This window comes from Microbacterium sp. SA39 (genome assembly GCF_000967865.1).
Taxonomy (GTDB): Bacteria; Actinomycetota; Actinomycetes; order Actinomycetales; family Microbacteriaceae; genus Microbacterium.
Window position 1 is genome coordinate 1 of the sequence record NZ_JXRU01000025.1, and the last position, 57,088, is coordinate 57,088.

At 67.8% G+C, this 57,088-nt stretch carries 57 protein-coding genes and 1 tRNA gene (1 of these 58 cut by a window edge); 45 read left to right on the forward strand and 13 right to left on the reverse strand.

All coding sequences use genetic code 11. The features are described 5' to 3' along the window. The 8 genes from obgE to RS85_RS02770 form a co-directional block, all read left to right on the forward strand. On the forward strand, positions 1-1,123 hold a 1,123-nt coding region (gene obgE / locus RS85_RS02735), incomplete at its 5' end, for a GTPase ObgE (protein ID WP_046011900.1). Continuing rightward, the gene (proB, locus tag RS85_RS02740; RefSeq protein ID WP_046011901.1) at positions 1,120-1,905 is read left to right on the forward strand and encodes a glutamate 5-kinase; all 786 of its coding nucleotides are present in this window, start codon (positions 1,120-1,122) and stop codon (positions 1,903-1,905) included. The genes obgE and proB, both read left to right, overlap by 4 nt. Positions 1,906-1,914: 9 nt before the next feature. Continuing rightward, a complete protein-coding gene (locus tag RS85_RS02745) occupies positions 1,915-3,168 on the forward strand; it encodes a glutamate-5-semialdehyde dehydrogenase (protein ID WP_046011902.1) in 1,254 nt (417 codons plus the stop codon). Between the two features lie 64 nt (positions 3,169-3,232). Then, entirely contained in the window at positions 3,233-3,457 is a 225-nt protein-coding gene (locus RS85_RS02750) for a hypothetical protein (RefSeq protein WP_046011903.1), read from the forward strand. 22 nt (positions 3,458-3,479) lie between these two features. Next, positions 3,480-4,085: a nicotinate-nucleotide adenylyltransferase gene (gene nadD, locus RS85_RS02755; RefSeq protein WP_046011904.1), complete on the forward strand. Its 606-nt coding sequence runs from the start codon at positions 3,480-3,482 to the stop codon at positions 4,083-4,085. Further along, positions 4,082-5,323 carry a hypothetical protein gene (locus RS85_RS02760; RefSeq protein WP_046011905.1) on the forward strand — a complete coding sequence of 414 codons (1,242 nt, stop codon included), beginning with the start codon at positions 4,082-4,084 and terminating at the stop codon, positions 5,321-5,323. The genes nadD and RS85_RS02760 overlap by 4 nt, the downstream gene beginning before the upstream one ends. Beyond that, positions 5,323-5,715 carry a ribosome silencing factor gene (gene rsfS / locus RS85_RS02765; RefSeq protein ID WP_046011906.1) on the forward strand — a complete coding sequence of 131 codons (393 nt, stop codon included), beginning with the start codon at positions 5,323-5,325 and terminating at the stop codon, positions 5,713-5,715. Before RS85_RS02760 ends, rsfS begins: the two co-directional genes overlap by 1 nt. 1 nt (position 5,716) lies before the next feature. Then, positions 5,717-6,406, forward strand: coding sequence for an SDR family oxidoreductase (locus RS85_RS02770; RefSeq protein WP_046011907.1), 690 nt, complete (start codon positions 5,717-5,719; stop codon positions 6,404-6,406). A gap of 22 nt (positions 6,407-6,428) precedes the next feature. Here RS85_RS02770 and RS85_RS02775 read toward each other — a convergent pair whose 3' ends face one another. Beyond that, entirely contained in the window at positions 6,429-8,096 is a 1,668-nt protein-coding gene (locus tag RS85_RS02775; protein WP_200894781.1) for a dipeptide ABC transporter ATP-binding protein, read from the reverse strand. 157 nt (positions 8,097-8,253) lie between these two features. Here RS85_RS02775 and RS85_RS02780 point away from each other — a divergent pair, with 157 nt between their 5' ends. From RS85_RS02780 to RS85_RS02810, 7 genes are read left to right on the forward strand one after another with little or no spacing between them, the layout of a single operon-like run. Continuing rightward, positions 8,254-9,462, forward strand: coding sequence for a dipeptidase (locus tag RS85_RS02780; protein WP_046011909.1), 1,209 nt, complete (start codon positions 8,254-8,256; stop codon positions 9,460-9,462). After that, the gene (locus tag RS85_RS02785) at positions 9,462-11,081 is read left to right on the forward strand and encodes an ABC transporter substrate-binding protein (protein WP_046011910.1); all 1,620 of its coding nucleotides are present in this window, start codon (positions 9,462-9,464) and stop codon (positions 11,079-11,081) included. Before RS85_RS02780 ends, RS85_RS02785 begins: the two co-directional genes overlap by 1 nt. Positions 11,082-11,112: 31 nt before the next feature. After that, positions 11,113-12,075: an ABC transporter permease gene (locus tag RS85_RS02790; RefSeq protein WP_046011911.1), complete on the forward strand. Its 963-nt coding sequence runs from the start codon at positions 11,113-11,115 to the stop codon at positions 12,073-12,075. Continuing rightward, on the forward strand, positions 12,072-12,971 hold the full coding sequence (locus RS85_RS02795; protein ID WP_046011912.1) for an ABC transporter permease: 900 nt from the start codon (positions 12,072-12,074) through the stop codon (positions 12,969-12,971). Before RS85_RS02790 ends, RS85_RS02795 begins: the two co-directional genes overlap by 4 nt. Positions 12,972-12,980: 9 nt before the next feature. Continuing rightward, positions 12,981-14,159: a M24 family metallopeptidase gene (locus tag RS85_RS02800; RefSeq protein WP_046011913.1), complete on the forward strand. Its 1,179-nt coding sequence runs from the start codon at positions 12,981-12,983 to the stop codon at positions 14,157-14,159. Positions 14,160-14,202: 43 nt separating this feature from the next. Beyond that, positions 14,203-15,105, forward strand: a complete 903-nt coding sequence (locus RS85_RS02805; protein ID WP_046011914.1) for an alpha/beta fold hydrolase — start codon at positions 14,203-14,205, stop codon at positions 15,103-15,105. Then, the gene (locus RS85_RS02810) at positions 15,102-16,136 is read left to right on the forward strand and encodes an Lrp/AsnC family transcriptional regulator (protein ID WP_046011990.1); all 1,035 of its coding nucleotides are present in this window, start codon (positions 15,102-15,104) and stop codon (positions 16,134-16,136) included. The genes RS85_RS02805 and RS85_RS02810 overlap by 4 nt, the downstream gene beginning before the upstream one ends. Before the next feature lie 5 nt (positions 16,137-16,141). On the opposite strand, the gene RS85_RS02815 is transcribed toward RS85_RS02810, so the two are convergent. Together RS85_RS02815 and RS85_RS02820 are read right to left on the reverse strand one after the other, a co-directional pair. Then, positions 16,142-16,324: a hypothetical protein gene (locus RS85_RS02815; protein ID WP_046011915.1), complete on the reverse strand. Its 183-nt coding sequence runs from the start codon at positions 16,322-16,324 to the stop codon at positions 16,142-16,144. A gap of 133 nt (positions 16,325-16,457) precedes the next feature. Next, a tRNA-Ala gene (locus RS85_RS02820) sits at positions 16,458-16,530 on the reverse strand. Positions 16,531-16,667: 137 nt separating this feature from the next. Here RS85_RS02820 and RS85_RS02825 point away from each other — a divergent pair. The 5 genes from RS85_RS02825 (at position 16,668) to RS85_RS02845 (ending at position 20,985) form a co-directional block, all read left to right on the forward strand. Beyond that, positions 16,668-17,753, forward strand: coding sequence for an NAD(P)-binding domain-containing protein (locus RS85_RS02825; RefSeq protein WP_046011916.1), 1,086 nt, complete (start codon positions 16,668-16,670; stop codon positions 17,751-17,753). Positions 17,754-17,757: 4 nt separating this feature from the next. After that, positions 17,758-18,549, forward strand: coding sequence for a hypothetical protein (locus tag RS85_RS18890; protein ID WP_052703321.1), 792 nt, complete (start codon positions 17,758-17,760; stop codon positions 18,547-18,549). Beyond that, the gene (locus RS85_RS02835) at positions 18,546-19,073 is read left to right on the forward strand and encodes a DUF3592 domain-containing protein (protein ID WP_152642318.1); all 528 of its coding nucleotides are present in this window, start codon (positions 18,546-18,548) and stop codon (positions 19,071-19,073) included. Before RS85_RS18890 ends, RS85_RS02835 begins: the two co-directional genes overlap by 4 nt. A gap of 41 nt (positions 19,074-19,114) precedes the next feature. Beyond that, on the forward strand, positions 19,115-19,771 hold the full coding sequence (locus RS85_RS02840; RefSeq protein WP_046011918.1) for an SDR family oxidoreductase: 657 nt from the start codon (positions 19,115-19,117) through the stop codon (positions 19,769-19,771). Between the two features lie 68 nt (positions 19,772-19,839). Further along, the gene (locus tag RS85_RS02845) at positions 19,840-20,985 is read left to right on the forward strand and encodes a glycoside hydrolase family 3 N-terminal domain-containing protein (RefSeq protein WP_235282313.1); all 1,146 of its coding nucleotides are present in this window, start codon (positions 19,840-19,842) and stop codon (positions 20,983-20,985) included. A gap of 2 nt (positions 20,986-20,987) precedes the next feature. Here the strand turns inward: RS85_RS02845 and RS85_RS02850 are convergent, their stop codons facing one another. The 3 genes from RS85_RS02850 to RS85_RS02860 are packed head-to-tail and all read right to left on the reverse strand — an operon-like array spanning position 20,988 to position 23,566. Beyond that, complete coding sequence (locus RS85_RS02850; RefSeq protein ID WP_046011920.1) at positions 20,988-21,863, reverse strand: hypothetical protein; 876 nt, start codon at positions 21,861-21,863, stop codon at positions 20,988-20,990. Between the two features lies 1 nt (position 21,864). Further along, entirely contained in the window at positions 21,865-22,890 is a 1,026-nt protein-coding gene (locus RS85_RS02855; RefSeq protein ID WP_046011921.1) for an App1 family protein, read from the reverse strand. Between the two features lie 4 nt (positions 22,891-22,894). Next, a complete protein-coding gene (locus RS85_RS02860; RefSeq protein ID WP_046011992.1) occupies positions 22,895-23,566 on the reverse strand; it encodes a DedA family protein in 672 nt (223 codons plus the stop codon). A 41-nt stretch (positions 23,567-23,607) separates the two neighbouring features. Here RS85_RS02860 and RS85_RS02865 point away from each other — a divergent pair, with 41 nt between their 5' ends. The 8 genes from RS85_RS02865 to holA all read left to right on the forward strand — a co-directional run bounded on the left by RS85_RS02865 (position 23,608) and on the right by holA (position 33,004). Then, positions 23,608-24,936: an anthranilate synthase component I family protein gene (locus tag RS85_RS02865; RefSeq protein ID WP_052703324.1), complete on the forward strand. Its 1,329-nt coding sequence runs from the start codon at positions 23,608-23,610 to the stop codon at positions 24,934-24,936. A gap of 34 nt (positions 24,937-24,970) precedes the next feature. Next, positions 24,971-27,547, forward strand: coding sequence for a leucine--tRNA ligase (leuS, locus tag RS85_RS02870; RefSeq protein WP_046011994.1), 2,577 nt, complete (start codon positions 24,971-24,973; stop codon positions 27,545-27,547). Positions 27,548-27,644: 97 nt separating this feature from the next. After that, positions 27,645-28,253 carry a ComEA family DNA-binding protein gene (locus tag RS85_RS02875; protein WP_046011922.1) on the forward strand — a complete coding sequence of 203 codons (609 nt, stop codon included), beginning with the start codon at positions 27,645-27,647 and terminating at the stop codon, positions 28,251-28,253. Positions 28,254-28,281: 28 nt separating this feature from the next. After that, positions 28,282-28,758 carry a GNAT family N-acetyltransferase gene (locus tag RS85_RS02880; protein WP_046011923.1) on the forward strand — a complete coding sequence of 159 codons (477 nt, stop codon included), beginning with the start codon at positions 28,282-28,284 and terminating at the stop codon, positions 28,756-28,758. 111 nt (positions 28,759-28,869) lie between these two features. After that, positions 28,870-31,224 (forward strand): ComEC/Rec2 family competence protein, encoded by a 2,355-nt coding sequence (locus RS85_RS02885; RefSeq protein ID WP_046011924.1) that lies wholly within the window; start codon positions 28,870-28,872, stop codon positions 31,222-31,224. Positions 31,225-31,265: 41 nt separating this feature from the next. Next, entirely contained in the window at positions 31,266-31,484 is a 219-nt protein-coding gene (locus RS85_RS02890) for a type II toxin-antitoxin system VapB family antitoxin (protein WP_046011925.1), read from the forward strand. Further along, complete coding sequence (locus RS85_RS02895; RefSeq protein ID WP_046011926.1) at positions 31,481-31,885, forward strand: PIN domain-containing protein; 405 nt, start codon at positions 31,481-31,483, stop codon at positions 31,883-31,885. The genes RS85_RS02890 and RS85_RS02895 overlap by 4 nt, the downstream gene beginning before the upstream one ends. A gap of 81 nt (positions 31,886-31,966) precedes the next feature. Further along, positions 31,967-33,004 (forward strand): DNA polymerase III subunit delta, encoded by a 1,038-nt coding sequence (gene holA, locus RS85_RS02900; RefSeq protein WP_046011927.1) that lies wholly within the window; start codon positions 31,967-31,969, stop codon positions 33,002-33,004. Between the two features lie 85 nt (positions 33,005-33,089). On the opposite strand, the gene rpsT is transcribed toward holA, so the two are convergent. Continuing rightward, the gene (gene rpsT, locus RS85_RS02905) at positions 33,090-33,350 is read right to left on the reverse strand and encodes a 30S ribosomal protein S20 (RefSeq protein ID WP_046011928.1); all 261 of its coding nucleotides are present in this window, start codon (positions 33,348-33,350) and stop codon (positions 33,090-33,092) included. 226 nt (positions 33,351-33,576) lie between these two features. On the opposite strand from rpsT, the gene RS85_RS02910 reads away from it, so the two are divergent. Then, entirely contained in the window at positions 33,577-34,797 is a 1,221-nt protein-coding gene (locus tag RS85_RS02910) for an MFS transporter (protein ID WP_046011995.1), read from the forward strand. Here RS85_RS02910 and RS85_RS02915 read toward each other — a convergent pair. From RS85_RS02915 to RS85_RS02935, 5 genes are all read right to left on the reverse strand, one after another. Next, positions 34,792-35,538: an alpha/beta fold hydrolase gene (locus RS85_RS02915; RefSeq protein WP_046011929.1), complete on the reverse strand. Its 747-nt coding sequence runs from the start codon at positions 35,536-35,538 to the stop codon at positions 34,792-34,794. The genes RS85_RS02910 and RS85_RS02915 overlap by 6 nt on opposite strands. A 71-nt stretch (positions 35,539-35,609) precedes the next feature. After that, complete coding sequence (locus RS85_RS02920) at positions 35,610-37,328, reverse strand: ABC transporter family substrate-binding protein (protein ID WP_046011930.1); 1,719 nt, start codon at positions 37,326-37,328, stop codon at positions 35,610-35,612. A 139-nt stretch (positions 37,329-37,467) separates the two neighbouring features. Beyond that, positions 37,468-39,396: an ABC transporter ATP-binding protein gene (locus RS85_RS02925; protein ID WP_046011931.1), complete on the reverse strand. Its 1,929-nt coding sequence runs from the start codon at positions 39,394-39,396 to the stop codon at positions 37,468-37,470. Further along, positions 39,393-40,331: an ABC transporter permease gene (locus RS85_RS02930; RefSeq protein ID WP_052703327.1), complete on the reverse strand. Its 939-nt coding sequence runs from the start codon at positions 40,329-40,331 to the stop codon at positions 39,393-39,395. The genes RS85_RS02925 and RS85_RS02930 overlap by 4 nt, the downstream gene beginning before the upstream one ends. A gap of 1 nt (position 40,332) precedes the next feature. Then, positions 40,333-41,316, reverse strand: coding sequence for an ABC transporter permease (locus RS85_RS02935; protein ID WP_046011932.1), 984 nt, complete (start codon positions 41,314-41,316; stop codon positions 40,333-40,335). Between the two features lie 275 nt (positions 41,317-41,591). Here RS85_RS02935 and lepA point away from each other — a divergent pair, with 275 nt between their 5' ends. The 15 genes from lepA to RS85_RS03010 all read left to right on the forward strand — a co-directional run bounded on the left by lepA (position 41,592) and on the right by RS85_RS03010 (position 55,780). Then, a complete protein-coding gene (gene lepA / locus RS85_RS02940; RefSeq protein ID WP_046011933.1) occupies positions 41,592-43,445 on the forward strand; it encodes a translation elongation factor 4 in 1,854 nt (617 codons plus the stop codon). A gap of 29 nt (positions 43,446-43,474) precedes the next feature. Then, positions 43,475-43,930: a DUF1990 family protein gene (locus tag RS85_RS18895; RefSeq protein WP_052703329.1), complete on the forward strand. Its 456-nt coding sequence runs from the start codon at positions 43,475-43,477 to the stop codon at positions 43,928-43,930. Between the two features lie 181 nt (positions 43,931-44,111). Further along, positions 44,112-44,765, forward strand: coding sequence for a DUF1990 family protein (locus RS85_RS02950; protein WP_046011934.1), 654 nt, complete (start codon positions 44,112-44,114; stop codon positions 44,763-44,765). Between the two features lie 16 nt (positions 44,766-44,781). Further along, positions 44,782-46,017, forward strand: coding sequence for a radical SAM family heme chaperone HemW (gene hemW, locus RS85_RS02955; protein ID WP_046011935.1), 1,236 nt, complete (start codon positions 44,782-44,784; stop codon positions 46,015-46,017). A gap of 118 nt (positions 46,018-46,135) precedes the next feature. After that, complete coding sequence (hrcA, locus tag RS85_RS02960; RefSeq protein WP_046011936.1) at positions 46,136-47,167, forward strand: heat-inducible transcriptional repressor HrcA; 1,032 nt, start codon at positions 46,136-46,138, stop codon at positions 47,165-47,167. Positions 47,168-47,204: 37 nt separating this feature from the next. Next, positions 47,205-48,320: a molecular chaperone DnaJ gene (gene dnaJ, locus RS85_RS02965; protein WP_046011937.1), complete on the forward strand. Its 1,116-nt coding sequence runs from the start codon at positions 47,205-47,207 to the stop codon at positions 48,318-48,320. A 2-nt stretch (positions 48,321-48,322) separates the two neighbouring features. Then, entirely contained in the window at positions 48,323-49,051 is a 729-nt protein-coding gene (locus RS85_RS02970; protein ID WP_046011938.1) for a 16S rRNA (uracil(1498)-N(3))-methyltransferase, read from the forward strand. Between the two features lie 46 nt (positions 49,052-49,097). Next, positions 49,098-49,448: a histidine triad nucleotide-binding protein gene (locus RS85_RS02975; protein WP_046011939.1), complete on the forward strand. Its 351-nt coding sequence runs from the start codon at positions 49,098-49,100 to the stop codon at positions 49,446-49,448. Positions 49,449-49,527: 79 nt separating this feature from the next. Continuing rightward, positions 49,528-50,553 carry a PhoH family protein gene (locus tag RS85_RS02980; protein WP_235282318.1) on the forward strand — a complete coding sequence of 342 codons (1,026 nt, stop codon included), beginning with the start codon at positions 49,528-49,530 and terminating at the stop codon, positions 50,551-50,553. Between the two features lie 16 nt (positions 50,554-50,569). Next, positions 50,570-51,028 carry an rRNA maturation RNase YbeY gene (ybeY, locus tag RS85_RS02985; RefSeq protein WP_046011940.1) on the forward strand — a complete coding sequence of 153 codons (459 nt, stop codon included), beginning with the start codon at positions 50,570-50,572 and terminating at the stop codon, positions 51,026-51,028. After that, positions 51,025-52,317, forward strand: a complete 1,293-nt coding sequence (locus RS85_RS02990; protein WP_046011941.1) for a hemolysin family protein — start codon at positions 51,025-51,027, stop codon at positions 52,315-52,317. Before ybeY ends, RS85_RS02990 begins: the two co-directional genes overlap by 4 nt. Next, positions 52,314-53,210 (forward strand): GTPase Era, encoded by an 897-nt coding sequence (era, locus tag RS85_RS02995; RefSeq protein WP_046011942.1) that lies wholly within the window; start codon positions 52,314-52,316, stop codon positions 53,208-53,210. The genes RS85_RS02990 and era overlap by 4 nt, the downstream gene beginning before the upstream one ends. A gap of 54 nt (positions 53,211-53,264) precedes the next feature. After that, positions 53,265-53,792, forward strand: coding sequence for an RNA polymerase sigma factor (locus RS85_RS03000; RefSeq protein ID WP_046011943.1), 528 nt, complete (start codon positions 53,265-53,267; stop codon positions 53,790-53,792). Beyond that, a complete protein-coding gene (locus RS85_RS03005; RefSeq protein WP_046011944.1) occupies positions 53,782-54,768 on the forward strand; it encodes a hypothetical protein in 987 nt (328 codons plus the stop codon). Before RS85_RS03000 ends, RS85_RS03005 begins: the two co-directional genes overlap by 11 nt. 76 nt (positions 54,769-54,844) lie before the next feature. Beyond that, positions 54,845-55,780, forward strand: coding sequence for a quinone oxidoreductase family protein (locus tag RS85_RS03010; RefSeq protein WP_052703331.1), 936 nt, complete (start codon positions 54,845-54,847; stop codon positions 55,778-55,780). 1 nt (position 55,781) lies between these two features. On the opposite strand, the gene RS85_RS03015 is transcribed toward RS85_RS03010, so the two are convergent. Next, positions 55,782-56,429, reverse strand: a complete 648-nt coding sequence (locus RS85_RS03015; protein WP_052703333.1) for a hypothetical protein — start codon at positions 56,427-56,429, stop codon at positions 55,782-55,784. 195 nt (positions 56,430-56,624) lie between these two features. Here RS85_RS03015 and leuA point away from each other — a divergent pair, with 195 nt between their 5' ends. Continuing rightward, positions 56,625-57,088: the 5' end (the start) of a 2-isopropylmalate synthase gene (gene leuA / locus RS85_RS03020; protein WP_046011945.1), read on the forward strand. 1,291 nt of this gene lie beyond the right edge of the window; the window shows 464 of its 1,755 coding nt (coding positions 1-464); its start codon is at positions 56,625-56,627; the stop codon falls past the right edge of the window.

The following is a 57,088-nucleotide window of genomic DNA, read 5'->3' on the forward strand; positions in this document are numbered from 1 at the left end:
GAACGCGGCTCTCGCGACTCCCAAGCGCAAGGCTCCCGGATTCGCCCTGCTCGGCACGCCCGGATATGAGGGCGACGTCGTCCTCGAGCTCAAGACCGTCGCGGACATCGCGCTCGTCGGCTACCCGTCTGCGGGCAAGTCGAGCCTGATCGGCGCGATCTCCGCCGCGCGGCCGAAGATCGCCGACTATCCGTTCACCACGCTGCACCCGAACCTCGGCGTCGTCCAGTCGGAGAACTTCCGCTACACCGTCGCCGATGTGCCCGGCCTCGTCGAGGGCGCGAGCGAGGGCCGTGGACTCGGCCTCGAGTTCCTCCGTCACGTCGAGCGCTGCACCGCTCTGCTGCACGTCCTCGACTGCGCCACCCTGGAGCCGGGGCGCGACCCGATCTCCGATCTCGACGTGATCCTGGGCGAGCTCGGAGCATACGAAGTGCCCGAGGGACAGACGCCGCTGCTCGAGCGTCCTCAGTTCATCGCCCTGAACAAGATCGACGTGCCCGAGGCCCGCGATCTCGCCGAGATGGTGCGTCCCGATCTGGAAGCCCGCGGTTTCCGCGTGTTCGAGATCTCCACGATCTCGCATGAAGGTCTTCGCCCGCTGACTCTGGCCCTCGGCGAGCTCGTCGACAAGCACCGCGCCGAGGCGGCCGTCGCGGCTCCCAAGGAGCGCGTCATCATCCGTCCGCGCCGCTCGAAGAAGGAATTCAGCATCCGTGTCGAGGGCGGCACCTACGGCAACGTCTACCGCATCATGGGCGAGAAGCCGGTGCGCTGGGTCCAGCAGACCGACTTCCAGAACGAGGAGGCCGTGGGCTTCCTCGCCGACCGTCTCGAGAAGCTGGGTGTCGAGGACGAGCTCTTCCGCGTCGGCGCGGTGCAGGGATCGACCGTCGTCATCGGCGAGGGCGACAGCATCGTCTTCGACTGGGAGCCGACGATGAGCTCCGCTGCCGAGCTGATGGCCGCGCCTCGCGGCACAGATCCGCGCCTCGCTCCGAACGATCGCCGCACCACCTCGGAGCGTCGCGCGACGTACTACGAGCGCATGGATGCCAAGGCTGCTGCTCGTGCGGAGGTGGAGGCTCAGCGCCTCGCGGCGTACCGCGAGGAAGGCGAGTGACCGCCCGCACCCGCGCAGACCTCGCCACGGCGTCCCGCATCGTCGTGAAGGTGGGGTCGTCCTCCATCAGCGGAGAATCGTCCTGGCGCATCCCCGTGCTGGTCGAGGCGCTTGCAGCCGCACACGCCCGCGGGGCCGAGGTCGTCCTGGTCTCTTCCGGCGCCATCGCCACCGGCATCCCGTTCCTGCGTCTCGATGCCCGTCCGACCGATCTCGCGACGCAACAGGCCGCCGCCGCGGTCGGGCAGAACATCCTCGTCTACCGCTACCAGGAGTCGCTGCGCCCGTTCGACATCGTCGCGGGACAGGTGCTGCTCACCACCGGTGACCTGGAGAACCCGATGTCGCGCTCGAACGCGCGGCGTGCGATGGAACGCCTGCTCGGCCTGCGCATCCTCCCGATCGTCAACGAGAACGACACGGTGGCGACGCAGGAGATCCGGTTCGGCGACAACGACCGTCTCGGCGCGCTCGTCGCTCAGCTGATCGAGGCCGATGCGCTCATCCTGCTCAGCGACATCGAGTCGCTCTACACGAAACCGCCGACCGATCCCGGTGCAGAGCCCATCGACACCGTGGCACCGGATGCCGATCTGTCAGGGCTCGAGTTCGGAGCGACGGTCGTCAACAGCGTCGGGACCGGGGGAGCCGCGACCAAGGTGTCTGCTGCGCGTCTCGCCGCGGCATCCGGCATCGGTGTGCTCGTCACGAGCGCAGACCTGGTGGACAAGGCCCTCGCGGGGGCTGAAATAGGAACCTGGTTCGAACCGGCGGTCTCCTAAACTGGGCGGATGACCGACCAGACTCCGCAGGTGCGCCTGGAGCGCGCCAAAGAGGCGTCTCGCGCCACCGCCGCCCTCACCAGCGACGACAAGGAGCGCGCGCTCGAGGCGATCGCTCTCGCCCTCGAGCAGAATGCCGCGGGCATCATCGAGGCCAACGCTCGTGACATCACCCGGGGCCGTGAAGACGAGATCGGTGAATCACTGATCGACCGTCTGCGGCTCGATGAGAAGCGCGTGGCCGCGCTGGCCTCTGCGGTACGCCAGGTGGCGGCTCTCCCGGACCCGGTCGGACGGGTCGTGGGCGGGCACCGGATGCCGAACGGCGTGGCCCTCGAGCAGGTGCGGGTGCCGTTCGGCGTGGTCGGCGCGATCTATGAGGCACGCCCGAACGTCACGGTCGACATCGCGGCGCTGGCGCTGCGATCGGGGAATGCCGTCGTGCTCCGCGGAGGCAGCGCTGCTCGCGACTCCAACGCCGTGCTCGTCGAGATCATGAGGAATGCGCTGGAGGGTGCCGGCGTCACGGCCGAGGCCATCCAGACCGTCGACGACTTCGGGCGGGACGGTGCCAAGGCACTCATGCACGGTCGTGGCTTCATCGACGTGCTCGTGCCGCGAGGGAGCGCCGGGCTCATCGAGACCGTGGTCACCGAGTCGACGGTCCCGGTCATCGAGACGGGCGCGGGCAACGTTCACATCCTGCTCGACGAGACCGCGCCCGACGACTGGGCGCAGGACATCGTGGTGAACGCCAAGGTGCAGCGCCCCAGCGTCTGCAACGCCGTCGAGACGGTGCTGGTCCATCGGCAGGCGGCGCCGCGGCTCATCCCGCTCGTCGCGAGCGCGCTGCAGAGCGAGGGCGTGGCCATCCACGGCGACGACATCGTCGCGGGCCTCGTCTCGAACGTCATCCCCGCCACGGAAGAGGACTGGGAGACCGAGTACCTGAGCCTCGACATCGCGATGAAGGTCGTCGACTCCCTCGACGAGGCGCTCGACCACATCCGCAGGTACAGCACCGGGCACACCGAGTCGATCATCACCACCGATTCGCGCAACGCCGAGCGCTTCCTCGCCGAGGTCGACTCCGCCGTCGTGATGGTGAACACGTCCACGCGCTTCACCGATGGAGGCGAGTTCGGGTTCGGCGCCGAGGTCGGCATCTCCACGCAGAAGCTGCACGCGCGGGGCCCGATGGGGCTCTCCGAGCTGACCAGCACGAAGTGGCTCGCGCGTGGGTCGGGGCAGACCCGCGGCTGAGGGCTAGACTGGGGGACGCTGTACCGCTCAGATCCCGCAGAGCACGCCACGAAACGGAGTCAGGATGAACCTCGTCGCACAGATCGCGATGGCCGCCGCCGAAGCCGAGCACACCGGCAATGTCGCGCTGGAAACGCTGATCTTCGGGGTCATCGCTGCGATCGTGTTCGCCTTCCTGGGCTTGGTCACCCTGTCGTACAAGAACGTCGCGAACCGTCATTCGGCCAAGGCCGAGGCATGGGCGGCGAAGCACGGCAAAGACGGACACGAGGCAGGACACGGCCACTGAGCCCGATGATGACCTCGCCCTCATGAACACTGCTGCGACCACGCGCACCCCGCGCATCGGCGTGATGGGCGGGACGTTCGACCCCATCCACCACGGCCACCTGGTCGCAGCGAGCGAGGTCGCGCACTCATTCGATCTCGACGAGGTCGTCTTCGTCCCCACCGGTCATCCGTGGCAGAAGTCCGATGTCACGCCGAGCGAGCACCGCTATCTGATGACGGTGATCGCGACGGCATCGAACCCGCAGTTCACCGTGAGCAGGGTCGACATCAACAGGGAAGGCCCGACGTACACGATCGACACGCTCCGCGATCTGAAGCAGGAACGGCCGGATGCCGAACTCTTCTTCATCACCGGAGCGGATGCCGTAGCGCAAATTCTCAGTTGGAGGGACCATGATGAGTTGTGGGAGTTGGCCCACTTCGTCGCGGTCTCCCGCCCGGGACACGTCCTGAGCACGGACGGCCTCCCGAGCGACAACGTCAGCCAGCTGGAGGTGCCGGCGCTGTCGATATCCTCGACCGACTGCCGAGTACGAGTTCGCGACGATCAGCCGGTCTGGTATCTGGTCCCCGACGGAGTCGTTCAGTACATCGCGAAGCATCATCTGTATCGGAGCAAGGCATGAGTACTTCGGATCAGCAAGATCACGGTCCGCTGACGCGCAAGCAGCTGCGGGAGATCCGTCTGACGGGTTCCACTCCCGTCATCACCCCGGAAGAGGCCGCTGCTGCGGCTGAGGCGGCCCCGCCCGCGCCGCCCGTGCCGTCTGCGCCCGAGCCCGTCGAGGCCGAGCCCGTCGAAGAGATGCCGGTCCCGGACGCGGAAGAGACGACGACTTCGACTGCCGATGAGGAGCCCCATCCAGCCGCCGGCGCTCCGCTCACCCGTCGACAGGTCCGCGAGCAGGAGCGGACCAGGACGGGCTCCGTCTCCGTCGTCGGAGCTGACGACGGTGAGCCGGACAGCGACGTCGGAGACCCTGCCGCGCGCCAGGAAGCGGTGGCGACCGACAAAGCCACCGCAGCCGGAGATGCCGAGGTCGAGCAGCGTTCCGTCATCGTGTCCGAAGTGCCTGATTTCATCGCGCGCGCATCCGCCGACACAGCGGGCGACGACGACGACATCGACGATGAGATCGTCCTGGAGCCCATCCCGGCTTCCCCGACGGTCGATACTGTCGGCGTCGTGCCGCTCGAGGTCACCGAGGAGCCTGCGGACACCGAACCTCGGGACGACGTCGCGGCCGTGCTCGGCTTCCCGGTCGCAACCGAGACCGAGGCCGGCACGGCTGACGATGATGTGCTCGCCGATGTCCACGAGGCGGATGACGACGACGTCGTCGATGACCCCCGTCCCACGGTCAACCCCGGCTTCGGCGAGGGTCTGCTCACGGATGCTCCCGAGGCGGCGGCGCCCGCTGCGTTCCGCCCGTCCTTCGACGAGCTGCTCACGGTGGGGGACTCCACCGGCTCGCAGCACTCCGCGCCGAACGCGCTGATCTTCACGCCGTCGCCCGGCGACGGATCGCTCTCGGGCCCGGTGGCTTCGACGGGCGAGATCCTGGTGACCGGCTCCTACGAGCTTCCCCGCGGTCTCGGCTCGCAGGGGCACGCGCACGGCACGACCGACGGCAAGGACATCGATGCGGTCCTGATCGACGGAGAGCTGGCGCCGTCATCCTCTCCGACGCCGATCGCCGCGAGCGCCGCTGTCAGCACGATCAAGCCTGCGGGCGAGGTCATCCGCCCTCCCGCTCCCGAAAAGGGCAACCGACTTCTGCTCATCCTGGCGATCGTGGCCGGAGGTCTCGCCCTCGCGGTGGGCACCGCCGTCATCGTCGCCTTCTCAACGAATGTGTTCTGATGCAATCACCTGAAACCGCCGAAGAGATGCTCCGTCTCGCCGCACAAGCCGCTGTCGACAAGGGCGGTGAAGACCTCGTCGCGCTCAACGTCTCCGAGCCGCTGCCGCTGGTCGACATCTTCCTGCTCGTCACCGGTAACAGCGAGCGGAACGTCGCCGCGATCGCCGACGAGATCGAGGACCGGCTGATCGAGTCGGGGCACAAACGCGTTCGCCGTGAGGGCCGCGCCGAGTCGCGCTGGGTCCTCCTCGACTTCGGCGACCTGATCGTGCACGTGTTCCATCAGGAGGAGCGGGTCTACTACGGCCTCGAGCGTCTCTGGAAGGACTGCCCTGTCGTCCCGATCGAGGTCTCCGAACACGTCTCCGAGCACGCGACAGATCGCCCCTGACGTGACTGTGCACCTGATCACCGGCGCAGGCTCCGGCATCGGTCAGGTTCTCGCGCGTCGCCTGCTCGAGCGCGGGGACGAGGTCATCGCCGTGGCTCGCGATGCCGGCCGTGCTCGCGAGATCGCGGCGGAGCTTCCCGGCATATCCACTCTCGTCGCCGATCTGTCCCAGCCGGGACGCATCTCCTGGGCGCTGTCGAAGCAGCATCTTCCGGAGCGCATCGACTCGCTTCTTCACGTGGCGGGCGTGGTCGATCTCGGCACGGTGGCTGACCTTGCACCGGCCATCTGGGAGCAGCAATTGGCCGTGAACCTCGTCGCTCCCGCCGAGCTGACGAGATTGCTCCTCCCCGTGTTGCGCGTCTCGGGAGGACAGGTGGTGTTCGTGAACTCGGGCGCCGGGCTGCACGCGCACGCCGGGTGGTCGGCCTACGCCGCGTCCAAGCACGGGCTCAAGGCGCTGGCCGACGCGCTGCGCGCAGAAGAGGCCGAGCACGGCGTGCGGGTGACCTCGATCTTCCCCGGCCGCACGGCAACCCCCATGCAGGAGCGCGTGCATCACCAGGAAAGTGCCGACTACGACGCCTCGCGCTTCATCAGCGCGGATGCGGTCGCGACGACCATCCTCACGGCACTCGACCTTCCACGCGACGCGCAGCTGACCGACCTCACGGTGCGCCCGGGGCGCTGAGTTGTCTGGCCGAAGGCCGGTCTCACACCGTCAGGCGGGTCCTCCGAGCCAGCATGCCGCGCTCTCCGCGCGTCTGGGGCGGGATCGCCGACAGAAGCGAACGCGTATACGGGTGTGACGGATTGCCGTACACCTCTTCCGTGACGCCGATCTCGACCATCTCGCCGAGGTACATCACGGCAACGCGGTCGGCGATGTGACGCACGAGCGACAGGTCGTGCGCGATGAAGACGATCGACATGCCCAGCCGCTCCCGCAGCTCGCAGAGCAGGTCGATGATCTGCGCACGGATCGAGACGTCCAGAGCCGACACCGGCTCGTCGCAGACCAGCACGTCGGGGTCCAGGGCGAGAGCGCGGGCGATGCCGATGCGCTGGCGCTGCCCGCCCGAGAACTGATGGGGGAATCGCGAGCCCATCTCGGGAGTGAGCCCGACGAGTTCGAGCAGTTCCGCGACACGGTCTCGTCGGCTGGCCGGCGTCCCCGTGCGGCTCGCCGCAAGTGGCTCAGCGATGATCTGCTGCACGGTCATCCGTGGGTTGAGTGACATGTACGGGTCCTGGAACACCATCTGCACGCCACGGCGGAGGGTCCGGCGATCACGCAACCTGCCGCGCGTGACATCCTCGTCGCGGTACCGCAGAGTGCCGGCATCCGGAGAGTCCAGACCCACGAGCATCCGCGCGAGCGTCGATTTGCCGCTTCCGGATTCACCCACGATCGCGAGGATCTCGCCGCTGTGCAGCTGGAGGTCGACACCCGCGACGGCGGCCACGCGATGCGCGCGGCGCCCGCTTCCGGTGCGGAAGGTGCGCTCGAGCCCGCGCCCTTCCAGAATCGGCGCGGAGCCGTCGTCCTCGGTGGCGGCGCTCACGTCCTGCGGCATCGAGTTCAGCAGCTGCAGGGTGTACGGATGCTGCGGCGCGGTGAGGACGTCGTCCGCGCTGCCGGCTTCGACGATACGCCCGGTGCGCATGACTGCGACCCGGTCCGCCACCTCCATCACGACGCCGAGATCGTGAGTGATGAGGAGGAGGCCCATGCCGAGGCGGTCGCGAAGGGACAGGAGCAGATCGAGGATCTGTGCCTGGACAGTGACATCGAGCGCGGTCGTCGGCTCGTCGGCGATGATGAGATCGGGGTCGAGCGCGATGGCCATGGCGATGAGGATGCGCTGGCGCTGGCCGCCGGAGAACTGGTGAGCGTAGTCGTGCACACGCTTGCCGGGTGTCGGGATGCCGACGAGCGTGAGGAGTTCGACAGCTCGGGCCAGCGCGGCGCGCTTGCTGACGTCGCGGTGTGCACGGATCAGATCGACGATCTGGTCGCCGATGCTGAGCACGGGATTGAGTGCGGAGAGGGCATCCTGCATGACGAGGCTGACCTTGACGCCCCGCAGCCGACGGTGCTGCTCGGCGGTGAGCGTGAGCAGATCGGTCGTGCCCAGCGTCATACTCGTGGCCTCGACGACGCCGTTGTCGATGAGCCCCATGATCGCGCGCGCCGTCATGGACTTGCCCGAGCCGGACTCCCCGAGCAGGGCGAAGACCTCGCCCCGGCGCACCGCGATGTCGATGTCGTCGACGACCCGGTTCGGGCGCCCGTCGGTCGACAGGGTCACGGTGAGCCCGCGGACGTCGAGGACGCTTCCGCCCTCAGATGCTGACGTGTTCTCCATGCTTGCCATCATGCCAGGAGACTACCTCTGAAATGTTTCGAACAGGAAACATCTCAGCCGAAATTATTCAGCAAGGTTGACATATACGCCGAAATCAACGAGATTCGAGGAATTCTCCTCTCGTTGACGGGGAAAGTCATCCGCACCACCGAACCGAAGGAGCGCATCCGTGCTCGAAGAAGCAGACCGGTACGCCGGCTACACCGCCTACGACTACCTCGAAGCGGGTAAGGACTACCGAGAGTTCCGCTACGCCAAGCAGATCGGCCGTGTGGCGGCCTACGAAGGTCTCGACCTCAGCGACACGCAGAAGGAGCGCACCGAGCGCCTGCTGCGCGAGGAGACCGTGATCTCCCTGCACGAGCACGTGCAGGTCTTCCCGGAGGACATGGGGGAGCTGCGCGATCACATCCGTCAGGGCCGGGAACCCACCGGCTACCAGGGGCTGGCGCGCTCGGGTCTCACCGCCGTCTTCGACAACGGCATGGACGGCACCTGCTGCATCTCGAGCGATGCCGGCTGGAAGTATCAGGACGTGCTGTTCGATCTCGGCGTGCGCATGGCCGACCTCGCGCACCAGGACTTCGTGATCAAGGCCGAGTCGATCAAAGACATCCGGCACGCGGCCGAGACCGGACGGGTCGCCCACATCTTCGCGCTCGAGGCGTCGACCATGATCGAGAACGAGGTCGACCGGCTCGACGTGCTCTACGGCTTCGGCGTGCGACAGATGGGCATCGCCTACTCGGAGGCCAACATGCTGGGTGGCGGGCTCAAGGAGCGCGGCGACGGGGGACTCACGTACTTCGGCGAGCGCGCCGTCGAGCGCATGAACAAGCTCGGCATCGCTATCGACATCTCGCACTCCGGCGACCAGACATGCCTCGATGTGATCGCCCATTCGAAGCTGCCGGTGTTCATCACGCATGCAGGTGCCCGCGGACTGTGGCCGACGAACCGGATGAAGACCGACGAGACGATCATCCAGTGCGCGAAGCGCGGTGGCGTGATCGGCATCGAGGCCGCTCCGCACACGACCATCTCGCCGCAGCATCCGAAGCACTCGCTCGAATCCGTGATGGACCACTTCCAGTACTGTGTCGACCTGGTGGGGCTCGAGCACGTCAGCTTCGGCCCCGATACGCTCTTCGGCGACCACGTGGGGCTCCACGACGCCTTCTCGTCGAACCTCTCGCTCGGTCAGGCGCACGCCAACGTCGAGTACGAGAAGCAGCCGTACGTCGATGGCATCGAGAACCCGGCCGAAGCCTTCTACAACATCATCGGCTGGCTTGTGAAGCACGACTACTCCGACGACGAGATCCGCGCCGTCGTCGGTGGGAACACCATGCGCGTACTCGAGGAGGTTTGGGTCTGATGAAGCACAGCAGGTTCCTCGCGCTCGGCGCGGCCGCGGCTCTCGCCGCCGGTCTCGCCGCCTGCGCACCCACCGCGCCGGAGCCGGGGGAGACCTCCGGCAGCACCGGGCCGAGCGATGAGACGCTCAGCATCGGCACGACGACCGACGTGGTCAACTTCAACCCGGTCCTCGGCAACAGCCGGACCGACTCGTGGATCACCAACCTGATGTACCCCCACCTCCTCAGCATCAGTGAGGACGGCACCAAGGAGGCCCACGTGGCCACCGACTGGGGCTACGTCGACGACACCACCGGCTTCTACGAGATCCGCGACGATCTGACGTGGAGCGATGGCGAGCCTCTCACGGCCGAGGACGTCGCATGGACCCTGAACGCGGTCAAGCGCGACCAGGCTCCCGGAACGTTCTTCGGTCAGCTCGGCAACCTCGACACCGCGACGGCGGTGTCGGAGACGCGAGTCGAGCTCACGCTCACGCAGCCGGACTCGTCGATCATCGAGGAGATCGGGTTCTGGGGCGTCGTCGTCCCGAAGCACGTGTTCGAGCCGAAGGGATCGATCGCCGAGTTCCCGAACGACGGGAGCGACGGCGGCTGGGTGGGCATGGGACCGTTCGTGCTGAGCGACTTCCAGGTCGGCCAGCACTACACGCTCGAGCGCGTCGAGGACTACCCGCTCGTCGAGGGCGGAGTCCCCGGTCCCGCGGAGGTCGTCTACCGCGTCTACCCGGACGTGAACACCGAGATCCTCGCCTTGCAGAGTGGCGAGATCGACGTGATCGCGAACGCCCTTCCGCCGGCGCAGGTCGAGCAGCTCAGCAACACCGACGGGCTGCAGGTCGTCGAGGCACCGGGTCTCGGTTACGCCCACCTCGTCTACAACATGGAGAAGCCCGACCTCGCCAAGACCGAGGTGCGTCAGGCTCTCGCCCATGCCGTCGACTACGAGGCGATCCGCACCGTCGTGCTGCAGGGCCAAGCCGTCTCGACCGGCTCCAGCGCACTCATGCCGGTGCTGGCGAAGTATTACGACGACTCCGTCACCGAGTACGAGTTCGACCCCGAGAAGTCGCGCTCTCTCATGGAGGATGCCGGATACACGGCGAACGCTGATGGGAACTTCCCCGTCTCGTTCCGCCTGATCTACTCGCTCCAGGACAGCGTCACCAGTCAGTGGGCGCAGCTCGTGAAGGACAGCGCGGCAGAGGCGGGCATCACGATCGAGCTGCAGGGCACCGAGCGGAACACATACCTCTCGATGACCAACGCGGGCGACTACGACATCTACGCCGGCAACTTCGCGATCATGGACGACCCGGTGACGAACTTCGCCCTGTCGTACCTGCCGGGTGGAGCGATCAACTACACCCACGTCGACGACCCAGAGCTCAACGCCCTGATCGAAGAGGGCATGGTCACCTTCGAGGAGGACCGGAAGATCTCCATCATGCGCGAGGCCAACAAGATCGTGCAGGAGCAGGTCTACGACAACATCATGTACACGCAGAACCTGTTCTTCGCCGCCAGCGACGAATGGTCCGGCTTCATCTCGAAGCCGAGTGAGCTGCTCTCGATCGTCAACCCGCTCTCGCTCGCGAGCGCGCATCCGGTCGAATAACACCGCTGGAATCTCGAGGAAGGTCGCCCGGGTGTCCCGAGCATCATTCATTCTCCGTCAGGTAGGCAGAGGTCTGCTCACGATCTGGTTCGCCGTGACCGTGACGTTCCTGCTCCTGCGCCTGCTGCCGGGCGATCCGGCGCTGGCGCTGGCGAGCCCGAACATGACAGAAGCGATCCGGGCGACCATCCTCGAGCAGTACGGCCTGGACCAGCCGCTCATCGTGCAGTACGGCCTGTACATGTGGCAGCTGGTCCAGGGCAACCTCGGCATCTCGTTCACCCAATCGATCCCCGTGCTCGACGTGCTTCTGCAGCGGCTGCCGTGGACACTCCTGCTGACGCTCACCGCGCTGGTGCTCACGATCGTCATCGGCATCCCGCTGGGAGTCGCGGCCGCCGCGCGCAAGGGACGCTTCCTCGACCGGGCGGTACAGATCGTCGGAGTCACGGGGCAGTCGCTCTTCGTTCCGAGCGTGGCGATCCTGCTGCTGTTCGTGTTCGGCTTGAACCTCGGCTGGTTCCCGATCGGGGGCGCCTACACGAACGACACCTACGGCATGGACTGGTACCTCAGCGTCGCGCAGCATCTCGTCCTGCCCGCGGTATCGCTCATGCTGATCCAGGTGGGATCGTACGTCCTGACGATGCGCTCGACGCTCATCGAGACCCTCGGCGAGGACTACATCCTGCTGGCGAAGGCGAACGGCCTCCGTGGGCGTCGTATCCTCTGGAAGCACGCGCTCCGCAACGCGCTCCTCCCGACCACGACCCTGATCGGTCTGCAGCTCGGATTCCTCGTCGGCGGGGCGGTGCTCACCGAGACGGTCTTCGCCTACCCGGGGATCGGCCGCGGGATCTACGAGGCGGTCACGCAGCTCGACTTCCCGGTTCTGCAGGGCGCGTTCCTCATGCTCGCCACGACCGTCGTGGTCGCGAACACGATCACCGACATCATCTACGGCTATCTGGACCCGAGAGTGAAGACCTCATGACCGCGCCGCTTCCTTCCTCCGTCCCCCTGCTGCCCTCCGAGCCCGCCGCCGTGGGCAGCGAGCGCGCGGGCGCGCACACCTGGCGCGCGTTCCGCCGTGACCCGCTCGGCATGATCTCGCTAGGACTACTGATCCTGCTCGTCGCCATCGCGCTCGCCGCACCCCTGATCGCGCCGTATCCGGCGAGCTACGGGCCGGATGTGCTGCAGCCGCCGAGCGGAGACCACTGGTTCGGCACCGACGCGCTCGGCCGCGACGTGTTCGCCGAGGTCATCTGGGGAACGCAGCAGAGCGTACTCGTCGCCGTGGCGGCATCCGTGATAGCGATCGTGTTCGGCACGATCATCGCGGTGATCGGCGCCTACTTCCGCAAGCTCGACACCATCATCAGCGTGATCGTCGACATGACGCTCTCCCTGCCGGTGCTGCCCCTGATGATCCTGATCGCCGCTCTCGTCGGGCCGAGCACGTCGACCATCATCTTCGTGGTCGCGGCCTTCTCGTGGCCGGAGGTGACGCGCCTCGTGCGGTCCCAGGCGCTGACGGTCGTCGGTCTGCCCTATGTCGACGCGTCCCGACTCATGACCACCTCGCCGCTGTGGATCATCTCGCGGCATCTGCTGCCGGCGGTCACTCCGGTGGTCGTCGTCTCGGTCGTCGTGACGGCGTCGCGCGCCGTGCTCTCGGCTGCAGGGCTCGCGTTCCTCGGGCTGGGCGATCCGACCACGTGGTCCTGGGGGCGCGTGCTCTACGAGGCCCAGCAAGCCGGGGCGATGGTGAGCGCCTGGTGGCTCACTCTGTTCCCGTCGATCGCGATCCTGATCCTGGTGCTGTCAGCCACACTGCTCTCGATCGCCTACAACGACGCGCGCAACCCGCGTCATCTGGCCCGTTAGGAGGCTGTCGTGACGGATTTCGATCAGCGTCTCGCCCCGGAGTTCTTCGACCAGGTGCAGGCCCGCGTGCGCGAACGCCTGGTGGAGGAGGGCTTCGACGCGTTCCTCACCGATCATCCGGAGGACATCGCCTACCTCACCGGCTTCTTCCACCACCCATCGGAGCGTCCGGTCGCGGTGTGGATCGAGGCGACCGGACGTGTGGTGATGCTGCTCCCGGAGCTCGAGAGGGAGTACGCGCAGTCGCAGTCGTCACGCTCCGAACTGGTGGCCTTCTTCGAGTACCCGGGAGTCGTCGCGCCCTTCGACGTGCTCGCCCGCGCGGTCTCGCTTCGGGGGCGCGTCGGCTTCGCTTCGACCATGCCGTATCAGCGTCTGACCGCCGCACGCGCGGCGATGCCGGATGCCGAACTCATCGGCTCCGATCTCCTCACTCGCGCGCGGTACATCAAGTTCCCCGAGGAGGTGGCCCTGCATCGTGAGGCGGCGAGGATCACCGACCGGATGCTCGATGCCGGTGTACAGCTGGTCTCCGACGCCGTCGCTGCCGGCGGCGACCTGCCCACCGAGGCGGAACTCGAGAGACACGTGACCTCCGCGGGAACGCGTCTGATGTACGCCGAACACCGTAACGTCGTGGTGGCATCGCTGCTCGCGGGCGGGCTGGTGTACTCGGGCGCGAACTCCGCATTCCCGCACGGCCTGCCGTCGGTCAACCAGCTCAAGGCGGGTGACACGTTCATGCTGTCGCTCGGGTGCGCGGTCGGCGGGCGCTTCATCGAAGGGGAGCGGACCTTCGTCCTCGGCGAGCCGACCGCCGAGCAGCGGCGGTTCCACGACACGATCCACGCGGCTCAGCAGCTCGGTCGAGAAACGATCCGCCCCGGGCTCGAGTGCCGCGAGGCGAACCGGCTCTGCCTCGATGTGATCCGCGAAGCCGACCTCGGCGAGTTCATCCGTCATCGTCAAGGCCACGGCATCGGACTCGGCATGCACGAGGCGCCCTGGCTGGAGGACGGCGATGCGACCGTGCTGGAGGTAGGCATGGTCGTATCGAACGAACCCGGGATCTACGTGCCCGGCCATGCGGGCTACCGCATCAGCGACAGCATGCTCGTGACGGAAGACGGCGCCGAGGCGCTGACGACCTTTCCCCGTGGTCTCGACGACTGCACCATCGCGCTCTGACGCCTCCCCATCAACGCACCCGGATCTTCAGAAAGAGGACGACATGACATCCACCCCGCCGGTATCGCCGGAGTTCGCCGCAGCCACCAGCGACCACGAATGGGTCGAGATCAACGGCAACCACCTCGCCGTCGAAGTGCTCGGCCCCGAGGGCGCACCTGTCATCATCACGCATCACGGGGCGCCGGGGCTCGGTTCCCGGGCGGAGCCGCGCGCGAGCTTCGGACGCCTCGCCGACGAGTACCGGGTGGTCGTGTTCGACGCCAGGGGGAGTGGGCAGAGCGAGGGCGAGGGTACGTGCAGCCACGAGCAGTGGGCGGCCGACATCGATGGTCTGCGCGAGTGGGTCGGCGCCGAGAAGATCGTCATGGCCGGCGGATCGTACGGCGGGTTCATGGCGATGGAGTACGCACTGCGGTACCCGGACCGGGTCGCTGCCATCGTGTTGCGCGACACGTCGGCCGACAACTCCAATGCGCACCTGGCCAGGGAGAACGCGCTCGCCTCGGACCGGGTGACCATCGACATGGAGAAGTTCGACCGCATCGACGTCGGCCAGGTGCGCGACGACGAGGATCTGAAGGACTGCTGGCGGGAGATCCTGCCGCTCTACGACTTCGTGTTCGACCCTGAGGCGACGGAGCGCAAGGTGCAGGCGACGCCATACCGCTACCGCGCCCACAACTACGCGTTCTCGGTCAACCTCCCGAACTACGATCTCAAACCACGACTGCATGAGATCGCGGTGCCGACACTCATCACCGTGGGGCGGACGGACTGGATCACGCCAGTATCGTGTAGCCAGGTGATCGCCGACCTCATCCCGGACTCCGAGATGGTGGTGTTCGAGAAGTCGGGTCACTCCCCGCAGATCGAGGAGGCAGAGGCGTGGACCGAGACCGTGCGCGCGTTCCTGCACCGGGTGCACCCGCCGCTGACCCGATGAGCAGCATTCAGATCGGCCGCGAGGTCAGCGACCTCGACCGTCGCATCGTCGTCGCGCTGCAGCAGGACGGCCGAGCCAGCTGGACATCGATCGCCGAGTTCGCCGGAGCATCCGTGTCCACCGTCACCCGCCGCGGCCAGCAGCTGCTGGCCGAGGGTGTGGTGCGGGTGGGAATCGTGCCGACGCTGGGCAGCGAGGGGCATGTCGAGACCTTCTTCGTGCGGATCAACTGCACACCGGGGTCCCAGCTGACGGTCGCGCAAGAGCTCATCGGTTCGCCGTTCGTGCGGTTCGTGACGCTGGTGACCGGCAAGTTCGATGTGTTCGCCGAGGTCGTGATCCCCGGGGACTCCGCCACATACGCGCACGTGCTGACCGACCTGCAGGCGATTCCGGGCGTCGAGCGCTGGCGCAGCGATCTCGTCGTGCACACCTACAAGGTGAGCTTCGACTGGGGACGCCAGCTCTATGACGCCCACGCCGAGGCGACGAGCGACCCGAAGTCATACATGCCCGCGCCGAACACCTGCGATCCGACGCATTTCGATGACGCAGATCGCGCGATCGTCGAGGAGTTGCGGCACAACGGCCGCGCATCGTTCCCGTCGATCGGCGCGAAGCTCGACATGAATGAAAGCAGCGTGCGGCGCCGTTATGAGCGCATGCGCAACGCGGGCTGCCTCACGACAGTGACGATGGTGCCGGCGTCGGCGCTGGGGATGAGCGCCGAGACGCTCCTCATCCTGCGTGTGGAGCCGTCACGGATCGCCTCTGTCGCGCAGACGCTCGCGCAGCACGTCTCCGTGCGCTTCCTCGCCGCAGCGCTCGAGGAGAACTCGCTCTACTGCGAGATCATCCTTCCGAGCACCGAGACGCTCCACGATTTCCTCACCGGCACGATCGCGCACCTCAAGGGTGTGCGCGGCTGGAACGCCTCGATGGAACTCGTCTTCATGAAGCGCGGCTTCATCGAGACACCGTGGTGGCGCGCTCAGGTGGCCTCCGCCGGCGCGATCGACGTGGAGGCGTAGCGCTCTCAGAGGTCGTCGTCGTCCGCGTCTTCGGAGCCGGCTGCGACTCGGTCGGCTTCCGCGCTGTCGACGAGCGCGTCATCGACATCCGTGTCGGGCACCTGCTCGCCGTCGACCTCCCTCGTCGGGACGCCGTCGGTCTCGCCGCCGTCGGGGATCGGGATGATGGGGGGAATCGGGTTCGACATGATGGCATCCTTCGCTCAGGGGAACTGGATGCCGCCACCGTACGGCGGACGATCGCAACGCGGTGAGCGGGTTGACCGCGACTGAGGTGCGCGCTAAGACGGAAAAGCCCCCGTGTGAACGGGGGCTTCTCGGTGGACCTGAGGGGATTCGAACCCCTGACCCCCTGCATGCCATGCAGGTGCGCTACCAACTGCGCCACAGGCCCAAACGCTGCTTCCGGATGCCGGAGCAACTTGAAAAGAGTACTACACGAATCCGCGGGAGCACCAATCGGGATGCGGCTCCCGGGCGCGTCGCCGGCACCTCCGGAACAACGGCGCGACCGGAGATGTTCCATACATCGTGAGCATTCTCGACAGCCTCGTGATCGGCGCAGGGCAGGCCGGTCTGTCGTCGTCCTTCCACCTGACGCGGCTCGGGATATCTCACGTCATCCTCGACTCCGGAGATCACGCCGGAGGGGCCTGGCAGCACCGGTGGGACGCGCTGACGATGCGCGATGTGCACGGCGTCGCCGAGCTCCCCGCCGACACCGCACCGCCCCGCGACGGGGAGAGGGCGAACGTCGCGGTGCCTGCCTACTTCGCCGCCTACGAGCGGAACCATGCTCTGCCGGTCATCCGGCCCGTGAAGGTCGATCGCGTCGAAGATCACGACGGATTGCTTGTGGTCCGCGCGCAGGAGCGCGAGTGGCTGACACGCACGCTCGTGAACGCGACCGGGACGTGGACGCATCCGTTCCTCCCGCACGTCCCCGGCATGGAGACGTTCGTCGGCGAGCAGCTGCACACCGTGGACTATCCGGGCCCCGCGCACTTCATCGGTAAGCGCGTGCTCGTGGTCGGCGGGGGAGCGTCGGCCGTGCAGTTCCTCGGCGCACTCGCGCCCCTCACCGACACGCTCTGGGTCACCCGCCGTGTGCCGGTCTGGCGCACCGACGACTTCTCGCCCGAGGCGGGTGCCGCGGCCGTCGCGCTGGTCGAGCAGCGGGTGGCCGCCGGCCTTCCGCCGCAGAGCGTGGTCAGCGTCACGGGACTCATGCTCCGGCCGCAGGAGCGTGAAGCCGAGCGTCTCGGCGCTTACGCCGACCGCCGCCCGATGTTCGAGCGCATCGAGCCGGACGGCGTCCGGTGGTCGGACGGCTCCTTCGAGCGTGTCGACGCGATCCTGTGGGCGACCGGGTTCCGACCCGCGATCGCGCATCTCGCGCCGCTCCGTCTGCGCAGCGCTGCCGGCGGCATGCAGCTCGATCGAGACGGCCGGGGGACGACGGCGGTCGCCGACCCGCGGGTGCAGCTGGTCGGCTACGGACCCTCCGCGAGCACGATCGGCGCGAACCGCGCCGGACGCTCGGCGGCGAAGGGCGTGCAGCGGATGCTGCGCCTCTCGGAGGCATCCTTCACCTCGGGCGCCCCGTCGCTACGCTGAGGGCATGCTTCGCATCGTGTTCGCGGTCGTCTGGCTGCTGCTGTCGGTCTGGCTGCTCATCTGGGTCGGCGAAGGGCTCTTCGGCGTGGACCAGCGCCACTCGATCCTGCCGTTCTCGGGCGAGGACACCCTCGGTGCTCCGATCCTCATCGGCGTCGCGTGGGGGCTCCTGCTGACCTTCGGCGGGATGTTCCTCGGGTTCTCCGGTCGCAAGCGACCGCGCGGAGAGCTGCAGATCGGCGTCGGCACGATCGTGGAGATCTCGCGCACGGGGCTCACGGTGAACGACGTGCCGCAGTACGACCTCTACATCCGTGTGACGCCCGCGACCGGCGACGATTTCATCGGACAGCTGCGGATGCTGGTGGACGCGAGCGACTTCGCCGCCCTCCAGGTGGGAAACCCGATGCCCGTGCGCTACAGCCTGACGGATCAGGACACGGTCGAGGTCGCGGACCTCTCCGAGCCGGCTGTCCGCGACGCCCTGATGCAGTGGCGCATCGATCGCGGCCTGATCGACCCGCGCCAGGTGCGCGCGCGCACGACGGGCACGCAGGTCCCGGCATCCGTCCTCGAGGTGCGCCCGACCGGACGCCGGAAGGAAGGGCAGTCGGAACTCGCCCTGCGCGTGCTGATGGCACCGGAGGGAGCCGCCACCTGGGAGGCGGACACCACCGTCTTCGTGTATCCGCAGGCCATCCCGCACCTGCAGGTTGGCGCGCCCGTCTGGGCGTTCTACCGGCGCGAGGATCCGCAGACGGTCGCGATCACGATCGAGAAGGAGGCCGGGCGATGAACCCCATGGACACCCTCATCTGGCTGCTGAACTTCCCTGAGGCGCACGGCTACGCGATGGTCTTCATCGCCGGATTCTCGATCCTCGGACTGTTCGCCCTGTCGGTGCGCGGAGTCGCTCCAGGCGGCGAGCTCCGCGCCATCCGCGAACGCGAGGGTCTGCTGCGACCCGAGGAGCGCTCGCGCGGGCTGGTCGGCGGCAGCATCCTGCGCATCGTCTTCCGCGTGCTGGCCTTCCTCATGCTCGGATCGCTCATCATCGGCATCCTCAGCCTGACCGGGGTGCCGGTGACCCGCGCGTACATCTACGACATCGGGCGTGCGACGACCGCGACGATGGACGGAGACTGGGTGACGTTCACCACCGCTGACGGCGTCGAGTACACGCTCGAGAGCAACTTCTTCACCCCTGCCGTCTATCCGGACCGCGACGTCTCCCTGCCGAGCGGACAGCCCGTGGTCGTGCGCTACCTGCCCTCGCATCCCCAGGCCTTCGTGATCGACAGCGCGCAGACGCCGCGCTGAGCACCGCGACCGGTGTCGGTCTCGGAGCGTAGGGTGAGGATATGTCGCGCATCCTCGTCTTCGGCGGCCACGGCCGCATCGCCCTGCTCCTCGCCCCTCTGCTCACCGAGAGGGGAGACGAGGTCACCGGAGTCATCCGCAATCCCGACCACGCCGCCGACGTCGACGCGGGCGGTGCCCGAGCGCTCGTGGCCGACATCGAGACGATGGACGTCGATGCTCTCGCCGAGATCATCCGCGGTCACGATGCTGTCGTGTGGTCCGCCGGTGCCGGCGGCGGAGATCCGCAGCGCACGTACGCGGTCGACCGCGACGCCGCCCAGAGGTCGATGGATGCCGCGGAGCGTGCAGGCGTCCGCCGCTACGTCATGGTCTCCTGGATCGGATCGACTGCCGATCACGGAGTGCCGGAGGACGATTCCTTCTTCGCCTACGCCGACGCGAAGTGGGCGGCGGACGAACACCTGCGCGGCACCGAGCTGGAGGGGACCATTCTCGCCCCCGGTACCCTCACGCTCGACGAGCCGACCGGCAGGGTGCAGCTCGACCCGGAGGGCAACGGCGAGGTGTCCCGTGCCGATGTCGCCGCGGTGATCGCTGCCTCGCTCGCAGAGCCCTGCACGATCGGGCGGACCCTCCGCTTCGGAAACGGCAGCGCGGAGAGCTCCCTGCCGATCACTGAGGCGCTCGCCTGCTGAGGCGACCGCAGAGCAGGAGCAGAGGGCTGGAAATGCGGTGGCATCGCGGGTGGACGGCTGGGGTCCTGGTGGCCGCCGCAGCAGTCCTCTGCGCCGCCCCGGCCGCTTACGCTGCGCGGGCGCCGACTGTCGCGGACTCGTCGGCCGCGGTCCGATCGGGTCCGAGCAGCCGCGCCGCCGACATGGTCGCGCAGATGTCGGTAGCGCAGCAGGCCGCGAGCGTCGTCATGGGCCATGTGTCGGGGACGGATGCCGGTGCGCTCCGCGCCTACATGGAGTCCGGATTCGGCGGGTTCATCCTGATGGGTGCCAACATCCCGGCGACCGAGGCCGAGCTGCAGGCGCTGACAGCCGCGCTGACCATCGATCCTGCCCTTCCGCCGCTGATCGCGGTCGACCAGGAGGGCGGCCTCGTGTCGCGTCTGCTCGGCGACGACTTCGCGGCGTCCACCACGTTGAAGGGCCGCCCGGTCGCAGACACGTCCGCGGCGTTCGCCGCGCGTGGCTCGCTCGTGGCCCGAGCCGGGATCACCGTGAACTTCGGAACGATCGCCGACTTCACCTCGGACTCGAGCTCGTTCATCCACGGCCGCGCGCTCGGCACCGACCCGGCGAGTTCAGCCGAGCGGGTCGCGGCGGCGACGACGGTTCAGGAGCAGTTCCTCGGATCGACTCTCAAGCACTTCCCGGGGCATGGCGCGGCACCCGGTGACTCGCACAGCGCGATTCCGAGCACGACGATCGGGCTGGAGGAGTGGCGCGCGAGCGAAGCGCTACCGTTCGCAGCGGGGATCGACGCGGGAGCCTCCCTGGTGATGTTCGGCCACCTGTCCTACACCTCGGTCGATCCGGCACCGGCCTCCTTGTCGCCGACCTGGCACCGGATCCTGCGAGAGGAGCTCGGGTTCGACGGCGTCACGGTGACCGACGACCTCGGCATGCTGTTGTCGTCCGGCGATCCCGCATACTCCGACCCGATCGCGAACGGGGTCGCTGCGGTGGCGGCCGGCAACGACCTGGTGCTCATGATCGCCGGGTCCGACGCCGGAACAGCCGGGCAGATGGCCGCCGGTATCGCGGCCGCCGTCGACGCCGGCACTCTTCCCGCCGAGCGCCTGGCAGAGGCAGCCACCCGCGTGATGGCACTGCGACTGGAGTCCTCGGCGCAGCCAGCGCAGTGGACGGTGTGCGCGGACTGCGAGCCGGCCGGCTGAACTCAGGCGATCCGGGCGGGGACCTCCGCTGTGTTCTCACCGAGCCAGGCGCCGAGCAGCGCCGCACGCAGGGCAGCGCCCCGTTCCGCGAAGCCGCGTTGACGGCGGACGTACTCGGCCTTGCCGTCGGGAGTCTCGATCGGCACGGGCACGACGCCCCACGCCGACAGATCGTACGGGGCGGCCTGCATGTCGAGCAGGCGGATGTCGCGCGCGAGTTCGAACGCATCGAGCAGCAGCTCACCCGGGATGAGGGGGCCGAGCTTCATCGCCCACTTGTAGAGGTCCATCCCCGCATGCAGGCAGCCCGGCTGCTCGAACAACGGCTGCTCCTCGCGGGACAGCGCCGTGCGGTTGCGGGGAACGGCGTCAGGCGTGAAGAAGCGGAACGCGTCGAAGTGGGTGCAGCGGAGGTCATGCCCCTCCACGACGGCGTCCGTTCCGGCCTGTCCCAGTCGCAGGGGGACCGGATGCCGGTGCTCGTCGGCCCGGTACACCATCGCCCATTCGTGCAGCCCGAAACAGCCGAACTGGCCGGGTCGCGACGCCGTGCGGCGCAGCATCCGCTCGATGAGACCCGCGAGCTCGGTCTTCTCGCGGGCGAAGGCGACAGCATCCGGCACGACCGCTCTGTCGACCGATCCGGGGGAGTACCAGCGCCACGACAGGCGCTCCGAAGCGTCAGCCAGCTCGATTCCCGCGCCGGGGTGCCAGCGACGCAGCTGCGCAGGCTTATAGGCGTAGTACGTGAAGAGGAAGTCCCAGACCGGATGCTTCTCGCCACGCGCCGCACGGTCGCGGTGCTCGGCCGTGAGGTCATTCGCTCGTTGCCGGTGCAGAGCCTCCCGCGCCAGCCACTCCTCGCGTGCGAGCGTCATGTCACTGCAGGATGCCGGCCTCGCCGAGCTGATCGCGCAGGCCCGCGCCGTCTTCGGCGCTCACCCAGGGAGCGGAGTCCGGCGCGTGCGGTTCCGGCTCGGCGCGGCCACCGGCCAGTACGGCTTCGGCGGGGGACAGGCGGCGGATGGCGACACCCGCGACGGAATCGGGGTGCTCTTCCATGAACTGGGTGTAGATCGACTCGTCGTGCTGACCGTCATCGCCGATCAGCAGCCACTTCACGTGCGGGAACTCCGTGGCGAGTCGCCGCAGGTTGGTGAGCTTGTGATCACGTCCGCTGCGGAACCAGCGGTCATGCGTGGGGCCCCAGTCGGTGAGCAGCATCGAACCCGCAGGGAAGAGGTGACGGCTGAGGAAGCGCCACAGCGTCGGTGCGACGTTCCAGGCACCCGTCGACAGGTAGACCATGGGTGCGCCGGGATGCTGCCGCAGCAGCTGGTCGAGAAGCACGGCCATGCCGGGGACGGGGAGACGCGCGTGCTCATCGAGGACGAAGGAGTTCCAGAAGGCGATGAACGGACGGGGGAGTGCCGTGACCATCACGGTGTCGTCGACATCCGACAGCACGCCAAAAGTCGTCTCTGCGGCGACGATGAACGCGCGCGCTTCGACCGGCTCCTGGTCTTCCACCGAGATCATGAAGGTCTGCCATCCGGGCTCGAGATCGGCGTGGATGACGGTGTCGATCACTCCTCCGCGGTCGGCGACGACCTGGTGGGTGGAATCACCGAAGTGCAGGTTCACGGCGGCGAAGCTCACCGGGATGCCCACGAAGCTGCGCCAGCCGCGCACGCTGGCGGGCTCGCCGTCGCGCGTGCTCCGCGCCGGCGGGACGATCAGCACCCGTCCGACCACGCGGACCCATCCGGGTCCTCCGTATCCGGGGAAGGGGAGGATGGTCGCGACACGTCCACGGCGCCGCGCGCGCCCCTCACGCCAGACGTGAAGGCGGTGTTCGAGACGCGCGAACCAGTGGATTCGAAGCGCCGAGGGTGCGGAAGCCATTGGCTCAGTCTTTCACGTCGACGTCCGTGTCCGCGTCCTCCGCGTCCAAGTGACGGGATTCCAGCCGGTGCAGGAGCTTCTTGCCGAGGAAGGCGAGCACGAGGAACAGAGCGATGATCCCCACGAAGATGTAGCCGGCGAAATGCACCCGGTCGACGAGCTCGCGAAAGCTGCCGGCGGCGAGTGACGACACACTCACATAGGCGGTGGCCCAGATCACGCAGGCGGGAGCCGTCCACGCGAGGAAGCGACGATACGGGTACTCGCTCATCCCGACGGTGAGCGGCACGAGTGAGTGCAGCACGGGCAGGAACCGGGACAGGAAGATGGCGATGCCACCGCGACGAGCGAGATAGTTCTCCGCGCGGACCCAGTTCTTCTCACCGATCCTGCGTCCCAGCCAGGATGAGCGGATGTGCGGGCCGAGCCAGCGGCCGAGCACGAAGCCGATGCTTTCGCCGATCAGTGCTCCGATGACGACCGCGACGCCCATCGCGATGCCCTCGAGGGGAGTGGCGACGCCGATGGACGCGATGATGACGACGGTGTCGCCGGGGACGATGAGTCCGATGAGGATGCTGGTCTCCAGCATGACGGCGAGCCCGGCCACCAGAGTGCGCGTGATCGGATCGATCGACTGCACCGTGTCGAGGAGCCAGAGCAGGAGGTCGTCCACCTCATGAGGATACGGGAGCACCCCGGTCCTAGGCTGGAAAGGTGCGCGAACGCCTGAGTCCCCGACAGCTGCCTCGCTGGGTGGAGCCGTCGCGCGTGTTCCGGATGCTCGAGGCAGGGTCATCCGATGTGTTCTGGCTCGACGCGGGCGAGGCAGCGACGGAGGGATGGAGTTTTGTCGGTACGGGGGAGCCCTCGGACCTCCCCGATGACGTGCGACTGGACGTGGATGCTGCCGATGATCTGCTTCCGCCCTTCCTCGGCGGGTGGGTCGGGTGGCGTGATTATGAGAGCGGGGCGGCGGTCGCCGGCGCTCCCGTGGCGGCGAGCGGGGAGGGTGGCGGTGCCTCGTGGCTGCGGGTCACCCGCGCCGTCGCCTTCGATCACGCTGCGGGGCGCGCGTGGATGATGAGCGAGGATGGCGACGCCGAAACCTGGGCGGCCGTGATCGCCGCGGCATCCGATCCGGCATCCGCTTCCGATTCGGCATCCGCCGAGTATTCCGATGGGGACAACGCGATCGCCATCGCTCGGCACGATCCCGATGATTACGTCGCGCTCATCGAGCGCTGCCGAGAGCTGATCCGCGCGGGCATCGCCTATCAGCTGTGCCTCACGACGCGATTCACCGTGCCGGGTTCGCACGACGCCGTCTCCGTCTACGAGCGCCTGCGGAACGCGACGCCGGCGCATCACGGAGGATTCGTGCGCATCCGAGGGCGCTCACTGCTGAGTGCGAGTCCCGAGCAGTTCCTGCACGCCAGGGGAGGCGTCATCCGCTCCCGGCCCATCAAGGGCACGCGTCCGCGCAGCGCGGACCCGCAGACGGATGCCGCGCTCGCCGCGGAGCTCGCGGTGAACGTCAAGGAGCGGGCCGAGAACGTGATGATCGTCGACCTGATACGCAACGACCTGTCGCGCGTCTGTGTCCCCGGCTCGATCCGCGTGGACGGACTGTGGATCGTCGAGAGCTATCCCGCCGTGCACCAGCTCGTCAGCACCGTCAGCGGCACCGCGGCGGAGGGCACCACGGTCGGGCGTCTGCTCGAGGCGACGTTCCCGGCAGGGAGCATGACCGGTGCACCGAAGCTCTCCGCCATGACTCGTCTGCATGACCTGGAGGGCGCACCTCGCGGCGTGTACGCGGGATGCTTCGGGTACGTCGGGATCGATGGCGCGATCGACCTGGCGATGGTGATCCGCAGCATCGTGATCGACGCGGACCAGGCCGTGGTCGGCGCCGGAGGAGGCATCACCTGGGGGTCGGTGGCTGCCGCAGAGGTCGCCGAGGTCGCGACGAAGGCGCGGGCTCCGCTGGCCGCCCTGGGTGCGGAAATGCCCGCGCTCTGGCGTTCCGATATCCTGAACTGATCCCGTTTTTTCCTGCAGATTGGTCGTGCGTTCGTTGTCTGAGAACCTGTCCTTCGGTCCCGCCGACGAGGAGACCCCGTCGGCGCACGCCATTCAGAGCAAGTGGCAGAAGTACTGGGCCGAGAACGAGACCTTCCTCACCGGCGGCGACGAGGACACCCGTCCGCGTCGCTACGTGCTGGCGATGTTCCCCTATCCCTCCGGCGACCTGCACATGGGGCACGCGGAGAACTACCTGTACTCCGATATCGTGGCGCGCTTCTGGCGTCACCGTGGGCACAACGTGCTCAACCCGATCGGCTGGGACTCGTTCGGGCTGCCCGCCGAGAACGCGGCCATCCGCCAGGGTGCAGACCCTCGCGAGTGGACGTACGCGAACATCGCTCAGCAGAAGGCGGCGTTCCAGTCGTACGGCGTCTCGTTCGACTGGTCGCGGGTGCTGCACACCTCCGACCCCGAGTACTACCGCTGGAACCAGTGGCTGTTCCTGAAGCTGCACGAGCGCGGGCTGGCCTATCGCAAGAAGAGCGCGGTCAACTGGTGCCCGAACGACCAGACCGTGCTGGCGAACGAGCAGGTCGTCGACGGCCGGTGCGAGCGCTGCGGCTACGAGGTCGTGAAGAAGAAGCTGACCCAGTGGTACTTCAAGATCACGGACTACGCCGATCGGCTCCTCGACGATCTGAACCAGCTCGAGGGCTTCTGGCCGCACAAGGTGCTGCAGATGCAGCGCAACTGGATCGGCCGCTCCGTCGGCGCCGACGTCGACTTCGTGATCGAGGGTCGCGACGAGCCGGTGACGGTCTTCTCGACGCGCCCCGACACCCTGCACGGCGCGACGTTCTTCGTCGTCGCACCCGATTCCGACCTGGCTTCCGAGCTGGTGGCGGATGCTCCGGCGGAGGTGCAGGACCGGTTCCGCACGTACCTGGAGCAGGTGCAGAAGGAGACCGATATCGACCGGCAGTCCACGGACCGCCCGAAGACCGGTGTCTTCCTGGAGCGCTACGCGATCAACCCGGTCAACGGCGAGAAGCTGCCCGTCTGGGCCGCCGACTACGTGCTCGCCGACTACGGCCACGGCGCGGTCATGGCGGTTCCCGCGCACGACCAGCGCGACCTGGACTTCGCTCGTGCCTTCGATCTGCCGGTGAAGGTCGTCGTCGACACCACTGCACCGATCACGGGAGCGATGCAGGTCATCGAGGTCGACGACGAGGGCGTGCCGATCGACCCGGACGCGGCGCTCGACGAGCAGAACCCGTCATCCACCGGTATCGCGCTGACCGGCGAAGGCCGCATGATCAACTCCGGCCCGCTGAACGGGCTCTCCAAGCGCAATGCGATCGCCCGTGCGATCGAGCAGCTGGAGTCCACCGGCACCGGCCGCGCGGCGAAGAACTACCGCCTGCGCGACTGGCTGATCTCTCGCCAGCGGTTCTGGGGCACTCCGATCCCGATGCTGCACGCCGAGGACGGCCGGATCATCCCGGTACCCGAGGACCAGCTGCCCGTGAAGCTGCCGAGCGTCGAGGGACTGGATCTGAAGCCGAAGGGCTCGTCCCCGTTGGGCGCCGCCGAGAGCTGGGTGCAGACCGTCGATCCCGCCTCGGGCGACCCGGTACTCCGCGACCCCGACACGATGGACACGTTTGTCGACAGCTCGTGGTACTTCCTGCGGTTCCTCTCGCCGAACAGCGAAACCGTGGCGTTCGACCCCGCGCAGGCGGCTCGTTGGGCCCCGGTGGACTCGTACATCGGCGGTGTCGAGCACGCGATCCTGCACCTGCTGTACGCACGCTTCATCACGAAGGTGCTGTTCGACATGGGGCTGATCGACTTCACGGAGCCGTTCTCGAACCTGATCAACCAGGGCATGGTCCTGCTCGACGGCGCGAAGATGTCGAAGAGCAAGGGCAACCTCGTGCTGTTCGAGGAGGAGCTCGACGCGTACGGCGCCGACGCGCTGCGTGTCGGACTCGCGTTCGCGGGGCCCGTCGAAGACGACAAGGACTGGGCCGACGTGTCCACGACGGGGGCTCAGAAGTTCCTGGCGCGCGCCCTCCGCATCGCCGGCGAGGTCGACAGCCCGGTCGACGTGGTGTTCGCCAGTGGCGACGCGGCTCTGCGTCGGGCGACGCACAAGCTGCTGTCCGAGGCCCCTGCACTGGTCGAGCAGACCAAGTTCAACGTGCTCGTCGCCCGCCTGATGGAGCTCGTCAACATCACGCGCAAGACGATCGACGGCGCGGCCGGTGCCACCGATCCCGCTGTGCGCGAGGCCGCGGAGACCATCGCCGTGATGCTCGACCTCATCGCCCCGCACACCGCGGAGGAGATCTGGGAGATGCTCGGTCACGAGCCGTCCGTCGGTCTGGTGACCTGGCGCTCGGCCGATCCGGCACTGCTCGTCGAAGACACGGTCACCGCCGTCGTGCAGGTGGGCGGCAAGGTCCGCGCGCAGCTCGAGGTGTCGGCGCGGATCGGCGAGGTCGAGCTGGAGGCGCTGGCCCGGGCGGACGAGCGTGTCATCCGGTCGATCGGCGACCGCGAGATCGTGAAGGTCGTCGTCCGCGCCCCGAAGATCGTCAGCATCGTCGTCAAGGGCTGAGCGCACGACTCCTGCACCGGGGCCGATCCGTATGGATTGTCCCCGGCGCGCGGTTTCGGCATCCCAGGCGGGTTGCGCTCGCGCATAGCGTGGCGGGATGCCCACGGACCCGACTCCGCCTGCGCCGCCGCCTCCGCCGCGCCGTCGGCTGCGGCTGAGCATCGGCGCCGGAGTGGTGCTGGCGCTGGTGGTGCTGTCGGCCGCCGTCGGGCTCGGGCTCATGCGAGGCCAGGCAGAGCCGATGCAGTCGGTGCCGGTGGCGGATGCGGGCGAGACCGCGGGCCCGACCGGTGAACTCTACGTTCACGTGCTGGGTGCAGTGGAGCGACCGGGGCTGTACGTGCTCGATCTGGACGCCCGCCTGGTCGACGCCGTGGCGGCGGCCGGCGGGACGACGGCGGATGCCGACCTGTCGGCCGTCAATCTCGCACGCGTTCTCGCCGACGGCGAGCAGATCGTGGTGCCGATGCTCGGGGCGTCCCCTGACGCGCCGGGAGCCGCCGCGCCCGGCGACGATCGCATCGACCTGAACACGGCCGACCAAGCGGCCCTGGAGACACTCCCGCGCATCGGTCCGGCGCTGGCCGAGAGGATCATCGTCTGGCGGGAGGAGAACGGACGCTTCCAGTCCGTCGACGACCTGCTGGCGGTGCCGGGGATCGGCGAGAAGCTGCTCGAGGGGATCCGCGACGGGGCGCGAGTGTGAGGATCCGCGACGTGGGTACGGTGTTGCTATGACGTTGCGATCTCTCTCGTCGGCCGATCGGCCGCTGCTCCGGGAAGCGACGCTCGCCAATATGAACTGGAACGGATCGCGGTTCACCTTCGGCGACATCGACGCGGCCCACGAACTCTCCCACTACTTCACGAGCTTTCCCGCGGGCCGGGATTTCGGACTCGCCGACCAGGACGGGGATGTCGTCAAGGCCGTGGCCTGGCTGGTGTTCCTCCCCGCCGAGGAGCCGGGATACGGGTTCGTCGATGCGGAAACGCCTGAGCTGAGCATCACGACCTTCGCGGATCATCGAGGTCAGGGCATCGGAAGCCGTCTGCTCTCGGAACTGATCAGCCAGGCTCGAAGCCGTGGTCTCCACAGCATCAGTCTCAGCGTCGAGGACGGCAATGGCGCACGACGACTTTACGGGCGCGTCGGCTTCGAGGTCGTCGGGCGCAACGGAGGCTCAGACACCATGCTCCTCGCGTTGACCTGATGCTGCCTGGTTCGTGTGTCGACCTCTGCACGGGGCGCGATCCATCGAGGTTGTCCGCAGTCGCCGGGTCTGTGGCGTCCTGACATTCTCGCGCGCCCCTAGCGTAACGGGATGCCGCAGCCGGAGTCATCCATCGAGAAGGCCCGAACCGGCGTGCGGCGGCGGGATCTGCGTCTGCTCCCCTTGGCGGGCGGCGTGTGGGCCGCAGCGCTCCTGTGCGTGTTCGTCCCGGCCACGTCCTGGTGGGTGATGGGCGGTTGCGGGGTCGGCGTAGTGCTCACGGTCATCGTGACGGTTCGAGGCGCATCGCGATGGCGTCAAGGAGCCGGATTGGTCGTGCTCCTGCTCGCGGCGATGTCGGCGACCGCGGTCACGGCCTCTCTGGTGCACCCCGCGCGAGAGCGAGCTGCGGAATGGTCGGGGCGTGTGCTGGAGGTGGCCGCAGAGGTCACGTCGTCGGCGTCGGTCGGGCAGGACGGGCAGTTGTGGTTCGATGCGCAGACCACGAGCGTCGGCATCCGTGGCGAGCCGGCTTCCCTGTCGGTTCCCGTGCGGATCGGCGTCGAGCCGGGCGATGGCTTCGACCTCGGTGCCGGAATTCGGGTGGTGGGGCAAGCGATGGCGACAGATGCGGGGGAGCGATCGGCGCTGGTCGTCTTCGCGACCGAGGCGGAAGTCGTGGAGCCGGCCGGCGGCGTGTTCGGTGTCGCCGCCGGCGCTCGGCAGGCGTTCATCGACCGCTCCGTCCGACTCCCGGAACCCGGAGCCGGGCTGCTCCCGGGACTGGCCGTGGGCGATACGCGGGCCGTCACCGAGGAGCTGACCGCCGACATGCGCACGAGCGGTCTCAGCCACCTCACGGCGGTGTCCGGAGCGAACTGCGCGATCGTCGTGGGTGCCGTCTTCTGGTTGACGGCGCTCTGCGGCGGAGGACGGATGCTGCGCGTCGCGCTGGCCGCGATCGCGTTGTCCGGGTTCGTCGTGCTCGTGACCCCGGAGCCGAGCGTGATCCGAGCATCGGTGATGGCGGGAGTCGCGATGCTCGCGGTGATGCTGGGGCGCCCGAGCGCGGGTGCGGGGATGCTCGCGCTGTGCGCGGTGATGATCCTGCTCGTCGACCCATGGTTGGCGGCGACGCCGGGCTTCGCCCTCTCGGTGGTCGCGTCCGGAGCGCTGATCCTGCTGGCACCGCCGTTGAGCAGAGGGTTGACGCGCTGGATGCCGGCGCCCGTCGCTTTGGCTGTCGCCGTGCCGCTCGCGGCCCAACTCGCGTGCGGTCCGATCATCGCCCTGTTCGCCGATCAGCAGTCGCTCATCGGTATCGCGGCGAACCTGATCGCGGCGCCGGCGGCACCCGTGGCGACGGTGATCGGGTTGCTGGCCTGTCTGGCCGCGCCCGTTCCGCCGCTCGCAGACCTGCTCACGGCCTCCGCCTGGCTCCCGGCCGCATGGATCGCGACGACGGCGTCCACGACCGCGCGACTGCCGGTCGCGGAACTGCCGGTCCCTGCGGGGATCGGCAGCTCGTTGCTCGTGCTCGGTGTCAGCGGCTCACTGGCCGTGGCGCTGGTCGGGACGCGCGTGGCGCCCGGCATCCGCACCGCCCGCCTCGCCCGGCTGATGCGAGGGAGCGCGGCCAGCGTGCTGATCGTTGTCGTCTCGCTCGCCGCTGCTCGCCTGGTGCTGACCGGGCCGCTCGCCACAGCGACCGTGCCGGACGGGTGGGCGATAGCCGCGTGCGATGTGGGCCAGGGAGACGCCCTGCTCGTGCGGTCGGGGGAGGAGGTGGCCCTGATCGACGCGGGACCGGATCCGGAGCTTCTCGGCGCATGCTTGACGTCGCTCGGCATCACACACGTCGATCTGCTCGTGTTCTCGCACTTCGACCTCGATCATGTGGGCGGCGCCGAGGCCGTGTATGGCAAGGTGGACGCCGTGCTGCACGGCCCCATCGCCGATGCCGCTGATCAGCGGCTGCTCGACGGTCTCGCGGCACGAGGCGCGAAGCTGACACAGACGTTCGCGGGTCAGCGCGGAGTCCTCGGATCCACCGACTGGCGTGTGCTGTGGCCGCTGAGGGATTCGGCGGTGTTCCCGGCCGGCAACGACGCGAGCGTGGTCATGGAGTTCCGCGGCGGGGCAGTGCCGCGGTCGATGTTTCTCGGGGACCTCTCGGCCGAGGCGCAGCGGATGCTGCAGCGGAGCGCGCACCTCGACAAGTACTCCGTGGTCAAAGTCGCTCACCACGGCAGTGCCGACCAGGATCCGGGTCTCTACGAGGCCGCCGATCCCGCGGCAGCGATCTTCACCGCGGGGACAGGCAACGACTATGGCCATCCGCGCGCGGACGCACTCGACCTGTTGACCGCGACGGGCTCGCTCAACCTGCGCACCGACACGCAGGGGCGCGTTCTGCTGGGTCTTCGCGACGACGAGCTGCAGGTCTGGACGGAGAAAGCTCCATGAATCTCGCGTCTTATACAATTGGCTATATAGAGGAGGCTGCGATGACCGTCACATCCATCGACATCGATCAGAACGAGCTGCGGCAGGCCAAGCAGCTCGCCGGCACGAAATCTAATCGCGAGACCGTCGATCTCGCTCTGCGCACGCTGATCGCCGTGCGTCGCCAGCCTGCAGCGGTGGAGCGAATCATCGCCCGACGGTTCGAGCCCGATCAGATCGACGCTTCCACCGACGTTCCGCTGACGCGCGGGCGCCTGTGACCACTTATCTGGTCGACAACAGTGTCTGGCAGAAAGCGGGTACGCACCCGTCGATCGCCCAGCGGCTGAGGGAGATCTCACCACGCGATCTGATCATCACCTGCCCTCCGCAGGTGCTCGAGTACTGCCACTCCGCGCGCTCGCCCGAGGAGTACCGAGAACTCCGAGAGGACATGAGCGAGCTTCTTCCCGCGTGGGAGCATCCCGACGGGCAGGTTGCGCTCGATATCCAGCAGGCGCTCTGGGAGAGCGGGCGGGTGGGGTCTGCAGCCGCGTTCGACTGCCTCATCGCCGCATACGCCGTCGCGAATGACGCCGTCATCCTGAATTCGGATCAGGACTTCGGTCACATCGAGCAGGCCACGGGCGGTGCCGTCCGACAGGAGTACGTCCCCGCCTGACCGCCGCGTCGCGCGCTGGTCATAGGAGGTCGCGCCGTGACCCGCGGATCGGCTGTCCGAGGCCCCCGGTAGGCTGGATCCATGGCAGCTTCGCGTCCTCCCTCCCGTGGCGGCGCCAAGGCCGGCAAGATCCCACAGGTGTCGTGGCGCGAGCCGCATCCGGCACCGCTCGTCCTCGTCTCCGGTCCCGAAGAGATCTGCGCCGAGCGCGCGATCGCGGGGGTACGCGATTATCTCCGCGCCGAGGACCCTTCGCTCGAGGTCAGCGACGTCCGCGCCGACGACTACGAACCCGGCACTCTCCTGTCGCTCACCTCTCCCTCGCTGTTCGGCGAGCCCCGCCTCGTCCGCGTGTCCGGTGTCGAGAAGTGCACCGACGCGTTCATCCAGGAAGCGGTGTCGTACCTCGACCACCCGCAGGAGGGCGCGACCGTCGTCCTGCGGCACACCGGTGCAAGCGTCCGAGGCAAGAAGCTTCTCGACGCGCTTCGCGCCGGTACCGGCGGCGGCATCGAGATAGCCGTTCCCGCCATCAAGCGCGACAGCGACCGTGTCGATTTCGCGGCGGGCGAGTTCCGCTCGGCGAAGAAGCGCATCGCGCCGCCCGCGCTGCGAGCCCTTGTGTCCGCCTTCGCCGATGATCTCACCGAACTGGCAGCGGCGTGCCAGCAGCTGATCGGCGACGTCGAGGGTGACATCAGCGAAGACGTCGTCACCCGGTACTACGGTGGGCGCGTCGAGGTCTCCGCATTCGTGGTCGCCGACACCGCCATCGCCGGTCGGTACGGAGAGGCGCTGATCGCTCTGCGCCATGCGCTGTCCTCCGGCGCAGACCCGGTGCCGATGGTCGCGGCCTTCGCGATGAAGCTCCGCACCATGGCCCGTGTGGCGGGCAACCGCGAGCCCAGCCGGCAGCTCGCGCAGCGCCTCGGTATGAAGGACTGGCAGGTCGACCGGGCGCGCCGCGATCTCGCGGGTTGGAACGAGCGATCCCTCGGCATGGCGATCCAGGCCACCGCCCGAGCCGACGCCGAGGTCAAGGGTGCCGCGCGCGACCCGATCTTCGCTCTCGAGCGCATGGTCACCGTCATCGCGACACGGGAGCCCTTCGGCGCCTAGGCCCACGGCGCGCACGCGTCCACCTCAGAGAGACGGCAAAGAAAAAGCCCGCCTCATCGAGGCGGGCTGTTTCAGAGACTGACGCTCAGAGAGCGGAAACCTGCTTGGCGAGAGCCGACTTGCGGTTCGCGGCCTGGTTCTTGTGCAGAACGCCCTTGCTGACGGCCTTGTCGAGCTTGACGGAGGCCTTCTTCAGAGTGGCCTCTGCAGCGGTCTTGTCGCCGCCGGCGACAGCCGTCTTGGTCGCGCGGATGAGCGTCTTGAGCTCGCTCTTCACGGCCTTGTTGCGCTCGTTCGCCTTGATGTTGGTCTTGTTGCGCTTGATCTGCGACTTGATGTTTGCCACGTGTGGACGCTTTCTGTACAGGAGTGATGGGAATGCCGGCAGCAGAAGAGGGCTGCTGCACAGCGGTCGTGAGGGCATAACCCACACGCAAGCCAAGAGTCGAGTCTACCAGCAGTCGACCTGATCCCGCGAAACGGCCACAGGAAACGACACGAAGGCGCGGATCCGGTCGATCGGGGTGCAGAATCAACCGTATCCGGACGATGACGGCGAAGGGCGATACCCGATGAGCTCCACGACACGAGCCGGCGCCCGCTGGATGACGATCTTCACCCTCGCGTGGCTCGCGATCTGGACCGTGCAGCTCACACCGGTGCAGCTCCTCCTGCCGCTCCAGCTCGACACCCCCGAGGATGACTGGATCCGTGGAGTGGTCTCCTCGGGGCTTGTACTCGGCATCGGAGGGCTCGCCGGCATCGTCGCAGGACCTCTCGCCGGAGCCCTCTCCGATCGGGCTGCACCGGGGCGCCACCGCCGGCGACCCTGGGCGCTCGGCGGTGTCTGGCTCACGGCCGTCTGCCTCGTGCTCACCGGGTTCGCGAGCGGTCCCTGGATGGTCGGTGCGGCGTGGGTCGGTGTCTCGATCGGCGTCGCCGTCTCTTCTGCGGCATTCACGGCGCTGATCGCCGACCAGCTGCCGACCACTCAAAGGGGCGCTGCGGCTGCTGCCGTCGGATCGAGCCAGGCCGTCGGCATCGTGGTCGGCGTCGGCCTGGTCGTGCTCCTCGGCCTCGACATCCGCGCCGGCTATCTCCTGCTTGCCGCGATCATCGCCGTGATCGGAACCGCTGCGGCACTTATCCTGCCGGATCCGCCGGATTCGGCGGCGACGCGCCCGAAGAGGAGGGGACGGAAGACGCTGGCGACGCTCCGCGATCGCGACTTCGCGTGGATGCTGTCCGGTCGCCTCGTGACGAACATCGGCAATGCCCTCGGCACCGCGTTGTTCCTGTTCTTCCTGCTGCACGGTCTGGGCCAGCCGAGCGCCATGGCGCAGGACAACCTGCTGCTGCTCATCGTCGTCTACACGGTGTTCGTGGTGATCGCTTCCGTCGTCACGGGCATCGTGTCCGACCGCACCGGCAAGCGGCGCACGCTCGCGGTGGCCGCGACCGTGGTGCAGGCGGCATCCGGCGTCGCGATAGCGCTCGTGCCGACCTTCGAGATGACGATGGTGGCGGCCGCGCTGATGGGACTCGGATACGGCGCCTTCTCGACCGTGGGCCTCGCCTTCGCAGCGGATCTGCTGCCCGACGAGCAGGACCACGCGCGAGACCTCGGCATCGTCAATGTCACGGCCGCACTCGGGCAACTGATCGGCCCGGTGCTGGGAGCAGGCCTCGTGGCCCTCGTCGGCGGCTTCTGGCTCGTGTTCGTCGCGGCGGCCGTGCTCTCGCTCGCCGGCGGGGTGCTCACCGCCTGCGCACGTGAGCCTGCACGGTCATGACTCTTCCGGCTGCTCGATCGAGGCGTTGTGGTCGATCGACGCGATCGCGAGTTGCAGCACGGCGTTGAAGACGCGCGGGCGCATCGCCGTCACGAGGTGGGTCGTCCGCGGTACGACGATGAGCTCCGCGTGGGGCGCCAGACGCTGGAACAGACGCTCGTTCGCCCGCAGCTGGTCGTACTGCCCGTTCACGAACCACAGCGGGATCGCGATCCGCTCCACGGCGGTGGCGATGTCGAGGGTGGCGAGGCTCCGCAGCGCGGCATCCTGCGTGTCCAGGGCATATCCGCCGGCGGCGAAGTCGGACCGCGTCTCGGCAGGAATGGTCGCCGCCAGCATCCGGCGGGTGATCCACATTCCGCGGTCCGGCAGCGAGTCGACGGCTCGGAAGAGCAGGCGATAGGCAGAGAGTCCGGCGCCACGGGGGAGCGAAGTGCATGCCGCCGCGATGAGACCGGCGACCGGCGGCGTCTGCGCGCCCCCGGCATAGGTCAGCGACAGCAGCCCGCCCATCGAATGACCGACGAGCAGCACCGGCCCTTTCTCCGCCGCCGCACGTACCGCCTCGTCGATCGTGTGCAGCGCCTCGTGCAGGGTGAAGTCCTCCTGCATGCGAGAGCCGTGCCCTGGAAGGTCGACCGCGGTGTACGAGTACCCGTGTTCATCGAGATAGGCGAGCTGAGAGCGCCACATCGTCGCCGACGTGCGGATGCCGTGGACGAAGACGATCTGAACGCTCACGGGTTCAGCATAAGGAAAGCGGGGCCGGTGGATGAACCACCGACCCCGCTCAGACACCATGTGTCAGGGAATTACTTCTCCCAGCCGAGGTTCTCGACGGGGGTGACTCCGAAGAGGTCGAGACCCACGTAGGGCTCCGGGGTCAGGTTCGCGAGACCCTCCTGAGCCACGTACACCGACGGACCGTTGTAGAGCGGGATGACGCCCCAGGTCTCCTCGATGATCTTCGGCTCGAGCTTCATCGCAGCCTCGGTCCAGCTCGCCGCATCCTTCTGCGTCTCGACCTCGTCAGCGATCTGCTTGTCGATGTCGGCCGTGCCGGTGGCGGAGAGGTTCAGACCGCTGTCCGAGCAGTAGATCTGGCACATCCACGCCGGTCCGAACGGGTCGGAGTCGGTGAAGCGGAGGCCGAAGATGTCCCAGTTCTTCGACGTGAAGTCGTCGGAGAAGTCAGCCGACGCGCGGACCTCGATCTGCACGTCGATGCCGATCTCCTTCTGCTGAGCCTGCAGCGACTTCGCGAGTGCCTCCTGCACGGGGCTGTTGCTGAAGATCGGGTAGATGACGGTGAACTTCACGCCGTCCTTCTCGCGGATGCCATCGTCACCCTCGACCCAGCCGGCGTCGTCGAGGAGCTTCTTGGCGCCGTCGACGTCGTACTCGAGACCGGCTTCGCCGAACGCGTCGGACCACCCGTCCTGGAAGGAATACATGTTCAGGGAGCCGGCTGCTTCTTCCTCGTAGCCGAGACCGTTCCATGCGATCTGCTTCTGCTGATCGATGTTGATTCCCATGAAGAACGCCTTGCGCACCTCGAGGTCTTCGAACTGCGGCTTGTCGCCATCGACCATGAGGACCGTCTTGGCGGTCTGCTGGGCGCGACGGACGACTGCGCCGTCGACATCCTCGACCTGCGCGAGACGCTCTTGGCTGCCTGCCTCGACCTGGTCGATCTCGCCGTTCTTGAAGGCGTTGATCGCCGCGTCGTCTTCCAGCGCCGTGAACGTCACCTTGTCGAGGAGCGGAGCGTTGCCCCACCACTCGGGGTTCGGCTTGAACGAGACGAAGCCCGCGTTGGCGTCGAACTCGTCGACGGTGTAAGGACCTGCACCCCACTCGGCGTTGAGGTTGCCGATGTAGGCGTTGTTGAACGTCTCGACGTCGGCGTGCTTCGGGTTGAGAACACCACCGGTGAGGAACGCCATCGACGGCCAGGCGTAGACGCCGTCGAAGGTCACCACGGCGGTCTTGGGGGAGTCGCCCTCTTCGACGGAGGTGACCTGCTTGTATCCGTCGGTCGCGTTCGGGTTGTACCCCTCCTCATAGGAACGGTTCGCCTTCCACGTGGCGTCGATGGCCGTCCAGTCCATGTCAGTGCCGTCGTTGAAGTGCGCTTCGTCCGTGAAGGTGAAGGTCAGCGTCGTGTTGCCGTCTTCCTCACCGATCTCGTAAACGTCGAGGTACGCGTCGTTCTTCGTGACCTCGCCCTCGGGCGTGACGAGGAGGAGCTGCGGCATGTAGTAGTACCACAGGCGCGACGTGTCGGCGCTGGCGTCGCTGTTGAAGGCGTTCAGCTGCTCGGGGACCTCGTTGATCTCGAAGTTGACCTCGCCGCCCTCCTTCAGGTTCTCGCGGGGCTGCGGGTTGTAGTCCGCCGCCTTGGTCTCGACGGGCTCGCCGCCGCCGTTGTCCCCGCCGCCGGTGTTCCCGGAGCCACTCGCGCAACCCGCGAGGGCGAGTGCGAGGGCGCCGCTGATCGCGATGGCCCCCAACAACTTCTTGTTCTTCATGGTGCTCCTTCCGCCTTTCGGCGATTCATAAAGGGAAGAATAGTTCGACTGCTTCGGAACCACAGCGGGCGACAGTGAATACCGCCTAACCGTTATCGGACGGTGACCCACGCTCCGTGACATCCGATTCCACGTGCGCTCACGCGAGCACCGGACGGGTGGTCATCGTCTCGGCGTCGAACACCACGCGCTGGCGCGTGCGCTCGATATCGGGGTCGGGGACCGGGATCGCCGAGAGCAGAGCCTTCGTGTACGGATGCTGCGGGTTCTCGAAGACGTCGTCGACGTCGCCGTGCTCCACGAAGTCACCGAGGTACATGACCGCCACGCGGTCGGCGATGTGCCGCACGACGGACAGGTCGTGGGCGACGAACAGGTACGACAGCCCGAGCTTCGCCTTCAGCTCGTCGAGGAGGTTGATCACGCCCGCCTGGATCGACACGTCGAGCGCCGACACCGGCTCGTCCAGCACCACGATCTTGGGGTTGGTCGACAGGGCGCGGGCGATGCCGATGCGCTGCCTCTGGCCACCCGAGAACGCCTGCGGGAAGCGGTCGCTGTGCGCGGGGTTCAGACCGACGAGGTCCATCAGCTCGTCGACCCGGCGATGCGCCTCATCCTTCGGCGTACCGATCGCGAACAGCGGCTCCGAGATGATGTCGGCGACCGTCATCCGAGGATCGAGCGCTCCCATCGGGTCCTGGAAGACGATCTGGATGTCGCGACGCAGCTCACGCTCGACCTTGTGGCTGTGGATGTCGTTGACGCTCGTGCCGGCGATGACGATGTCACCGTCGGTCTGCTTGACCATGTCCATGATCTGCAGGAGCGTCGTCGTCTTGCCGCTGCCCGACTCGCCGACGATCGCCATCGTCTCGCCCTCGCGCACGTCGAAGCTGACGCCCTTGATCGCGTGGACCTCGCCGACCTTGCGCTTCAGGAACGCGCCCTTGAGAAGCGGGAACGTCTTGGTGAGGTTCTTGACCTCGAGAGTGATGGGGCGCTCCTCCCGGGGGAGCTTCGCCAGCGGGCTCTCCGGCACAGCGCGCACGGGATAGACGGGGACGCCGCCGAGCAGGCCGCCGTCCTCGATCTCGTCGGCGCGGATGCACGCGGCACGGTGCAGGTCGCCGGAGCCGGTCGCGACCGGAAGGAGCTCCGGCTCTTTCGTGCGGCACGCGTCCATCACGATGGGGCAGCGGTCGGCGAACGGGCAGGCGTCCGGCAGGTTGATGAGCAGCGGCGGGTTTCCCTTGATCGGTGTGAGAGGTTCCTTCTCCGCCTTGTCGACGCGTGGGATCGCGCCGAGCAGGCCGATCGAGTACGGCATCCGCGTCTTGTGGAACAGCTCGTGCACGGGGGCCTGCTCGACGGGCTTGCCCGCGTACATCACCATCACGTCGTCCGCGGTGCGGGCGACGACACCCATGTCATGGGTGATCATCATGACCGCGGCGCCCGTCTCCTGCTGCGCTTTCTCGATCAGGTCGAGGATCTGCGCCTGGATCGTGACGTCGAGCGCGGTGGTCGGCTCGTCGCAGATGATGAGCTTGGGGTTGTTCGCCATGGCGATGGCGATCACGACGCGCTGGCGCATGCCGCCGGAGAACTCGTGCGGGAACGACTTCATCCGTCGTTCCGGCTCCGAGATGCCGACGAGGTTCAGCAGCTCGATCGAGCGGTTCCAGGCGTCCTTCTTCGACAGGCTCCGATGCACGGTGAGTGCCTCGATGAGCTGATCGCCGACGGTGAACACCGGCGTGAGGGACGTCAGCGGGTCCTGGAACACCATCGACATACCGTTGCCACGGATCACGGAGAGCTGCTTGTCGCTCATGCCGAGAAGCTCTCTGCCCTCGTACATGATCGACCCGGTGACCTTGGCGTTCTCGTCGAGCAGCCCCATGATCGCGAGCGACGTGACGGACTTGCCCGATCCGGACTCGCCGACGATGCCGAGGGTCTTGCCGGCCTCGAGATCGAAGGAGACACCGCGGACCGCGTCGACACGCCCCGCCTCTGAGGCGAAGCTGACGGCGAGGTCGCGGACGGAGAGTACGTTGCTCATGCTCGGCCTCCAGCCGCAGACGTGGGATCGAGGGCATCGCGCAGGCCGTCGGCGACGAGCGCCATCGACACGGTGAGAAGGGTGAGTGCGGCGGCGGGGAAGTAGAACAGCCAGGGCGAAGTGATCAGCGAACTCGACCCCGCGCCGATCAGCGCGCCGAGGGAGACATCGGGGATCTTCACGCCGAACCCGAGGAACGACAGGCCGGTCTCGGCCACGACCGCGCTGACGACGCCCAGGGTGAAGTTGATCACCAGCAGCGAGCCGATGTTCGGCAGCAGGTGCCGCAGCACGATGCGGAACCCGCGCACGCCCATGTAGCGGGCGGCGCTCACGTACTCGCGCTCGCGCAGCGACAGCGCAAGGGTCCAGATGACGCGAGCGGGGAAGTACCAGCCGATCACGAAGATCATGATGAAGGCGATGACTCGCCAGTCGCCGCCGGACTTGTTCGAGATCATCGCCAGGATGAGGAACGACGGGATCACCATCATGAAGTGGATGACGAGCAGGGCGATCCGCTCGGTCCATCCGCCGAAGTAGGCCGCCGCGGTTCCGACGAGGGCCGAGACGATGGTCACGCCGACCGAGACGGTCACCGCGATCATCAGCGAGCGCTGCAGACCGACGGCCACCTGCGCGAACAGGTCGTTGCCGGCGTTGTTCGTGCCGAACCAGTGCTCGGCCGACGGTCCGGTGCTGAGGGCGAGGAAGTCGAGCTCGACGTGGTCGTAGCGCGCGATGAGCGGTCCGATGATCGCGAAGAGCACGAGCAGGGCGAAGATGATGAGACCGGCGACTGCGCCCTTGTTGCGTGCGTAGCGTCGTGAATACAGCGTCCACTTCGACAGCCGTCGGGTCGCGACGCGCGTCGTCTCCGGGCCCGGGGCGACGGACGGCGCCTCGACAGTGGGGTCGATCATTTCGGAGGTCATGTCAACTCACTCTCACTCGAGGATCGAGCACCACGACGGCGACATCGGCGAGGATGGCGCCGATCGCGGTCAGGACGGCGCCGAAGGCCGCGACCGCGACCGTGCCATGGATGTCGTTCTTGTTGATCGTCTCGATGAAGTACTTGCCCATGCCGTTCCAGGCGAAGATCGTCTCGGTGAGGACGGCACCGGTGAAGATGGCCGGGATCGTGAAGGCCACCTGCGTCGCGACGGGGATCAGCGAGGTGCGCAGCGCGTGCTTGCGAATCGCCTGCTGCTTCGTCAGCCCCTTGGCGCGGGCGGTGCGCACGTAGTCGGCGCTGATGTTGTCCAGGAGGAGCGAGCGCTGCAGGAAGTGGATGCCGGCGTAGCCGACGATCACGAGCGCGATCGTCGGCAACGTCAGGTGTTGCAGCACGTCTATGAGAACGGGGAAGAACCCTTCGACCCCGCGACTCGCGTTGCCCGTCACGTAGAAGATGCGCACGCCGGTCGCGTCGTTCAGGCCGATGGCCAGGAGCACGATCGCGAAAGCCGCCACGACGATCGGGATGTTCATCGTGATGATGCTCGTCGCCTGGCCGATGCGGTCGGCGAGCTTGTACTGGCGGGAGGCCGTGTACACGCCGAGGGCGATGCCGAGAATGGTCGTGAGGATGGTCGCGCCGAGGACGAGCTCCGCGCTGACCCACATCCGGTATGCGACCTGCTCGTTGACCGACCCGCCGGTGGGGCTGACTCCCCAGTCCCACCGGAGAAGGATGCCGGTGAGCCAGGTCCACCACCTCTCGATGAGCGGGACCGTGTCACTGAGGTTGCGCGGCTCCAGCGTGTTGACGATCTGCTCTTCGGTGAGCGGAGGACGTCGACCCACGTAGTTGCTGCGCGGATCGAGGAACCCCCACGCGAGGAAATACGTGATGTTGGTCGCGACCACGATCATGAGCAGCCAGCCGAGTGCACGGCGCACGAGATACTTGATCAAGGTGATGATTCTTTCTCTTCTACAGAGGTGCGCGGGATCTGCCGACGCAACGCTGAGCCGGGTAGACATTCAAGCATCATCCACCGCTTTGCGCGACGCGACATCCTCCACGGGGTCTGTGACGGAGTCCTATCGCCCACGGGATCCGGTGTCACGGACTGCTCCCGGGCAACTTCGCGAGACTATCACCGGTATACCGGTATTGGGCACTTGACGAACTCGGGGGACCGGCCGGATCGGTGATCCTGTACCGGTCACCGTAGAATCGACGGGACATGTCCCCACGCGCTCTCACACCTCTTCAGCCTGCCGCGACGCCGCCTGCGCAGATCCGCAACTTCTGCATCATCGCGCACATCGATCACGGCAAGTCGACCCTCGCCGACCGCATGCTCCAGATCACGGGCGTGGTGTCCGACCGCGACATGCGCGCCCAGTACCTGGACCGCATGGACATCGAGCGCGAGCGCGGCATCACGATCAAGAGCCAGGCGGTGCGGATGCCGTGGCAGATCGAGGGCGAGACCTTCGCGCTCAACATGATCGACACACCGGGGCACGTCGACTTCACCTATGAGGTGTCCCGCTCACTCGCGGCATGCGAGGGCGCCATCCTCCTCGTCGACGCGGCTCAGGGCATCGAGGCCCAGACGCTCGCGAACCTGTACCTGGCACTCGAGAACGACCTGCACATCATTCCGGTGCTGAACAAGATCGACCTGCCGGCCGCCGACCCGGAGAAGTACGCCAAGGAACTGGCGTCACTCATCGGCGGCAAGCCGGAAGACGTGCTGCGCGTCTCCGGCAAGACCGGAGTCGGTGTCGAGGAGCTGCTCGATCGCCTGGTGAAGGAGATCCCGGCGCCGACCGGTGACGCCGATGCCCCGGCCCGCGCGATGATCTTCGACTCCGTGTACGACGCGTACCGCGGGGTCGTCACCTACGTGCGCATGATCGACGGCAGCTTCGCGCCCCGCGAGCGGATCCAGATGATGTCGACCGGTGCCACCCACGAAGCGCTGGAGGTCGGCGTCTCGAGCCCGGAGCCCACCCCTTCCAAGGGCTTGGGCGTCGGCGAGGTCGGCTACCTCATCACGGGAGTGAAGGACGTGCGTCTGTCGAAGGTCGGTGACACGGTCACGACCGCGCGCCGGCCCTCGACGCAGGCGCTTCCCGGATACACCGACCCGAAGCCCATGGTGTTCTCCGGCATCTACCCGATCGACGGCAGCGACTACGGCGATCTCCGCGAGGCGCTCGACAAGCTCAAGCTCTCGGATGCCTCGCTCGCCTACGAGCCGGAGACCTCCGTCGCGCTCGGCTTCGGATTCCGCTGCGGATTCCTCGGACTCCTGCACCTCGAGATCATCACCGAGCGCCTCGAGCGCGAGTTCGGTCTCGACCTCATCACCACCGCCCCCAGCGTGATCTACGAGGTGCTCACCTCGGACACGGGGGAGACCGTCACGGTCACCAACCCGAGCGAGTACCCGGACGGGCGCATCGGTTCCGTGTCCGAGCCGATGGTGAAGGCGGCGATCCTGCTGCCGAAGGACTACGTCGGCACCGTCATGGAGCTCTGCCAGACACGCCGAGGAACGCTTCTGGGCATGGAGTACTTCTCCGAGGAGCGTGTCGAGCTGCGCTACAACATGCCGCTCGGCGAGATCGTCTTCGACTTCTTCGACCAGCTGAAGTCGAAGACCCAGGGCTACGCCTCGCTCGACTATGAGCCCTCCGGCCAGCAGGAGGCCGATCTCGTGAAGGTCGACATCCTCCTCCAGGGCGAGAAGGTCGACGCGTTCAGCTCGATCGTGCACCGCGACAAGGCATACGCCTACGGAACGATGATGGCCGAGCGTCTGCGCAAGCTCATCCCGCGTCAGCAGTTCGAGGTGCCGATCCAGGCGGCGATCGGCGCGCGCATCATCGCCCGCGAGACCATCCGCGCGATCCGCAAGGACGTGCTCGCCAAGTGCTACGGCGGTGACATCACCCGCAAGCGCAAGCTCCTCGAGAAGCAGAAGGAGGGCAAGAAGCGCATGAAGATGGTCGGCCGCGTCGAGGTCCCCCAGGAGGCGTTCATCGCTGCGCTCTCCGGCGACGTCGACGTCAAGGACAAGAAGTAGCGGTGCCGCGTCCGGCATACGAGCGGGGAATGACTCGTCGTCCGCTCGACGCCGTACCGAAAGGGATGCGCGCTTCGGAGCACTCAGCGGTCGTGAGCGCAGAGTCGATCGCCGCGGTCGCGTCGCTCGTCCGGACGTGGGAGTTCAAACGCCGCGCCGGGTTCGAGGTGCCTGCGGGGGAGCCGCTGCCGGGTCGCGAGGGCGTGCTCGCGAAGCGCATCCTCGGCATCCGCTTCGCCGAGCCGATCAGAGTCGTGTGGGCCGACGATCACGGATTCGGCTACGAGACGAGGCCGGGGCATCCGATCTACGGCGAGGAGTCGTTCCAGATCGACGCGCGGGGCGTCTTCACCGCGCGATCCGTGTCGCGTCCTTCGAACGTCTTCTGGATGCTGATGTCCCCGGCGCTCCGGATCCTGCAGGGCCGCACTCACGCGAAGTACGTCCGCATAGTCCAGGCCGCCGCCGCGGCGGTCGCCGGCTGACAGCTGCGCGACGAGCGGCAAGGTTGAATGCACTTCGCAAGGCCGGATTCGTGGGTTCCCTCCTTCGCGGGTGCATTCTGCCTTCACAGTGTCCGGCGCGGTGACCCGCGACGCGCCCGGGATGTGACGGCGTGCGGCGCGGGGGGTGATCACCCAGGCAACCCGAAGTAGGCTGGAACTCATGCGGCGCGGGACTTTCCGAGACGACACGGTGGACTATGCGGCCGTGGGTGCGACCCATGCCCCGGACCTGATGCAGTATCCGCCGGAGCGGAGCATCCCGGCCGAGGAATCGTGGCGGATCGGCAGTGGTGCGGAACGCTTCCAGACGGCCGGCGAGGCGCTGCTCTCGTGGACCGCGCAGCGCGCGGCAGGTCTCTCCGTCGACGATCTGCGCCCGGCACCCGGACCGGCCTACGCCGGCGTGAGCTTCGATGCCGAGGGCAACCCGATCGCTCCCAGCAAGCGCGATGTCGAACCCCGCTACGACGCCGAGGGCACGCCCTTCGTCGGCGCCGGCATGACCCTGCACCTCAAGGGACGCATCGGCGGCATGCGCGCCGACTCCGAACTCCGCGTCATCTCGGTGACCGAGGAGACGCGCCGCATCGGCTTTGTCCTGGGTACCGTCGGCGGCTCCGTGGTCAGCGGCGAGGAGTCGTTCGACGTCGAGTGGCGCGAGGACAACGACGAGGTGTGGTTCACGGTGCGCGCCTTCGACGCTCCGAACTCCCTCCTCTATCGCACGATTCCGGCGCTGGTGAAGCGGCGGCGGCGCGAACTGTTCGCCCGCTACCTGCGCGCGATCTCGCCGCTGTACGCGACGCCGGTCTGATGACGAGAGACCACTGATGGCGGGACCACTCCCGCTCGGCGATCCGGCGCCCTCCGACGGCAGGCTGCCCGACGATCTCTCGGTCGATCTCGCCCTGCCCTTCTCGGCCTATCTGCACGTGCCGTTCTGCCGAGTCCGCTGCGGGTACTGCGACTTCAACACCTACACGTCGAGCGAACTCCGCGGTGCGAAGCAGGAGGACTACGCCTCGACCCTGATCGGCGAGATCGGCCTGGCCCGGCGCGTGCTCGGCGATGCGGGCGCGCTGCGCCCGATGGACACCGTGTTCTTCGGCGGCGGAACGCCCACCCTTCTTCCTGCCGGAGATCTGGCGCGGATGCTGGACGCCGCGGCATCCGCCTTCGGTCTGGTCGACGGCGCCGAGGTGACCGTCGAGGCCAATCCCGACACGGTGACACCCGACGTCGCCCGCACGCTCGCGGCATCCGGCGTGACGCGGCTCTCGATCGGCATGCAGTCCGCGGTGCCGCACGTCCTCGCCACGCTCGACCGCACGCACCAGCCGGAGAACGTGCTCACGGCCGTCGCTGCCGCGAAGGATGCCGGGCTCGCCGTCAGCGTCGATCTGATCTACGGCGCGCCGGGGGAGTCGCTCGGCGACTGGGAGGCATCGCTCGACGCGGCGCTCGCACTGGAGTCCGACCACATCTCGGCGTACGCGCTCATCATCGAGGACGGGACGAAGCTCGCGCGGCAGATCCGTCGCGGAGAGGTGCCGACGCCGGACGACGACCTGCAGGCCGACATGTACGAGCTCGCCGACGCTCGTCTCGCGGCCGCCGGGTTCGAGTGGTACGAGGTGAGCAACTGGTCGCGCGCGACCGGGGGATCCAGCGCCGAGCGCAACAGGTCGCGGCACAACCTCGCCTACTGGCGGGGGAGCGACTGGTGGGGCTTCGGTCCCGGCGCGCACAGCCATGTCGCCGGACTCCGTTGGTGGAACGTCAAGCATCCGGCGGCGTACGCGCAACGCCTGGCGGCATCCGAATCTCCGGCCGCGGGCACCGAACGTCCGGACGCCGAGTCGCGGCTGCTGGAGCGGATCTTCCTGCTGAGCCGCATCCGCGAAGGGATCGCGATCGGGGAGCTTCCGTCAGCCAACCGCACGCGCGTCGCGGGCCTCATCGCCGACGGACTCGTCGATTCGGTCGCCGCCGTGAAGGGGCGCATCCAGCTGACCTTGCGCGGCCGACTCCTCGCCGACGCAGTGGTGCGAGAACTGACCGACTGAACCGGCTCGCGCACAAGGAGGGCCGCCTTCGGGGCTTACCCGGCTGCGCGAGGTAGGATTGGCACTCGGAACACCAGAGTGCCAGCGAGCGTCCGACTGTCAGCGGAAGGGGAAGGCGATGGTCTCAGAGCGAGGACTCCAGGTTCTCCGCGCGATCGTGCAGGACTACGTCGAGACCCACGAGCCCGTCGGCAGCCGCTCCATCGTGGATCGGTATTCCTTCGGTGTCTCCGCCGCGACCATCCGCAACGACATGGCGCTGCTGGAGGACGAGGAGCTGATCACGGCTCCGCACACCTCTTCCGGCCGCGTTCCCACCGACAAGGGCTACCGCGTCTTCGTCGACCATCTCGCCCAGCTGCGGCCCCTCAGCGTCGCACAGCGCACCGCCATCGAATCGTTCCTCACCGCACCCACGGATCTCGACGACCTGATGGTCCGCACGGTCCGCGTGCTCACGCAGCTCACGGGTCAAGTCGCGCTGGCGCAGTATCCGTCGTTCGCCCGTGCTCACATCACGCACCTCGAACTGGTGGCGCTCACCCCGAACCGCATGCTCATCGTGCTCGTCACCGACGCGGGCGGCGTCTCGCAACGGCTCACCCCCCTGCCCGTCGATGTCGACGAGTCCGACACGGCGCTACTCCGCGCGCGGCTGTCGGCACTGATCACCGGCCAGGCGGTGAGCGATGCGGCCGAGCGGCTGCAGAACCTCGTCGCCGCGGAGGATCACACCACGGATGCGGCGCTGCGTACGATCGCGGCCGTCGTCGTGGAGGAGCTCGGGGAGTTCCGGCAGGAGCGGCTGGTCATGGCCGGAGCTGCGACCCTTGCGCGGCGCGAGCAGGACTTCCGCGGGAGCATCCATCCCATCCTCGAGGCGATCGAGGAACAGGTCACACTTCTGCGGCTGATGGGCGAGATGGTGACCGACGAGCACGGTCTCGGAGCCAGCATCGGCACCGAGAACGAGCCCTTCGGCCTCGGCGAGGCATCGATCGTCGCGAGCAATTACGCCGCTCCCAGCGGGATGGCACGAGTCGGCGTGATGGGGCCGACGCGCATGGACTATCCGAGCAACCTCGCAGCAGCACGGGCGGTCGCCCGCTACCTGTCGCGCATGCTCGACGAAGACGAGACCGCTCGCTGAGGCGACGGTCACCAGGAACACACGCAGAAAGGCGATCGTGGCGGACCACTATGAGGTTCTCGGGGTGTCTCGAGACGCTTCCACCGATGAGATCAAGAAGGCGTATCGACGCCTGGCACGTCAGCTGCACCCGGATGTGAACCCGGGAGACGAGGCGGCCGAGAAGTTCAAGCTCGTCACGCACGCCTACGACGTGCTCAGCGACGACGACTCCCGCCGCCGCTACGACATGGGCGGCGGAGACGGCGCGGCCGGCAACTTCCAGGGCTTCGGCGGCTTCGGCGACATCTTCGAGACCTTCTTCGGGGCGGCTCAGGGCGGCGGCCGGGGCGGACGCCCGCGGTCGCGGCGCGAGCGTGGACAGGATGCCCTCGTGCGGGTCACCCTGGAACTCGGCGACGTCGTCTTCGGCGCTCACCGAGACATCGAGGTCGACACGGCCGTGCTCTGCGAGACCTGCAAGGGCTCGTGCTGCCAGGAGGGAACCTCACCGGTCACCTGCGACATCTGCGGCGGGTCCGGACACGTGCAGCGCCAGGTGCGGAGCCTCCTCGGCAACGTCGTCACCTCCCAGCCCTGCGGCACCTGCGAGGGCTACGGCACCACGATCCCGTACCCCTGCGGAACCTGCGCTGGTCAGGGTCGCGTGCGGTCGCGTCGCACCGTGTCGCTCGACATCCCCGCCGGCGTCGAGACGGGCCTCCGCCTGCAGCTCCCCGGCTCGGGCGAGGTCGGCAAGGCCGGCGGCCCCAACGGTGACCTGTACGTCGAGGTCACCGTCAACGCGCACCAGGCCTTCAGTCGCGAGGGCGACGATCTGCTCGCGACCCTCGAGGTGTCGATGACCGACGCGATCCTCGGCACCGAGACGTCCATCCAGGGTCTCGACGGCGAGGTCGATCTCGAGATTCGCCCCGGCGTCCAGTCGGGAGACGTGCTCACGATCAAGGGGCGGGGCATCACGCCGTTGCGCGGCTCGCAGCGCGGAGACCTCCGCGTGGGCGTGCAGGTCGTGACGCCCACCCGGCTCGACTCGGCGCAGCGAGCGCTCATCGAGGACTTCGCGAAGAAGGCGAAGGCCCCGGGACCGCAGCTCGCGCAGTTCCAGCAGGGACTCTTCTCCAAGCTCCGCGACCGTTTCCGCACGCACTGATCGTGGCGCTGCACTTCCTCGTCGAGTCCTCGTCCGGCTCCGCTGTGGGCGACATCGTCTCGTTGACCGGTGCCGAGGCGAAGCACGCGGCGGTCGTGCGTCGGCTCCGTGTCGGTGAAGCGGTCACGGTCGGCGACGGCGCCGGGGTCTGGCTGACCGGCGTCGCCGAGGAGGTGTCGCCTTCGCGTGTCGACGTCCGGGTCGAGCAGCGGTCCGAGCATCCCGCACCGTCCCCGCGCATCGTGCTGGTGCAGGCGCTCGCGAAGGGCGACCGTGATGAGCTCGCCGTGCAGGCCGCGTGCGAGCTCGGGGTCGATGAGATCGTCCCGTGGCAGGCCGGGCGCAGCATCTCCCGCTGGGAGGGCGCCAAGGCCGTGAAGGGCAGGGAGCGGTGGGCGACCATCGTGCGCGAAGCCGCCAAGCAGGCGCACCGCGCGTGGGTGCCGGAGGTCACGGACCCCGCGTCCACGGCCCAGCTCGCGGAGCGGGCGGCCGCGCAGCGCGTGCTGCTGCTCGACCCCACGGCATCCGTCCGTCTCTCCGAGATCGAACCGGACGGGCGCGACCTGGTGCTGGTGGTCGGACCCGAGGGCGGCATCTCCGACGACGAGCTCCGCAGACTGTCGGATGCCGGGGCGGAGCGCGTGCTCCTCGGAGACACGGTGCTGCGCACGTCGACCGCGGGGCCTGCGGCCATCGCCGTGCTGTCGGTCGCTCTCGGTCGCTGGTGACCACGGCCCCGGGCCGGGGCGAGTGCCGATCGGTAGACTTGACCTCATGACGGAACCCTCGATCTTCACGCGCATCCTGAACGGGGAGATCCCTGCGGAGATCCTCGGCGAGACGGACCGGGTGTTCGCGGTGCGTGACATCGCCCCGCAGGCGCCGGTGCACCTTCTCGTCGTGCCGAAGACAGCGGAGTACCGCGACGTCACCGAACTCGCGGCGGGCGACCCCCCGCTGCTCGCCGAGATGATCGCGTTCGCGAACGAGCTCGCCGCGCAGCACACGGACGACGGCGACTTCCGCCTCGTCTTCAACACCGGCGCGAACGCCGGACAGACGGTGTTCCACGTCCATGCACACGTGCTGGGCGGCGGACTGACGGAGAAGAGTGTCGGTGCCTGACAACCACGAGCCCCAGGAGCGCAGCCTGGGTGGCCGGACGCCGGAGTCGGTCGAGAAGATCTACGCCGACGGCATCGCGATGGTGCAGCTCCTCGGCCCGCAGGACCGGCTGCTGCGCATGCTCGAGAAGGAGCACCGCGACGTGCAGGTGCTCGTCCGCGGAAACGAGATCACGCTCAGCGGTGACACGGATGCCGTCGACCAGGCGAAGAAGCTCGTCGACGAACTGATGGCGATGACCAAGGCGGGGCACGATCTGGCGCCGAGCGACGTCTCCACCTCGGCGAGCATGCTGCGGCAGGAGGGTGGACCGCGCCCGAGCGAGGTGCTCGGCGAAGCCATCCTCTCGACCCGCGGCAAGGTCATCCGCCCGAAGACCCTCGGGCAGAAGGAGTACGTCGACGCGATCGAGGAGAACACGATCGTGTTCGGCATCGGACCGGCGGGAACGGGTAAGACCTATCTCGCGATGGCCAAGGCCGTGCAGGCGCTGCAGCGGAAAGAGGTCACGCGCATCATCCTGACGCGTCCGGCCGTCGAAGCCGGCGAACGGCTCGGTTTCCTCCCCGGAACCCTCACCGACAAGATCGACCCGTATCTCCGCCCGCTCTACGACGCGCTGAACGAGATGATGGACCCCGAGATCGTGCCCCGGCTGATGGCCACGGGAACGATCGAGGTGGCGCCGTTGGCATACATGCGTGGTCGAACGCTCAACGACTCGTTCGTGGTGCTCGACGAGGCGCAGAACACGACACCCGAGCAGATGAAGATGTTCCTGACGCGTCTCGGCTTCGGCACGCGGATGGTCGTGACCGGTGACATCACCCAGGTCGATCTGCCGCAGGGGGCGTCCGGGCTGCGCCTGGTCACGCGCGTGCTCGACGGGATCGAGGACATCCACTTCTCCCGGCTCACCAGCGCCGACGTGGTGCGTCATTCGCTGGTCGGACGCATCGTCGACGCATACAGCGAATACGACGAGAAGCGCACGGCGCAGCGGTTCGAGCGCGAGCAGGCGGCTGAGTTCGCGAACCGCGCTGATCGCCGAGGAGCCCAACGACCAGGTCCTCGCGACCGGATGCCCAAACGAGGCCTCTCCTGATGAAACGAGCACAGGCATGATCGAGATCAACAACGAGTCGGCCATCGACATCGATGAGACCGTCCTGCAGCGGCTGACGGACTTCAATCTGGAGCAGCTGCACGTCAGCCCCGACGCGGAGGTCGCGATCGTCCTCGTGGACGAGGGTGCCATGGAGGCGCTCCACGTGCAGTGGATGGACGAGCCGGGTCCGACCGACGTGCTGAGCTTCCCCATGGACGAGCTGCGCCCGGGAACGGAGGATCGTCCGACCGCGCCAGGGCTCCTCGGTGACATCGTGCTCTGCCCGCAGGTGGCGGAGTCGCAGGCGCAGGCGGCCGGCCATACGCTGGTGGATGAGCTCATCCTGCTCACCACGCACGGCCTGCTGCACCTGTTGGGGTTCGACCACGCCGAGCCCGACGAGGAGCGTGAGATGTTCGGACTGCAGAAGGACCTCATCCAGGGCTTCGCCGCAGCCGAGCGGCGCCGATGACAGCGACTATCCTGCTCGTCGCCGCTGTGCTGCTGGTGGCGTTCGGCGGTCTGATGTCCGCCATCGACGCCGCCTACGGCGTCGCGTCGAGAGCGAATCTTGCGGAGATGGCCACCGAGGGGCGAAGGGCGAGGGCTCTCGGCCGCATCGCCGCCGATCTCGACGCGCACGTCAACGCGGTCGCGTTCATCCGCGTCCTGGCAGAGGTCACCGCCGCTGTGCTCGTGACGGTCGCCTTCACGATGCTGATCGAGAACAACTGGTGGGCGATGCTCGCCGCCGCGCTACTGATGACCGCGATCACATTCGTGCTCGTCGGCGCGAGCCCGCGTTCCTTCGGGCGTCAGCATGCCGAGGCGATGATCCGCGGCACGGCCTCGGTCGTGCGCGGGCTCCGCATCATCCTGGGGCCGCTCGCTCAGGCTCTCGTCGTGCTCGGCAACCGCGTCACTCCCGGGACCGGGCGCAGCTCGTTCACCAGCGAGGATCAGCTGCTCAGCATGGTCGACGAGGCGGCATCCAACGATCTCATCGAGGAGGACGACCGGGACCTCATCCACTCGGTGTTCGACTTCACGGATCAGTTCGTGCGTGCCGTGATGGTCCCCCGCACCGAGATGGTGACGGTCGACGCGACGGCCACGACCGACGAGGCCATGTCGCTGTTCCTCAACCGCGGAGTCTCGCGCATGCCGGTGGTCGACGACGACGCCGACGATGTCGTCGGCGTGCTGTACCTGAAGGACCTCGTGCAGTTCGCCTATCGGGATGACAGCGCCTGGCGCGCGGCATCCATCCGTCCGATCGCGCGCCGCGCCACGTTCGTGCCGGAATCGATGCGGGCCGAGACCCTGCTGCAGCAGATGAAGCGCGACGCCGTGCATGTCTGCCTGGTGATCGACGAGCACGGCGGCATCTCAGGTCTCGTCACCCTGGAGGACCTGATCGAGGAGCTCGTCGGAGAGATCTCGGACGAGTACGATCAGGTGTCCGCCGAATTCGTCGATCTGGGCGACGGCCGGTACCGCGTGAGCGCCCGGCTCTCGCTCGAGGACGTCGGAGATCTGTTCGGCCTCGAACTCGAGGACGAGGACGTCGACTCGATCGGCGGTCTGCTCGGCAAGGCGCTGGGTCAGGTGCCGCAGCCCGGCGCGACGGCGACGGTCTCTGGCCTCGCCCTCACCGGTGGAGCGTCTCGCGGACGAGGTCGCGGAATCGCCACGGTCTTCGTGGAACGCACGGCAACGGAGCCAGACGCTTCGAACGATGAGGGAGAGCGACACGAATGACTGAGCAGACTCGAAGTGGATTCGTGACCTTCGTCGGCCGCCCGAACGTCGGCAAGTCCACCCTGACGAATGCTCTCGTGGGCGAGAAGATCGCGATCACCAGCGAGAAGCCGCAGACCACGCGCCGTGCCATCCGCGGAATCGTGAATCGCCCGGAAGGGCAGCTGGTCATCGTCGACACCCCGGGTATCCATAAGCCGCGGACCCTGCTCGGTGAACGTCTGAACGACCTCGTCGACCAGGTGCTCGGCGACGTCGATGTCATCGGGTTCTGCGTCCCGGCGACCGAGAAGGTCGGCCCGGGCGACCGGCGCATCGCCGCGTCGCTCGACGGCTACGCGCGCGCCAAGAAGATCGCGATCGTCACGAAGACGGATGCCGCGGGGCGCGACGAGATCACCGAGCGGCTGCTCGAGGTAGACGCCCTCCGTGAGGACTGGGCTGCGGTCATCCCGCTGTCCGCACTGACGCACGACCAGCTCGAGGTCCTCGCCGACGAGGTCCTGAGCCTCATGCCGAAGGGGCCGGCGCTGTACCCCGAGGGGATAACCACGGACGAGTCGCAGGAGGATCGCATCGCGGAGATGATCCGTGAAGCGGCCCTCGACGGTGTCCGAGACGAACTCCCGCACTCCATCGCGGTCATCATCGACGACATCGCCCCCCGCGAAGGCACCGACCTCACTGATGTGCACGCATCGATCGTCGTCGAGCGGGACAGCCAGAAGGCGATCATCATCGGACACAAGGGGAAGCGTCTGAGCGACGTCGGAGCGCGGGCCCGAGTGGGAATCGAGAAGCTCCTCGGCACGCGCGTCTTCCTCGGCCTTCACGTGAAGGTCGTGAAGGAATGGCAGCGCGACCCGAAGCAGCTCGGTCGACTCGGCTTCTGAGATGAGCTCGAGGGACACGTCGATGGCGGCGGGCAGACCGCCGACCCTGCAGGCATGAGCGAGCGCGGACGCGACCGGAAGGCTCTGCGTGATGAGGTCTACACGCGCGTCTTCGACGACCATTGGGCGTCGGTGCGGCACCACATCGAGTGCGTGGTCGACGACGACGCCGAGGTCACCGAGATCGTCTCGGAGGTCTTCCTCCTGGCATGGTCGCGTCTGAATCCGGCTCGTCCGATGGGGCGCGTCTGGCTGCTGCGCGCGGCGGAGCGGCGCCTGCGGGCACGGACGGGACGACCCATGACGGTGCGCACCGCGCTGGATGCCGTGCACCTCGGTGTCACGGGGGATTCGACTCCTCCCGGGCGGGTGGGGCAGGCGGAGGTAATCCGGGCTTTGGGTGTCCTCACCGCGAGGGAACGGCGTATCATCATGCTCACGTACTGGGACGGGCTCGCGGAGGGGGAGATCGCGGAGCTGCTGCGCGCTTCCGAGTCACGAGTACGCACGACGCTTCGCCGAGCGCAGCGCCGTCTGCGCACCGAGCTGGGCCTGGAGGGGGTGGCATCTGATGACGACTGACCACTCGATTCTCGAGCAGGCGCTCAGCGACGCCGATCCCGGGCGCACCCCGCGTGACGCTGCCCCGGATGCCAGGGCTCTCGCGATGCGCGACCGAATTCTCCGCGAGACCGCGGCGCCGAAGAAGCGTCGTCGTATGCGCGCGCTGGGCTGGGCGACCGGGCTGGTCGCGGTGGCGACGGCCGCGGTGGTGGCGTTCGTCATGATCACCCCTCAGGTCGCTGCGGTCGCGGGAACACCGTCGCCACTCGACTTCGAAGGTGAATCCACGGTGACCGGGATCGTCGATGAAGCGAGCACCGCCCTCGATTCCTCGCCCGGTCCCGCTGAGCCGCTGCGCCTCGTGAGGACGGCCTCGTGGGGTATCTCCGTCGACGTCGGCACTGAGACCTCCACGGTCGTACCGCAGCTCTCGACCCTCTCGTGGCAGCCCGACGGATCCGGGCACATGACCATCATCGAGGGCGTCCCGTACGACCCGACGGACGCCGTCGCAAGCAATGCTGCCGAGGTCAGGAGCAGCGGCGAGGTCGTCGCGGATTTCGACATCACGCCCGAACAGTTCTCGTCGCCGTGGTTGTCCGTGCCGGGGGAATCGGCCGACGACATGGTCGCGATTCTGCGCGCGTTCGGCATGCCGGAGCAGCCCACGGCGTTCGACGTCCAGACCGCCATGACCTGGGTTCTCGGGCAATGGACACTGACGAACGCCCAGCACAGAGAGCTTCTCGTGCTCCTGGAGGACGCGGGCGGGGGCGATGCCCTCGGCACGTCGACCGATCGCCTGGGACGCCCGGTGACCGGCATCCGTACCCTGTCCCCTGACGGAGCCGTAAGTGACCTCGTCCTGGTGTCGCTCGACACCGGCCGGATCGTCGGGGTGGAACGCACCGTCCTCAAGGCGGACGAGGTGTATCCCGCCGGTGCGATCGTCTCGTATTCCCTGTGGGATGTCGAAGAGGAACTCATTCGATGAGTCGGCGGTCCAAGGTCGCCCTGGCGGTGATATCCGCGTTCCTCACGACCGTCCGCTGCTATCTCTGAGGAGAAACATGGCACTGCACTGGATCGCCCGGACCTGGGGTGCACCCGAGTCTTGGGACTTCGTCGCCGAGGAGCCACCCGCTCCCGCCGAGGGCGAGGTCACGATCCGCGTGCATGCCGCCGGAGTGAACCCCGCCGACGCGAAGCACGTCGCCGCCCCGCGGGCGGGGCTCGAGTTCCCGGTGCCGATCGGGTACGAGGTCTCGGGTGAACTGACCGCGATCGGGCCGGACACCGTCATCGGGTCGGGCACAGCGGTGGTCGGCGACGAGGTCGTCGCGTTCCGCGTGAGTGGCGGATATGCGACCGAGCTGACCGTGCCTGCCGGGAAGGTCTTCGCGAAGCCCTCGACGCTCTCACACCCCGAGGCGGCGAATCTGCTGCTCGTGGGCACCACGGCGGCAGAGATGCTCGCTGTCACGGGCGCCTCGCCAGGGGAGACGATCCTGCTCCATGGAGCCTCGGGCGCGGTCGGGGTCAGCGTGCTCCAGCAGGCCCGGCTGTGCGGCATCCGCGTGATCGGCACCGCCGGCGAGAATCGATTCGACGAAGTGCGGAGGTTCGGTGGCGAGCCGGTGCGCTACGGCGAGGGTCTCGCCCACCGGGTTCGCGCCCTCGCTGACGGGCCGATCGCCGCGGCGCTCGACGCCGTCGGCACCGATGAGGCGATCGACGTCTCACTCGACCTCGTCGCCGACCGTCAGCGCATCGTCACGATCGCGGCGTTCGGACGGGCGCACGCCGACGGCATCCTCGCGATCGCCGGATCGATGCCGGCCAGCACGGTCTTCCGTGACGAGGTACGCGCGGAACTGATCGCGCTCGCTCAGAACGGCGACCTGGTCGTGCCGATGGGGCGGACCTTCCCGCTCAGCCAGGCTGCGGACGCCCATCGCCTGCTCGCGACCGGTCACCCCGGCGGCAAACTCGCGCTGATTCCGTAGGTCAGTCGATCTCGCGGAGCGACGAGGTCACGATCACGACGTCGTCGCCGAACTCGGCATCCGCGGCGTCCTGGATCGTGCCGTCGTCCCACACGACCTGCAGCCAGACGTAGCCGCGATCCGACACCAGGGTGAGCGCGTCACGCCCGAGACGCGCGGAGATGTCGTCCTGGATTCGGGTGAGTTCGGCGGAAGGGGTCGGGCCATCGACGCCTCCGGTCGTATCCTCCGGGGCGACGGGGTCGAAGAGCGCGAGCATGATCGGGGGATCGGTGTTCGTGAACCGTTCGCCGTCGTACGTGCCGTACACCGCGTAGGCGCCCCACGTCGTCTCGCCGCTGGTCTCGCTGCCGTCAACGCCTTCCCACGACCATCCATCGAGCGGAATCCCGCTGCACTGCGGGGGATAGGACTCCATGACCGCGCCCAGGCACAGCTGCACGTCTCCCGCAGAATCCAAGACGGTGCCGGCGCCGATCACACGCCCGTCCGGGAGCCCTGGCGTGACGTTCTCGAGGCGCTGGTCGGCCGGAACCGCCGTGTTCGTCGGCGCCGGGGAGTCGCCCGGGCCGCCGGCGCAGGCACTCAGCGCGAGGACGGCCACGACGGATGCCGCGACGAGAGGCAGGCGACGGTGCGTTGTGCTCATACTCCTCAGTGTCGCGCGGCCATGGATCGTCTCACGACCGATGAACGCCCGCGAATCATCCCTGCTAGCATGACCACATGCCTTTCGGCGGTCTGCTTCTTCTTAGCTGCCGCGACGAGTCCTAAGAGCTAGGGCCTTCCTCGTCGCGGCGCTTGTGTTGGCCCGTACATTCTGACGAAGAGAAGAAGCCCCATCATGCAGAACACTCAGCGCCCGTCCGCGATGCCGATCCACAAGTATCGGCCGTTCCACGAGCAGCTCACCGTCCACCTGCCGGATCGCACCTGGCCCGACGCCCGCATCACAGAGGCTCCCCGCTGGTGCGCCGTCGATCTCCGCGACGGGAACCAGGCCCTCATCGACCCGATGTCGCCGGAGCGCAAGCGGGTCATGTTCGAGCTGCTCGTCAGCATGGGCTACAAGGAGATCGAGGTCGGCTTCCCGTCGGCGAGCCAGACCGACTTCGACTTCGTGCGCCAGCTCATCGAAGAGAACCTGATCCCCGACGACGTCACGATCCAGGTGCTGACCCAGGCGCGCGAGCACCTGATCGAGCGCACGTACGAGTCGATCGCCGGAGCCAAGCAGGCCATCGTGCACCTGTACAACTCGACCAGCGTGCTGCAGCGCGACGTCGTCTTCCGCACCGACAAGCAGGG

What these genes read in the sequence shown, in the direction of transcription:
- RS85_RS02745 (WP_046011902.1), top strand. Translation starts at nt 1,915, where the DNA reads ATGACCGACCAGACTCCGCAGGTGCGCCTGGAGCGCGCCAAAGAGGCG.
- RS85_RS02750 (WP_046011903.1), top strand. Translation starts at nt 3,233, where the DNA reads ATGAACCTCGTCGCACAGATCGCGATGGCCGCCGCCGAAGCCGAGCAC.
- nadD (WP_046011904.1), top strand. Translation starts at nt 3,480, where the DNA reads ATGAACACTGCTGCGACCACGCGCACCCCGCGCATCGGCGTGATGGGC.
- RS85_RS02760 (WP_046011905.1), top strand. Translation starts at nt 4,082, where the DNA reads ATGAGTACTTCGGATCAGCAAGATCACGGTCCGCTGACGCGCAAGCAG.
- rsfS (WP_046011906.1), top strand. Translation starts at nt 5,323, where the DNA reads ATGCAATCACCTGAAACCGCCGAAGAGATGCTCCGTCTCGCCGCACAA.
- RS85_RS02775 (WP_200894781.1), bottom strand. Translation starts at nt 8,096, where the DNA reads ATGATGGCAAGCATGGAGAACACGTCAGCATCTGAGGGCGGAAGCGTC.
- RS85_RS02785 (WP_046011910.1), top strand. Translation starts at nt 9,462, where the DNA reads ATGAAGCACAGCAGGTTCCTCGCGCTCGGCGCGGCCGCGGCTCTCGCC.
- RS85_RS02795 (WP_046011912.1), top strand. Translation starts at nt 12,072, where the DNA reads ATGACCGCGCCGCTTCCTTCCTCCGTCCCCCTGCTGCCCTCCGAGCCC.
- RS85_RS02805 (WP_046011914.1), top strand. Translation starts at nt 14,203, where the DNA reads ATGACATCCACCCCGCCGGTATCGCCGGAGTTCGCCGCAGCCACCAGC.
- RS85_RS02810 (WP_046011990.1), top strand. Translation starts at nt 15,102, where the DNA reads ATGAGCAGCATTCAGATCGGCCGCGAGGTCAGCGACCTCGACCGTCGC.
- RS85_RS02815 (WP_046011915.1), bottom strand. Translation starts at nt 16,324, where the DNA reads ATGTCGAACCCGATTCCCCCCATCATCCCGATCCCCGACGGCGGCGAG.
- RS85_RS18890 (WP_052703321.1), top strand. Translation starts at nt 17,758, where the DNA reads ATGCTTCGCATCGTGTTCGCGGTCGTCTGGCTGCTGCTGTCGGTCTGG.
- RS85_RS02835 (WP_152642318.1), top strand. Translation starts at nt 18,546, where the DNA reads ATGAACCCCATGGACACCCTCATCTGGCTGCTGAACTTCCCTGAGGCG.
- RS85_RS02840 (WP_046011918.1), top strand. Translation starts at nt 19,115, where the DNA reads ATGTCGCGCATCCTCGTCTTCGGCGGCCACGGCCGCATCGCCCTGCTC.
- RS85_RS02850 (WP_046011920.1), bottom strand. Translation starts at nt 21,863, where the DNA reads ATGACGCTCGCACGCGAGGAGTGGCTGGCGCGGGAGGCTCTGCACCGG.
- RS85_RS02855 (WP_046011921.1), bottom strand. Translation starts at nt 22,890, where the DNA reads ATGGCTTCCGCACCCTCGGCGCTTCGAATCCACTGGTTCGCGCGTCTC.
- RS85_RS02875 (WP_046011922.1), top strand. Translation starts at nt 27,645, where the DNA reads ATGCCCACGGACCCGACTCCGCCTGCGCCGCCGCCTCCGCCGCGCCGT.
- RS85_RS02880 (WP_046011923.1), top strand. Translation starts at nt 28,282, where the DNA reads ATGACGTTGCGATCTCTCTCGTCGGCCGATCGGCCGCTGCTCCGGGAA.
- RS85_RS02885 (WP_046011924.1), top strand. Translation starts at nt 28,870, where the DNA reads ATGCCGCAGCCGGAGTCATCCATCGAGAAGGCCCGAACCGGCGTGCGG.
- RS85_RS02890 (WP_046011925.1), top strand. Translation starts at nt 31,266, where the DNA reads ATGACCGTCACATCCATCGACATCGATCAGAACGAGCTGCGGCAGGCC.
- holA (WP_046011927.1), top strand. Translation starts at nt 31,967, where the DNA reads ATGGCAGCTTCGCGTCCTCCCTCCCGTGGCGGCGCCAAGGCCGGCAAG.
- RS85_RS02910 (WP_046011995.1), top strand. Translation starts at nt 33,577, where the DNA reads ATGAGCTCCACGACACGAGCCGGCGCCCGCTGGATGACGATCTTCACC.
- RS85_RS02920 (WP_046011930.1), bottom strand. Translation starts at nt 37,328, where the DNA reads ATGAAGAACAAGAAGTTGTTGGGGGCCATCGCGATCAGCGGCGCCCTC.
- RS85_RS02925 (WP_046011931.1), bottom strand. Translation starts at nt 39,396, where the DNA reads ATGAGCAACGTACTCTCCGTCCGCGACCTCGCCGTCAGCTTCGCCTCA.
- RS85_RS02930 (WP_052703327.1), bottom strand. Translation starts at nt 40,331, where the DNA reads ATGACCTCCGAAATGATCGACCCCACTGTCGAGGCGCCGTCCGTCGCC.
- lepA (WP_046011933.1), top strand. Translation starts at nt 41,592, where the DNA reads ATGTCCCCACGCGCTCTCACACCTCTTCAGCCTGCCGCGACGCCGCCT.
- RS85_RS18895 (WP_052703329.1), top strand. Translation starts at nt 43,475, where the DNA reads ATGACTCGTCGTCCGCTCGACGCCGTACCGAAAGGGATGCGCGCTTCG.
- RS85_RS02950 (WP_046011934.1), top strand. Translation starts at nt 44,112, where the DNA reads ATGCGGCGCGGGACTTTCCGAGACGACACGGTGGACTATGCGGCCGTG.
- hemW (WP_046011935.1), top strand. Translation starts at nt 44,782, where the DNA reads ATGGCGGGACCACTCCCGCTCGGCGATCCGGCGCCCTCCGACGGCAGG.
- hrcA (WP_046011936.1), top strand. Translation starts at nt 46,136, where the DNA reads ATGGTCTCAGAGCGAGGACTCCAGGTTCTCCGCGCGATCGTGCAGGAC.
- RS85_RS02975 (WP_046011939.1), top strand. Translation starts at nt 49,098, where the DNA reads ATGACGGAACCCTCGATCTTCACGCGCATCCTGAACGGGGAGATCCCT.
- RS85_RS02980 (WP_235282318.1), top strand. Translation starts at nt 49,528, where the DNA reads ATGGTGCAGCTCCTCGGCCCGCAGGACCGGCTGCTGCGCATGCTCGAG.
- ybeY (WP_046011940.1), top strand. Translation starts at nt 50,570, where the DNA reads ATGATCGAGATCAACAACGAGTCGGCCATCGACATCGATGAGACCGTC.
- RS85_RS02990 (WP_046011941.1), top strand. Translation starts at nt 51,025, where the DNA reads ATGACAGCGACTATCCTGCTCGTCGCCGCTGTGCTGCTGGTGGCGTTC.
- era (WP_046011942.1), top strand. Translation starts at nt 52,314, where the DNA reads ATGACTGAGCAGACTCGAAGTGGATTCGTGACCTTCGTCGGCCGCCCG.
- RS85_RS03000 (WP_046011943.1), top strand. Translation starts at nt 53,265, where the DNA reads ATGAGCGAGCGCGGACGCGACCGGAAGGCTCTGCGTGATGAGGTCTAC.
- RS85_RS03005 (WP_046011944.1), top strand. Translation starts at nt 53,782, where the DNA reads ATGACGACTGACCACTCGATTCTCGAGCAGGCGCTCAGCGACGCCGAT.
- RS85_RS03010 (WP_052703331.1), top strand. Translation starts at nt 54,845, where the DNA reads ATGGCACTGCACTGGATCGCCCGGACCTGGGGTGCACCCGAGTCTTGG.
- RS85_RS03015 (WP_052703333.1), bottom strand. Translation starts at nt 56,429, where the DNA reads ATGAGCACAACGCACCGTCGCCTGCCTCTCGTCGCGGCATCCGTCGTG.